Consider the following 49,226-nt stretch of genomic DNA (forward strand, 5'->3'; position numbering starts at 1 on the left):
GGTTGATCTTGTCGCTGCTGGGGGGTTCCGGCAGCAGCTCCGTATCGCCGACAATCTGGTGCGCTCGCAGCTCGTCGCTGGCGGGGCCGTAGTAAGCCCCGGCGATGATGCCGTGCTTGCCGCCCACATAGGTCGGCTGAGCGGCGCAGGCCATGTGCATGGCCTCCAGCACCTTGACGCGCGCCTCCCCCAGATCGAACTCGACATCGAGGCTGTAGCGCGGCTCGGTGCCGCCGCCGGGAATGGCCACCAGTTCGTCACAGATGTTCGCGGCCTGGATAAACTCATCGAGCCGCAGCTCATCGTCCGGCACGTTGAGCCAGGTGCGATAGTAATCGAGGATCACCAGGGCGGCGTTGCGGCTCCACTTCCACTGGCCATCGCGGGGATCCCACACCTCCTTGCCGAACTTCTCGATCTTGATGTTAGGCAAGCCAGCCGGGAACTTCTCGGCATCGAACTTGAACGAGATCCGCAACCAGGTGATGCCCTGGCCGATCATGTCCTCCCGCCAGTCGGCGCAGTTCGCCAGCATGAAGGGGTCACAGGTCTGCCGATCGACGTGCAGCTCGTAGCTGACCAGCCCCCCGAAGGTGCCGACCAGATCATCGCCAAGCCAGATATCCCCGATCCGGCTGAGCTTGTGGCCGGAGATCACCAGGGCGATGTGCAGCCACTCCCCCTCCTCCTGCTCGCCCGCCTGCTCGGCGGCAAAGCTCATCAGACCGGAGGAGATCACCCGGCCATAGGTGCATGTCTTGTCGCTGGCGGCGGCCCGCAAGATCTGGCTGCGCTCGCTGGCGCTGCGGTAATCCCCCAGACTCGGCTTCTTGGCGGTGATCATCATGGTGGCGCTGGCCACCGCCGTACCGATGGCGATGGCGGTCGCGGTGCTGACCACCAGGGCCGAGCCCGCACCGGCGGCGACACCGGCAATGATAGGAATGGCAACAGCGGGCATTACTCGACTCTCCAGGCTGACAGGGGAACGACATCGGGGATGGGACGGGCCCCCTGTTCGGTCATGGCCCATACCTGACCCGCCCACATCACGGCGGCGGTCTGGCCTTGTGGCCCCTCGAACACCAGGGCGTCGCCGCGCTGAGCCATGGTGACCGGCACCCGCTCAAACAGCGCATCGAGGGCGGCGGCGATGCTGCCGTGGGTCTTGGCCAGCACCCGCTTGGCGCCGAGCTCGGTGCTGTAGCGGCCGCGATAGGCGGCTGCGGGATCCTTGTCGCAGGCGGCCAGACAGACATCCGCCACGAACAAACAGCAGTCGTTTTCACCCCAACAAAAAGGCCGCTCGGAGGCGGCCTGAATGCACTGGATGATGCGGAGTTGCCAGTCTGGATGGCGCATGGTCAGTCCTTATAAACGAAGCCGGGGGCGTCCTTCTTCGAGCCCCAGAAAATAGACTTGTCGGCCATCTCGTTCTGGTAGCGGAAGAAGCGATCATTGGGGTAAAGGCGGCGGTGACTCTCGTCGGTGCAACGCAGGTTCAGCCCCTTCTGCCAATCCTCGAAGATGTTGGAGATGGTGAGCTGAATGGTATTGGTCTTTCCGGCCTTGATGGGGGTCTGGGCGATCCGCCCCTTGAACTGCAGGCTGGCATTGAGCGGCGCCCCATCGGGGCCCATCACCACCAGGTAGAGCCAGGCCATTCGATCCACGATACGCTCGCGCATCACCTCGGCCAACATGCTGTCGTCCAGGCCGCCCAGGGCCACCGTCAGCTTGGTCGGCGAGGTGGAAAGCTGCTCTTTCTGGGGGCCGACCGACCCCATGGAGCCCACGCCGTAGTAGGTCTCCCCGCCGATCACCAATGGCCCAAGGCCGGAGTGAACGCGGCTGACGCCGCTCACCAGATCCAGCTTGAGCGCATAGAGCGCCGAGACGTGGGGCTGGTTCAGTGCGGCGATCACATCGGGGTCAAGGCCAACGATCATGGGTAGAAGCTCTCCACGAAGGACAGGGACACATCGGTAAACACACCGGGGGATCGCTGAAAGGTCACCGCCTTGTCGTCCCGCAACATGAACACCCCGCTGGGACGGCTCACCGAAAGAGGGGTGCCGGAGGGGTAGTCGCCACGCAGCATGGGGGCGACCCGGATCAATGCGCCACCGCTCAGGTCGGAGGTGACATCGGCCAGCACCCGCTTCAACTCATCACCGATCTGGATCCAGTCGCCGACCTGTAAAACTTTGGTGCCTGGCGTCCAGCCGCGACTGGTAAACATCTTGCGCATCGCCAACGCTTCCGTCACGACCGGGACGCCGCGCACCGGCTGGGGACTACCGACCAGCCGAGCCCCAAAGTCCCAGAGGCGCACCCTGCCTGCCTGCCCATCCAGGGAGAAGACCAACGCCTCCAGCCGCCGGGCCTTGTCCACGGGCAACCCCTTGAAGCTGATCTGCATCACGACTTTCGAACCAGGGGTTTCGACCGTCTGCACCGAGCCCGTCCATGGAGACTCAAAGGATCGGGTCATGCTCTCCAGCCCCAGGCTCATCTCACCGGGGATCAAGTCCACCGGCCAATCAATCACCTCAGCCATACGTCCTTACCCTATCAGTTTGCGGATCTGGCCGTAGCTAGACACATCCTCAACCACCATCTGATAACCCTGCCTGGCGCCCGCTTCTGCGCCTTGCCGCGCGGCCTGCTCGCAGGCGAGGGCCAGGGCCGCATCGCCAGCACCGGACACCGCCAGATGTTGGATGACCGTCACCCCGCCACCGCCACCGCCCTGCCCTGCTGCCCGCTCGAGAATGGCGGCGCTGTCACGGCGACTGGTCACATTGGCCGGACCGCGCACCAGGGTGCCGTTGACGAACTCATCACCGAGCTCAGACACGATGCCGAACTGGTTGGCCGGGATGTACCCGCCCTTGTCGAACATGCCGGCGATGGCCTGCCCCGCCACCATACCCGCCGAGGCATAACCCATCGCCTTGACGCTGGCGGCGAGGCCGAGGCTGTACGGCGGGGGGAATGCCGCCAGCGCCTTGGCCGAGGCCTCTTCGGTCGACACGATGATCGACGGAATGGCGGCGGCCTTCTGCATGGCAAACAGCGCCTTGTAGACGCCGGTGTGCTCCATTCCTGCCTGCTGCATCGCCGAGGTGGTGATGCTCATCTGCTGCTGGGTGAAGCTCAGAAGTTCGGCCGCTACCGTAGCCTGATACTCGCGCTGCTTGTTGACCCGGTCGTTCTCGATCTGCAGCAGGCGGGCCTGGTGATCCTGCTCCAGCTTCTCGCGGGCACCGTATTGCTCCATTTGCAGCTGCATCTGCAGTTCGTGATTGCCGGCAGCCGCATCATAGGCGCTGGCATACTGCTGCTGCAGGCGGGACTGGGCATCCTGCCAGCGGCTCTGCTCTTCGATAATCGAGGCGCCATAGGCCTCCTGGGCCTGCGCCGCGCGGGCGTCATACCACTGCTGATCAACTCCCGCCAGGGCGGCATTGCTGTTTTCCAGCAGCGCCTGACGCTTGGCCAGCTCGCGGGCGATCTGCGCGGTTTCCTCACGGAAGGAATCGACGGCGGCATAATTGGCGGCCTTGGCTTTCTTCGGCGCCTTGGGGGCATCCGGGATCGCCACCACCCCGACCGGGCGGCCAGCGCCAGGCGCAGGCAAAGGCGCCTCGCCATCACCTGCCGTTGTGGCTTCGGTAATCTTCTGGCGGAGCAACCCGAGGTTCTTGAAATAACCATCCCAGCCGTTGCCCTCTCCGACGCTCTGAAACGACTTGACCCTTTCCTCCGCCTGGGCGAGCTCCTCACTCATCTGGGCCAGATGATTGAAGGCGTGCTCACCAACAGAGCCATCCGCATTGGCAACCTCACTGAATGCGTTTTTGGCCTCGTTGTAATCGGCTCGGGCCGCGAACAGATCGGCGCGGGCCTTGAGGTAGGGCGCCCGCATCGACTCATTCATCAGGGGCTCGACCTTGTTGATGGTCTGATCAACCCACTGCATCAGCCCCTGCAGGGCGCGGCTGGCCTGCTCCACGCCATCAATCACATAGAGCGCAATCCCCTTGCCCAGCTCGGCAAAGCCGCCCTTGGCCTCGGCACTGTCGGTGATCCACGTCCTGATCAGGCGGGAACCCTCCGCCACGGCCGGGGCCATGCTGGCCTTGACCTGCTGCCAGAGCGCCCCCAGCACCGACACCAGCCGATCCAGCTCAAGGCGGGCATCGCGCACGGCGGCGAACTGGCCACCGGTGAGCGCCATCCCCATCGCCTCGATGCTGTCGGCAAAGGTCAGTAGCTCCCCATTGCGGGTGTAGAGGGTATCGAACAGCTCGGCGGCGGCGTCGTTCAGCTCGTCGAGCCAGAATCGCGCATCGCTGGCGCTCATCTTCTGCAGCTCGGCGGTGAAGCGGCGCAGCTGCTCGTCCGGCGAGAGGGCAGCCCAAGACTGCGCCGACTGGCCAATCTGCTTGAAAAAGTCCGCCATGGGGCCGCCGCCGGTCTTGGCGGCGTCCGCGATCTTGACGTTGAGATCCTTGATCACATCCGCCAGCCGCTCACTACTGGAGCCCGCCCACTCTGCGGCCTGGGCGTAGGCATGCCACTGCTGCGCGGCGATGCCCACGTTGCGGCCGAGCTGGGCAGTCTGGTCCAGCGAACTATACGCGGCCTTGATGCCCGCGAGGGCAGCCCCCGAGCCAAGGGCGATCAGCGCACTGCGCAGGCTGAATATCTGTGCGATCGTGGCCTGCACGCCGCCGACCACCACCTTGGCTCCGGTGACGATGCTGCCGCCAAAGCTGGCGAAATCGTCTCGGGAACGTTTCAGCTCGCTGCGAAACTGCGCGGCGTTGAGCCCCAGAGTCGTAACCAGGGAGCGAAGCACGGCCATAGTGGATCCTTAGCCCAGCAGCGCCTTGACGGCCTGCCGGGACTCTTCCGGGGTGATGGTGTTGGGGTCTTTCGGAGTGGGGTGCAGGCGCTCATGTTCTAGGGCGTACCACGCGACCCAGGTATCCAGCTCGGAGACCGGCAAGGCCATGATCTCCGTGAGGCTCTTGTGCAGATCCAGCGCCAGCCGGATCACCCATTTCAGGGTGTCGCTGGCGCGGATTCGTTTTTTTCCTGCTCCGTGGCCTGCTCACCCATCCGGTTCAGGGCCTTGGCCACGGGTATCAGCCGGTCAACCAGAGACATGGGCATGGCGTCCATCAGCTGCGGCACATCGTCTTGGGTAGCCAGCGGATCTCCATCCTCGTTGACCATACAGGCCACGAGCAGGGAGACCATCCACTGATAGGGGTTATCAGCCAGGGGTTGCCCCGTGACAGGGTCGAAGTTGCGGCGCTGGAATTCGAGCAGCCCGGCGATAGGCATCTCGCGCACGATGATCTCCATCCCCTCCCCGAACTCGGGGGCCGGGACACGCTCATGCCGATAGGCCAGCTTGTTGAGCAGGGCCGCCGCCGTGACAGTGGGCGCCTTGGTTTTTTTGTTCGTCATGGTTGATTAGCCCCCTGCCGCCTTGCCCCAGGTCACGGTGCCGTTTTGCTTACACGGCACCACCCAGTCGATGGTCTTGTCGCCACCGGTCTCGTCACGCATATAGCCCAACAACACCACTTCATACTCGGCGGTAACGCCGTCCGGCCACTGGTGCTGGATGATGACGATCTTGCGAGCACGGGCGGCGGTGAAAAACGCCTCCTGACCAGCGTCGCCGTCATAGGCTTTACCCTTGAGCTCCTTATCGGGGCCGTCGAACAGGCCCGCGATATAGCGCTTACTCGTATCTTCCAGGGTCGTCTGTTCCTGGGTTGGGGTTTTCTCACCGACCTGGCCGATGCTCATCATGCCGATCACCTGCTGAAAGGCAGTGACGGCGCCCTTCTCCTTGAAGAAGGTCAGGGTGCCGGCACCCAGGACGGCGTCTTGCGGGGATGCTGGAGTGGTCATGCTCTATTTCTCCGATTGGTGGTTTGGATCTCAACGATGGCGCGCAGCTCGCTGCCGCCCTCGCTCTTGGCGTCCCGCGCATCGAGCACGGTCACCCGTTGAAACTGATCAGTGGTGGTGCCGTCCAGGGCGGAAAGCCGGTTGGCCAGCTCGTCGAGCTCCGTGCGGCGGGTGGCGAACAGGTCGATCTGCCAGTTGTGACTCTGCAGGGTGATCCCGCCCTCCAGGGTGCGGGCGGCTTGCACCGGCGAGGTGAGGAAGTAGCCCGCCGCCGGCAGCGCGGCCTCTTGAGGCACGGTGCCGGGGTATGGCTCAATGCCCAGGGCGCCGCTGATCAGCCGGTGAAACGCTTCTCTGAAAATCATCGCAATGCCTTGTCGATGGCCGCTGACAGCGTGGTGCGCTGGATCTCGAGCGCATCCTCGATATGGCGGTCAAATGCCGGGCGGATAAAAGGGCGCGCCTCGATACCGGGGTGAATAAGAATCTCTTGCCCTGGGCGGTCGCGACGCAGGTGGGCGCGCTTCTGCGCCTTGGCAGAATCGCTGTGCTTCTTGAGGCTGGCCCCCGAGGCGAGGCTGTGCTCGCGGGTGCCGTGCTCCAGCCAATAGGCGTACACCGGGGCGTCGATGGCCTTGCCTGCCGCCACCTGCACCTTGTAGTTCTTGAACACCCCGACCGAGGCCACCACATCGGCCCAGGTGGGATTGCGCGGAATGCTGACCCGCAGCTTGATGCTCTCGCCAAGCTGACCGGTGTCGTGGTCCCAGTTCTGTTCGTACAGCAACTGGGTATCGGCCAGCACCGGCTGAGCCGAGGTACGGGCGACTTCTCGCAGCACCTTCTTCTGCACGGCCAAATCCAGGTTGGCGAGTTGGCTTTCCAGCTCATCAAAGCCGGACACATCGAACGAAGTGGTCATGGGTCGACCCTCTCGGCGGTGATGGTCAGCCAGGCGCGGCGCTGGTCTGGCTGCGCCAGCTTGATGTCCAGTACCTCACCCGATACCGCCAGCCGGATGCGCTGCGCGGTGGTCACGCCAGGACGGTGGCGAATGCGGATGCTGTACTGCCCCTCACTCACCTCTCGCCCGGCCCGCATCTGTTCACGACCGCCGATCATCTGCACATCCGCCCAGATGGGGCTGGATTCATCCCAGCCATCGAGAGGCTGGCCAACGGCATCGCGGCCAGTCTGACGGGTCAGCAGGGTGATGCGGTCTCGCAAGCGGCCTGCAGGCATGTTTCCTCCGGCAATAAAAAAACCCGCCATGATGGCGGGTTTATGTTGCTGATTAAGTTACCAGTCTGAACGACTGGCGGTGAAGCTACTCTTCATTTCATCACCAAACTCAAGAAGCTTAGGTTTCACAGCATCCAGATCCCCTCGAGTTTGAATCGGTAGTTCCATGGCGGGATACGACCCAAATTCACTGACAGTTGCAGGCATGTCGAGAAGAAGGTTTTTAAAGTCTGTTTTAAACTTACCGTCTTTAGTCTCAACCTTCATCGTGAACTTAACTCTCCAGGATGCCTTACCAATACATTCGAAGCCGGCACATGGATAATTGATCATGCCATTGCCAATCAAGACTCCATCAGCAGCATTTTGATACTCGATGACCGACTTGGCTGATTTAAAGTTTTCCGCGATCCACTTCAGAGAGCCCTCATAAATCTGTCCCTTTGACATGTTAGGAACATCATAGATTTGAGAGAACTCTCTATCTGATGGGTTAATAGGCATATCCGCAGGGGAGGTAACACATCCACTTAAGCCAACAGCCACTGCCACCGAAAGACACTTTTTCATCCTATCCTCCTCTAGAACAAAGGTAAGTAGGATATCGTTTGAAACCAATCGTATTCAATGTAAATGCACCATGGAACAGTGATCAATCCCTCACAACTCAGGATACAGAATTCGGTACGGGCCCAGCAAATGGGCATAGGCCATGGGCACTTCGCTGACGGTGATGCCGGTGACAACGGTCTCCCGATTCTCATACATCTGGGCGGCGTGCATCAAAATGGCTGCCACCACCGCCTTGTTGTCGAGGGTCAGGCCGTAGCTGTCGCCCTCAGGCACCAGCTTCCCCGCCGGGTAGAGCTGACGGCCGATGTAGTTGGCGGCGGCCTGTTCTGCGGCCCCCAGGTATACCTCCAGCAGTTCATCCTCGGCAGTGTCGTCGGCGTCCAGGCGAAGCTGCTTTTTCAGCAGCACCACATCAAGCAGAGGCACGGCTGCCTCCCTTACCCTTGCTTGTCGGTTTCTTGCTGGACTCGGCATCGCCATCGGTGGCGTATCTGGCGATCCCGGCTTGTACCAGCTCGTCCGCCTCCGCCTGGTTGGCAACGGTCAGGGGATCCCCGGCGTTGCCGCTCCGTTCGCCAAACAGCGAGGTCGTAAGAATCACGTGCATAACGCACTCCTATACATCGACTCAAACAAGCCGGGGCCATGCCCCGGCATTGGTTATGCCTTGACGGTCAACACCTTGACGGCGGCTTTGTCTTCGAGCAGGGCGTCGAAGCGGTGGAACATCAGGAAACCGACCATGCCGAACTCGGCATACTTCTCGGTCAGGCGGCGCAACTCCATGCCTTTGACGCGGCGGATCTGGAGGTAGCTGAAATCGCCGTAGGCCACCGCCTTGGCATTCGCGGCCACATCGGGCATCCCCTGGTCGATCTGGTACTGGTCGCCGTCGATGGTGGCGGGTGCCACGCCCGCAATATCAGGCAGCCAGAGCGGGCGCCCCTGTCCATCTTTCATCAGCTTGAGGCCGAGCAGGGTGTTGTCGTTGAACAGCCAGCGGGCAGTGCCGGCACGGTAAGCCGGATCCACCGCGTGCTTGAGGGCCAGCAGGTCGGCATGGGCGATCGCGCCAGACGCCGCCGATGTTTTGCCGCCGGTGACCTGGTTCAACAGCCCCTTGATGTTGTTGCCGGCACCGCTGCCGGAGAGCAGCTGCTTGGCCTCACCACGACCCAGACGGGAGCCGATGCGGCGGGCAATCAGGCCAGCGATATCGACGCCAGAGTCCTGAAGCAGCTCGTCGGAGATCTTGACGATATTGGAGGTCATCTTCTTGGCACCAATGACCACCTGACCAAACTCCATGTCCTGCTCGGTGCTCTCTTCTTTCTCGCCGATCATCACCCCCTCGTCGGCGGTGCCGTCGGTGATCGCCCAGGTGATGGGGTTGCCGCTGTCGGTCTCGAACACGGTGGCGATGTTGGCGAGGCCGCCGAACGCCTTCATGGCCTCGGCCACCCGGTTGCGGAACTCGGTCGGCACGGTGAAGCCGCCCTCGGAGCCGGTACCAACCGTCTGGGCGCGCATCTCTTTAAACAGCTGACGCTGTTCGGTATCGAGCGCACTGAAGCCACCACGCAGCATGGTGTCGAGCACCTTGATCTGGCGCGCTTCGGTGACACTGGTGTCGGTGTCGATCAGGGAGCGGCGCTCGGGGTCGCTGTTCAGGTCGTCGGTGTCCAGGCTGAGCAGCTGCTCCTCCCGGGCGATGGCCGCATCCAGATCCCGCAGCTCTTGGTTCATGTCCCCCCACTGCTTGGTCAGGGCTTCATCCCAGCGCTTCTCGCTGTTCTCGTCGTGCAGTTTGCGCATCTGACCGGCGATGGTGGCGCGCTTCTGCTTCATTTCGTGCAATTTCATGGGCACTGCTCCGTTAGGACAATAAAAAACCCGCCGAAGCGGGTCATGGTTTACAGCGCAGTCATGCGCCGATCAGGTTCAATTCTCGCTCCCGGCGCTCGCGATCCTCAGCGGCAAGGGCACGGGCTTCGGTGGCCAGGTACTCCTGCATGGATCGGGAGGCGGCGGCAGAATCCGGGTAAGCCGGGAAGGCCACCGGGCCGACATCATAGAGGCGGGCAAACTTGGTGATCTCGCGGATCAGCAGGCCATCATCGTCGTAGTACCAACGCTCGCCATCGTGGGCCACCCGGAAGTTGAACGAGCTACCGTCTATGTCTCCCCGCTGCAGCGGGGCCAACACCATATCCCGTACCGTCTGGGTGTCCGGGGCGTCGATCTCGTACCGCAGCCCGGTGTCATCCAGGGTCAGGCGCAGGGTGCCGCTCTTGGTTCGGCCCAGCACGAAGTTGGGGTCGTGGTTGAACAGGCCGCGCACATCGTCCTGCATCACGCTGTCAAAAGCGCCGGGCTTGATGATCTCGCGAAAGCCGCCGAGGTTTTCGCTCAGGCTGTTGAAGGTAGCGCCGTAGCCGATGATCTTGGCCCCTTGCCCCTCCGCACCGGGATCGGCGCGCACCTCGCAGCGGAAGAAGCGGCGCTCCCGATCACTGGTCGCTGTTGCTTGGGTCATCTTTAACCTCGTCGTTGGTGTTTTTGTCTTTATCGCCGATCAGCTTGCTCGCGTTGACAGAGACCAGCATCTCGTCCAACCCATCCCTCGGGTTCTTATCTTCGAGCAGACGGACCTCGTTGCGGGACATCCAGCCATCGGTGATGGCGTAGTGATAGAACTCGGCCCGTTCTTTGGCGGTGCCGCGCAGCAGACCGGCCAGGTTGAACTTGACGTAGTAACCCGCCCGCCGCTCCATATCCGTGAACAGCTTGCGGTTTAGCTCCTGCTCCCAGCGCACCACCCAGGGCATGATGCTGTGGCGCACGAAGTGGATGGCCTGCTCGCTGATGTTGGAGAAGGTCGCCTTCTCCAGGTCGTTGATCATGTGGCTGGGGACGTTGAATAGCCCGGCGATCTCGCTGCGGTTCATCTTCTGGGTGTCGAGGAACTGCGCCTCTTCCGGCGAGATGGTGATCGCCTTGTAGTCCAGATCTCCCGAGAGCAGGGCTGTGCGGCCGCTACCCTTGCCGATACCGCCCTCTTTCCAAGCAGATTTCAGGTTGGCGCGGTGTTGCTTGCCGAGATCGCCAACAGCGTTGGGGGTTTTGTCGATCAGAATGCCGGAGGGGCGACCACCGCCACCGAAGAACTGCGAGCCATATTTCTTGGCCGCGAGGCCCAGGCCAATGGTCTCGGCGTGGTAGCGGATCGGGCTCATTCCCCAGTAGCGGCTGCCGCCAAATCCCTTGATGTGGGCGGCGTCATAGATCGGCAGTGCAAACCAGCGCTGCTCCTGGGCGTCATAGGCCGGGTAATACCAGCCGGAGGCACCTTTGACCGGCTCGCCGATGTGCTCCGGCTCGAACAAATCCAGTTCGATCAGCTGACCACGCCGGTCACGGCGCAACCGGGTGATGGCGTTGCCATTGGTCAGCACCACCTGCTGGGCCTGCTCGCGCCAGTCGTAGCTGGATTGCCACTGGTTGGGCGAGGTGGAGAGCAGGGCGTGGGCAGGATGATCGTTGCCGTCCACCACGTTGCTACCGTCCCGGCGCATTACATGAAGCGGGAGCTGGGCCATGTTGCTCGATAGCCGATGGACACAGGCATAGACCGCCGCCAGGCGCATGGCAGTTTTGGCGGTAACGGCGATGCCGCTGTCAGTCATCGGGGCCAGGCCAAACCATTCGGCCAGCGCCGGATCTGACGAGGACAGCACCTCTGCGCGCGATTCACTCCCGAGCAACATCCCGAGCATGGCGGTCTCCCCATCGTTTCAAAATTACCAGGACGACCAGCAGGGCCAGCCCTATCAGCAAGCCACCGACCAGCAGTAGGGCAGGACCGAGGCCATAGGTGAAGTAGGCCCCGGCGCCAATCAGGCAGAGGCCGAGCAGCAGCGCTGCGTCAATCAAGACGCGCATCAGTCGGGTCATAGTCATCATCTGCATAGGGGCTCATAAACTCGCCCTTGTTGAGCATGGCGCGGCCCACGGCCATGATGGCCGCAACGGCGCCGTCGATCTTGGCGTCGCGATTCCCCTTGCGAGGGAACACGTTTTCGTTGGCATCCTCCTTCGCCATGACGTTGGAGATCATCCAGTTGAGCACCGGATTGCCGTCATGGTGCAGGCGCCCGGAGGCGATCGCCGATTCGATCTCCTTCATCGGCGCGCTGAGGTGTGCCGTGGTCTGCGGGATCGCCACCGGCAGCCAGCCGGCCGCCGCGATTTGCTGGGCGAGCTGCGCCGAGTTCCATGGGTCGTGCGGCACCTCGCGGGGCGAGTAGACATTCGCCAGGCCGATCACCTCTCCCCCGATCTCGCCGAAATCTATCTCGGCGCCATCGGTGGCATTGAGGGCCACCCCTCCGCTGTTGTGCCAAGGGGTAGCGATCCACTCCTGATAGCGCGCCATATTGCGGTTGTCCGGGTCGTTGACCGTTTCCTCCGGCAGCCAGTGGCGGCTGAACAGGTAGTAATGGAGCTGGCCGTCCGACTCGTAGCGGGCGAACACGATCACCATGGAGCAGACGTCGAGCTTGCTGGCCAGGTCGAGCGAGAACCAGCAGGGGCAACCGATGAAGTCCTCTATCCTCAGCGCCGGGTTGCTGGCGGCTTGCCAGTGGCCGAAGTTGAAGAAGGTGACGGCGGCAGTCGTCCAGACGTTGCAGTGTTTGATCAGGTACTTGGTCTGATTGCGAGCGCTGCGCTTGGCACGTAGTAACTGGGCCGCCAGGTAATCTTCGAACACCGACACGCCAAAATTGGGGTTGGCCTTGCGCAGGGCCTCGATGCTGTAGGGATCATCCCCATCATCCAGGGTGTAGATGAGTGCGAATAGCTCGTCATCGGGTTCGACCCCCGCGAGCATCTTGACGCACTCGTCCCAGAACTGCTTGCAGGGGCCGGTCGGGTCAAAGCCCGCCGTACTGATGACCAGCATCAGCGGCTGTTCACGGGCCCCCATGCCAGTGTCCATGGTGTCGAACAGCTCGGCGGTGTCGTGCTCGTGGTACTCATCGACAATCGCCAGGTGGGGACTGGAGCCATCGCCGGGGTTACCAATGATGGGTTCAAACACAGAGCCATCCTGGCGCATCATCTTCTTGGCGGCGACCATGACACCGAAATGACGACGCAGGTTGGGTAACTGGTGCGTCATCTGCAGGGCTGGCTTGAACACCTCCCACGCCTGTTTCTCGGTCGTCGCCCCGCAATACACCTCGGCGCCCGGCTCGTTATCGGCGGCGAACATGTAGAGCCCGTTCCCGGCCGCGACGATGGACTTACCATTTTTGCGCGGCACGAACAGGGCCGCCCGCCGAAACCGGCGCAGGCCGTCCTTCTTGCGCTTCCAGCCGTAGACGCAGGCATGAAAGAACAGCTGCCACGGCTCCAGGGTGATACGGCGCTGGGCCAGCGGCAGGCGCCGCCATTTCCCCTTGGTGTGGGGAAGCAGTTGTATGAACTTGCAGGCCCGCTCGCCGGCGGCGATGTCGAACCTGTACGGATAGGCTTTATCCTTGGCCTTCTCCAGATCGTCCAGGTGGCGCTGGCAGGCCTGCCGAACATAGAGCCCGGCGGTGATTCGACCCGAGACAACGTCGCGGGCGTACTTGTTCGCGGCGTTGACATTCGGATTGGCGGCCATGGTCAGAAGGTCCTAAATTCATTGTCCCCCTCGGGGTCGCCGCCTCCGCCACCTCCCATCAGCCGGCGGTAACTGGTCGGGTCCAGACCAAGCAGACTACCGACCCGCACCAGGGTAGACAGCGCATCCTGACGCACAGCGACCGCCGGGTGCTTCTTGATGCCGCTCTCGGTCGGCGTGGTGATCCCGTCCTCCTTGATCATCTTCTTGGCGGTGAGATACAGATCGAACGAGTCGCAATAGGCCAGCACCAGCGGCAGGTGATCTCCGGTGAGCTGTTTGCGGTTGATCAGGATCTTGATGGTCTGCTTCCACAAAGCAGCAGCGGGGGCGGAGTCTTGCAAATCTTCGGGAACCGGGGGCGCCCTGGTGATCAGTTGGTCGGAGGCAACCGCCGGCAGATCTCCGCCAGTCGGGCGGCCTCCCCCTGCGGCTCTTGTCATAAACGCACCTCGTGTGACATCACGCCGCCACCTCAATCGGTGGCCGTGACATCACGCTGGAAAATTTTTCTTATTTCCCGCCCGTGTAAAAATCCCTGGGCGGCGGTACTAAGGGGCGAAAAGCTGTAGGGATTTGACCACCCCCTCCCCGCCTGGTCCGCGCCCGGCCTGGATTCAATGGGTCAGGTTGGATCCCGAAAAGGATCTCAAAGGGGTGGCATCAAAAGGGCATGTTTTCCGGTCAGCACCTCAAACTCAGGCCATTTCACCGGCTTTTCAGTCGCTCGCGGGCGGTCTTGGCACCATGACAAGGAGCACAAAGACTCTCAAGGTTCGCATGGTCGTCCGTTCCGCCGTGGGTCTTGGCCTTGATGTGGTCAACCGTGGTGGCCTGGGTATAGACCCCTGTCCTGATGCAGGCTTGGCACAGGTAGTTGTCCCGCACCAAGATGATGCGGCGGAGCTTGTCCCACTCCTTGCCATACCCTCGTTGGTGCCGCGACTTTCCCGCCTGGTGCGCCACCCAGCCCGAAACGCGATGCGCATCGCACAGGCCGGAACGGTCAGCAGTTAGGGCTGGGCAGCCACCGGGGTGACGGCATGGCTTCATCCGTTTCGGTGGCATCCTATTCCTTAACCAGAGACTGGTAAGCCCGTTCGCAGGCTAATCCTGATGCTCGAGCTCGGTCATACGCTGCTGCCAACTCACCCGCTCTTTCGTCAGCCCGGCTGAGCAGGTCGGCGAGCACCATGGCAGGATGTCCGGCTGCCGGGCCTCCTTGGGCAGCCCCGGGATTGCTGGCGCACTGACTTGCTCGGGCTGCCAGGCGGCGGGCTTGCTCGCGCAGCCGGCCAGACTCAAGGCTAGCAGCATCGGCATCAGCTTGTGCTTGGGCGATTTGTTCTTGCGCATGCTCTCTTACCTCATCGATTTCTGCCTGGCGGCGCAGTTCTTCCTCCCGAGCCTCCAGCTCTGCCTTAGTCCTGGCCGTGGCCAGACGGGTCGCCTCTTCATCCCACTTCGCCTGCCAGGTCTTGCGCTCCCCTTCCTTCCCATTGGCTTGACCAGACCAGTAGAGCGCCACCCCACCGCCGGCCAGGGCGGCTATCACCAAGGCACCGGCCAGGAACGGCAGCACCTTGCTCTGCTGAGTCACTCCCATCACACCCCCTTGCACTTCGCATTGAGGCGCAGCCGGTCTTTCCAGAGCCCGGGGCATACCCGGTTCCCCGGTACCGAGCAGTCCTGGTTGCCGGAACGCTTGAATAGCAGGATCGCCTCGCAGGCCCCGGGGTAGTCGCCAGCGTTCAGGCGCTTCACGATGGTGGATCGGCAGAAGGCGCCGGGACCGATGTTGTGGGAGAGCTCGACATAGGCGTCGAACTCATACTGGTGGAGTGGCACCTTGATGCAGGCCTTGAGGGCATTCTCGAACACCCGCACCTCCCGAAGGCTCCTGTTCACCGCGGCGACGGGCGTGATGGTGTCACCCATCTTGACCCCTTCGGTGCTCCCAAAGCCGATAGTGGGGAGCTTGGTACCGTGTACGGGGTCGGGGTAAGCCGTCGGCTCAAACCCCTCCCGATTCAGGATCCCCACAAAGCCGGCAGCACTGAGAGTGAGCGCCGCTATGGCAATTCGTACTTTTGTCATGCCTACCCCGCCTGCTTGGCGCGTGGCTTGATGATGTTCGACCAGATAAACCAGCCGATCTGAACCGAAAGCCACACAAGCGTCGCGATCAGCACCCAGTCATTCAAAGAGACACCAGCCCACGACATACTCACCACCGCTACAGGAGGGGCAGATTTCGCAGTTTCACCGACCACAGTGGTAGCGATCTGCTCATGGCCTTGATTCATGAATCCACCCCAGAAACGAAAAAACCTCGGCAAGGCCGAGGTTTGAGAGCAAGAAATAAAAAAGACCACAACCTTTCGGGTGCAGTCTTCCATCGTTGGTAATCAGCCTACACAAAATTGCAGGTGGCCGTCAAGCCACCCTCACCTGCACAAGCAACAACCCCGCCGAAGCGGGGTTCTAGGGGCAAGTGACTTACCGCGTCGTATACCAATAGCGCACCTGCGCCGCTGACTCCTGCTGGTGGCACCAATCCAGCACGGCCAGATAGAGCGGATACCAGCCCAGCTCCCATTGCCCACGGGTCAGTCCACCAGCCAACGGTTCAATGGCGCGTCTGATCTGAGTACCCGGGATGGGGCGTAGCCCGGTACCACCACAGCGTGGGCACACCTTATCAATCGCCTTGCCGTGCAGGCGGCTCAGTTCCAGGTCGCGGATCACTCCCCGCCCCCGGCAGAACTGCGGGTGACAGGAAGCCCCAGGAGTGTCAGCAGTGCGGCAGTAGTGTTCCAGGGCCAGCTCGGCCACCCGGCGCAAGGCCATGCCATGGCCACGTTCCTTGTTGGCCCCCACATAGCGGGGGGCAATCTTGGCGCACTCGGCTTGCACAGCTAGCAGGGCCTTCTTAGCATCCCCTAGGTCTTTGCAGTAACGCGCCATCACCAGCGCCATGCCGGCACCATTGTGCTTCTGAACCATTCCCAATGCCGTCATCACATCACTCTTTGTCAGATGAGAACGCTCCGTTGACTGGGCCTGATAGGCCTGCAGCATCACAGAACGCGGATCCCCTACGGTAATTGCATATTCAAAGCGCACTCATCACCTCCACCGTTACCGACACCATTCCCCCTTTCACTACCGGCCCGCGCTCCACCAGCAACCGGTCGATCTGGCTATCGTCCAGCCACACCCCGGCGTGGGTCAGGGCGTCTTGCACCGCCTTCACCGTGTTATCCAGATCCCGGGCTCGCCGGTCAGGGGCCTGCACCACCAGCCGCAGGGCCAGCCGATCGGGAATCTGCTTGCCGGCTAACTTGGCAGCCAGACAGGCATCGGCCGCAGCTTTGCGATAAACCCTCCCCTCCTGGCTCAGCAGGGTTCTGGGCTTACCGCTCACGGCCACATTGCGCCAGATCAGGTTGGTTGAAGGGGGCCATGGCAGGGTCACTGTCCATGAATCAGCTTTTGGCATTGAACACTCCCAAGGAGCAAGCCAGCTCCAGTGTGTTGATAACGTGCTCCAACTGCGAACCGTGCTTGGCCTCCCAAGCCTTCCACCCGATCCGGTGCAACTCCATGTGTGGCTGGTGGGCGAGTGGGAACACCATCAGATCATGCGCCTTGCTGCCCATCACGCTCATACCGTGACCTACGACATGGTGCGCCTCGATGCCCTCGCGCTGGCCAGTCACCACACAGGGCAACTGCCGGACAAAGGCCAGGTAGGCTGCACACTCCCAGCGCTGGCGCTTGGGCCTGCCCAGGTGGAGGGCCGCGGGTTCTGGGTCGATCTGACGAATAGCTGGTTTGGCATTGATGCGAGCCCGCAGATCGGCCAGTGGATCGCGCTCTGCCACCTCAAGGCGATGATCACGATAGCGAGCATCGGTCTCCCGGTTACCACGGGGCGACCACTTCCGATCCGGTTCGATGGGTGCCAGGCGACAGGCAGAGCGCAGCAGCGGATCCGGCAATGAAGGCAGCACCTTATAGACGGTCGCCCACCAGCACAGATCCCGGGCAGTCAGGTCAGCAGCGGCCACCCCACACCAGCCAGCGACCCGCTGCAGCACAAGCTGCGCCAGCCACCCGGCCACATCGGCGAGGCGGATCGGTAACTGCCCATTGCGGTGCTCGTTGTCGTGATGCCAGCACAAAGGCAGATGGACCCCCTCCACCTCTGCGGTGACGGTTTCCCCAATGCAGCCATCGGCTATCACGCAAGCAGTGGCATTGGCGGTCAGCAGCTCCCCACCGGCGGCATTGACCACTGCGGCGCAGGCCAGGGCCGACACCAGCTCAGGGTACTGGGCCAGCAGGTCAGCCCCCTGATCGCGCACCAGGCGCACCGGCTTGCCAGCCAGTTGACGCCTCACCGCCGGCAGGCTGTCGCCCAGCGGTACCAGGGCCAGCCCCAGCGCTTCGACAAACACGGCGTTTCCTGCGCTCACGCTTGCCCCCTGATCGCATTCAACTGTTGGCGAAACCACTCACGGTGCTCTTCATCCACCTCATCGATGGCGGCCACCACAACCTCACGCCCGATCTCGTTGCGGCGACGGCGCCACACCAGCAGGTGCGCCTGCTTGATCAACTCGATGCGCTGCCGTTCAGACGATGGCAACAGGGCCAGGTTGTGACTCATGCCGCCACCCCACGCAGGATGCCGTCACGGATCAGTCGCTCCACCAGCCACTGCTGGCCCTTGCCGGTGATCAGGGGGGTGAAGCTGATACGCCGCTCGCCGTTGCTGTCAAACGAGCTCTCCCGGGTCGCGAACAGCCCGCGGTCCACATACTCCTGCATCGGCAGGTTCCAGCGCTCCCCGCGGCAACTCATCAAGATCTTGCGTTCCCTCAGCAGGGTGAACAGGGTATTGGGGCCAAGGCCCACCGTCTTGGCGAACGCCGACAAGGTGATCCCCTTCTCCACACTGGCGATCTGCTTGGCGAACTCCACCGCCGGGGCATCCATCGCCACCTTCTGTTCCAGCGCCATCTTCTGCTCGGCCAGCTCGGCAGCAAGGCGCAGTGCCTCCGGCAGGGTCTGGGGGATTATCATCGCGGGCTGGTGGGCTTGCTGCTCCAGCTCCTGCCAGCGGCGAATAATCCGGATCCGCAACTGGGCGCTGTAACCGGCCACCAGACAAAGGGTCTCGTCCTTGTCCAGCAACAGGCACGGCTGGGTGCGACCACGGCCATCCTGGTAATCGCCTGACTTCTCAGGAGATTGAATTTCCACCAGCATCTTGCGGATATCGGCCATCACGTTGTCGTGGCGCTTTCCGGTCAGCTCGGCGATCTCCACGCTGGTCATCGTCAAAGGGGTTGCCCCCCGCATCATCAGTTCCATCACCTCACCCCCATCGACACATTCGCGGCCAGATACACCGCTAACCCCACCAGCACCACCACCATCAGGGTGCCCCTCATGAAATCGCGCATGGGATCATCTCCAGCGTGGCGGGCCGCTGTTGCTGGCCGCGCAGGGCGTTCACCGCCTTCATCACCTCAGCCAGTTCGGCACCCTGTACCAGGTAGTGCCCGGCCCGGTGGGCCTTCGAGGTGAACCCCAGTTGCCGCGGGCAATCCGACACTTCAAGGCGCACCTGTACCGGCAACCAGTCCTTCACCTCCGGGTACACCGCCACCCGCACATACCGGGCGCTGCGAATGTCCCGCTCACAAGCCTCACTGAACGTCACAGCCATCACCCCATCCTCCCGGTAATCGTCACACCCTCGCGGCGCAGTTCGGCCTGCACCTGCAGCAATTCGACCTGAACCGCCTCATCGGTCACCTCGCGATCACGCACATAGACACGGGCCTCCGCCTGCATCTCGCAGGCTCGCAAAGAGACCTGGCGGCCAACAGGGGCAGACTTCGGTACCGGATTGCGCTGCAGGATGCTGGCCTTGACCTCGGCCGGGCGCGGGGCGAACTGGCGGCCAGCGTCATCGGCCAGCTCTAACACCGCCTCGCGGATCTGCTGGGCGGTGAACCCGCGCAGTTGAACACCCCAGGCCATGGCCACACCGCGAGCATTGGCATCCAACTGGCTGGCACTGGCGGGCCAGCACCCAGCCATCAACGGCAACAGCTCATCGGCCAGGAACATCGACATGCCGGTGCTCACCTGCAGACTGGCCTGATTCACGGGCAGACTGGTCACGTTAGAGGGGAGTGTTGTCGTCATAATCGACCCCCGCGGCTCGCAGGGCCTGGGCCTGCTGTTGGGCTTGCGCCAGATTGGACAGGGGGCGCTGGTGGCCGCCAGATGGATTACCGCGCTTGGCCTGCAGCTGGTCCCACTTCTGGCGCAGCTTCTGCGGCGACAGCACGTTGGCACACCAGAACGCATCCCGGCTCACCCAGTCATACAGCTCGCAGATATCGCGGTGGCTGCGCTGGTCCAGCTCGCGCATCAGCCGTATCACGTTCGCCCACTGCGCCCAGTTCGGCTCAATGGCGGTCGGGGTGATCAACTGCACCCGCCGGAACATCCACTGCGCGGTCATCAGGTCATCACCGGTTCCCCACGCCTTGCCGCTCGGGGTTTGGATGGCAGCCTCGGGAATCACCCGGGCCTTGGGTTCGGGATCGGCAACCCTCTCGATGGCAGTTCCCTCCCCCTGCTGGTCGAAAGTCGCGTCAGCGAGTTGCGACGAAGAGTCTTTAAGATCTTTGTTTGTTTTATTGTTTATCTTGTTTAGATCTTCGGCGTGATACTCCGCGCCTAACTCCGCGCCATCAGATTGCGATACCCCCTCAGTCCCCTGCTTTGATGCGGGTTGCAACTCCGCGCGAAACTCCGCGCCAATGTGTTCTGAAACTCCGCGCTGGTAAGGGTCGTAATTGAGCAGGGTGACCAGGGTATAACCACGGGTACCCTGCTTGCTGGAGCGGCTGATCATCCCCTCCTGCTCGAAAGCATCCAGGGATCGGCGGGCACTGTCTTCGGAGATGCCACAGGCCTCCCCAAGGGAACGGGCAGAGCCTACGACCTGGCCACGCTGGATCAACAGGCGATTGCCGTTGAAGCTCACCTCGCAGCGCTCGTGCGCCGCCTCCAGCAGCAGGTGCAGCCACAGCGCCTTGCGCACCGGATCGCGGTAAAACGGCACCTCCTTCAGGCTCTTGTACAGCAGGACAAACCCACTGCGACGGTTGTCGGCCACATTGCATCCTCGCGAAACAGGGGCGGCCACCGGGGCCGCCAGTCTGACTACCTCACCCATGGCTCACCTTCTTCACTCGCGTCGGTTTGGCCGCCTTCTTGGCGTCCTTCTCCTGCTGGCGCAGCTTGCGTTGCAGCAACTTGGCCATCTTCTTTCCCTCCGCCAGACACTTGGCAAAGGCCTGCCCCTTGGCAAAGCACGGCGTGGTGCGAAAATGCCGCAGGGCCGCCTGGGTTGCGGTGTGCACCACATCCGGGGTGTATCCCCCCGCCGTCAGGAGCTGCGCCACGTTGCGCTCGATAAACAGCTCAGGATGCATGAGCCACCTCCTGCAGGTGTTGCTGCAAACAGGCCAGGTGGCGTTGCACCTGCTCGGCCGTGGCCGGAATGCGCAACCCGCTGTAGACCAGAAAGGCCCCCCGGGTGCCCACCACCAGCTTCGGCAACATGGGCGGGATGCACGAGCGGCGACTGCCTTGCGCCCTCGGCGATTGTTGGGTACGCTTGTCCACGTTGTTTTCTCCGCGAAAACCAACCTCGGGTCGGGCTGTTACCGCAGCGCCGGCCCACTCTTTTTGTGCTTCCTTCATCACTTCTCTCCTTGTGCATGTGGCCCCGGGAACGGGCGCACCTGACTGGCTACCGACTCTTCCAGGCTCAGCAGCTCCTTGATGGCCCGGTGCACTGCCGCCGTGATAGCCTTCCGCTCAATGGGGTCAATCACCCCGTCTTGCCTTGCCTCACGCAACTCACCAAACACCGCCGCAACCACCTCACCCACCAGCATCACCTGGTCGGCCAGCTCCTCTTCGGTCACCGTGCTATCCGGCAGGGCCACCAGCGTATGGCCGCGGGCCAGCGCCCAGGCCTGCAGGATGGCGTTATCACCGGTCAGCTCGGTCACCGCCATCGCCTCGGACAGGGTCAGGTGGTGGTCTTCGCAAGCAGGATTGAACTTGTTGTTCAGGGTGGTCGGGCGCTTGGAGCCCATCAGGCGGGCCAGGTCGGTGATGTTGTACCGGCGGCTCAGCTGATAAGCGGCGTCAATGGGGTCAGAAAGGTGGGAGTGTTCCCGCTTCACTCTCGTGGTTGTTCTGGTGGGTTTTGTCATGATGGTCGCACCTGCTCAGTTTTCAGCTTCCCCTTGGTGAGGAGCTGGACCTGACAAGCGCGACCGTAAGGGATTTCTTCCCCCCATAGCGACACTGCCGACTTGCTTATGCCGAGTGCTTTCGCGGTCTTTGTTACCCCGCCAAAGTAGGCGATAACGTCTAGTTTCTTCATAGCCCCTCCTGTCGATGAGGAAAGGTTAAGCAAGCGCAACCCTCCGGTCAAGCACAATTAACGCCAAAAGGTTTAAATTACTTAACTATGAGCATCGGAGAACGCATCAAGCTGTCTAGGTCGCGCCTGAAAATGACCCAGCAGCAACTCGGCGACAAAATAGGCGCAAACAAGGCATCCATTTCACAGTGGGAGAATGGGGTATATACCCCTGACGCAAAGAACCTTTCCGAGTTGGCAAAGGCACTCTCCGTCTCTGTGTTTTGGTTGATGGATGGGAAGGGCGAGCCTTCTGGTCAGAACATGGAGATAGCATCACCAGACACTCACCGGATCCCGGTGATCAGCTATGTGCAGGCAGGGGTATGGACAGCACCAAACGAGATCCGCGAGTGCGATGGCAATATGGCCTACATCACCACAGACCTCGAACTGGGGGAGCGGGCTTTTGCCATAGAGTTGAAAGGCCACTCCATGGAACCGGAGTTTGTCGAAGGGGATGTGGTGCTGATTGACCCGGACGAACACCCTCACCCAGGGGATTTCGTAGTTGCCAAGAATGGTGAGGAAGCTGCAACGTTCAAGAAATATCGCCCTAGGGGAATCGGAGAGGATGGCCAAGAGGTCTTTGAACTAGTCCCACTTAACGACGATTTTCCCACCATGCGCTCGGATCGCCAGCATATCCAAATCATCGGCACTATGGTTGAACATCGCCGAAGAAGAAAGCGCAGATAACAATTCCAATGTATCACCTTGCTGGAATAGTTTGGGGTGATTGAAAACTGTTATAAGTGAAAGGACTGAACAATTCAGCCCTTAATAGACAGCCAATTAAACAACCATAAATTCAACAATGGTGTCTTATGCTTTTATTTTCTATAAGCTAAGAAAAATCTGTCAAAATAACATTGGTTCTAAAAATAAAAACAAAGGATTAATATGAAAACAGTTCAACCATTATTAATAACAACCCTAGCTATTAGTGTTCTCAGTGGTTGTGCAGTGACGCTGCCATTCAACAACCGCCTCTCATATCCAACATATCAAGAACTCCAAAAAGAAGCTGTAGATAGAGATTTGCCAGCGGTCATGATCACATGGGCCCCATCAAGCTTCCCAACCAGGATCGATGTTCAAGGTGCTTCTGGCTATGTGGGCAGCGCATCCCAAACCCGGATTCCGACCGGTGTCGCCATGGCAGCTAGGATCAGTGAAGCCATTAGCGCTTTCACTCAGGTTTCTCCAAATGGTCTTCCTTTACTGATTGATGTTATTGAAGCAAAGTCAAAATTCGAGTATTCAGCTGGCGTATTTAATGTAACCCCCTCTCTAGACGTAGGTGAGATAACATTCAAAGCCAAGCTTACCTTGGGCAAAAGTCAGTGGGTGAAAACCTATTTCTCACGTAAAAATGATCCATCCATAGGCGGTATGAGCGCTACAGGTATCTTGGAAGCAGCTTGGGACGATGTTGCCTCCCAAGTGGCTAGAGATGTTGCAAAACAACTTCAGGCCGTGAAATAGAAACTACTGCACTCAAGCCCACCAGCACGGCGGGCTTTTACCAACAGTAGTGTTAAGCATTCACAACATCAACCTTTACTTTAGCGTTTGGATGACTTAACTTATCCCGTACTCATCAGTACACGGGATGACCCATGTCGAACCAACACCACCAAAAGCGCATCTACATCGCCGGCCCCATGACCGGCATGCCTGACTGCAACCGCCCCGCCTTCCATGCCGAGGCCAACCACCAGCGTGAGCGCGGCCATATCCCGCTCAACCCTGCCATCCTCCCCGAGGGCCTGAACCAAGCCGAGTACATGGCCTGCAGCCTGCCCATGGTCATGCTCGCCGACGAGCTGGTCATGCTCCCAGGCTGGCGAGATAGCCAGGGCGCCACCGCCGAGTTCCACCTCGCCATGAAGTGCGGCAAAGTCATCCGCCAGGCAGAAGACGGCTTTGCCTGGTACCCCACCAGCCCCGAGGTGGCGGCATGAACCACTACGCCCAAGCGCTGGCCGAGCTGCAGGCCCAGCCTGACCACGAACTCAAGCAGATCGGCGATCAGTGGCAGACCCCCAAGGCGCTGGCCTGGGGCCTGTTCCACAAGTTCGCCCCCACCCTGGGGCCGGTGGTGCTCGACATGTTCGCCGACGACTGCAACCACCTGCTGCCGCACTACTACGATGCCGCAGACAACGCCCTGACCCAGGAGCTGGCCGCCGACCTGCGCCGCCTGGGGGGCGCCGCCTACGCCAACCCACCCTACTCGCGCCCCTGTACGGATAGCGAGGGGAACCCCATCACCGGGATGGAGGCCATCCTCAACTACTGCCGCGAGCAACGGGCGCTGGGCGCCAAGATCATGTTGCTCATCAAGGCCGCCACCAGCGAAACCTGGTGGCCGGAAGATGCCGACTTCATCCAGTTCATCAGCGGCCGTATCGGCTTTGAGGTACCGAGCTGGTACGTGCCTCGCGACCCCAAGAAGGACAAGCCCAGCTCTAGCGGCTTCGCCTCAGCCGTAGTGATCTTCGACGCCAGCTGGCAGGGCGAGCGCCGCCCCGAGGCACGCCTGCGCCGTGACGACCTCATCACCACCGGTCAGATCATCCTCGATATGATCCACCGCCAGGCGGTGACCCTTATCGAGGAGGCCGAGTACTCCCTCGCGAAGACCCGTCAGGGCCATGTTCCCGACGCCGGGAAAATGGTCGAGCCTAACCATATCGGCGACACCAACAACATGGTTGCCCAGACCGCGTTGGAGCCAGCGATGATGCAGGAGCAACCCGCGGTAGCCGAGCCAGCAGCATGGGAGCCACCAGTGGCCAGCGATGAGGCAACCAACGCCGCAGCTGCCAGCGAGCTGGCAATGCTGGAGCAGACGATCCCCACCAGTGCGAGCACCAAGCTGGCCGAACTGGGCTATGCCGATGCCAGCAGCATCATGGCCAAGCAGATTGGGCGCGTTTATCTCGGCGAAGAGCAACAGGATACGGTCAGGGGCTATGTGCAGGGTTGGCTGGACGAGCCTTATCCGCTCTCCGAGATCTTCTATCGGCTCGAGCTGGCCGCCGCCAACCTGCTGGCCGGTCAGCCTATCCACCAGGGCTTTGTCATGGAAGATAACCGCGCCCCCACCCTGCCCCGCTGGCAGCGTCACCCAGCAGTGAAGGCGATCATCTACCAGATCGACGATGCCGACATCCTGACCCCAGCCAAGACTGCAGAGCTGGCCGCCTGGATCATCGACAACCTGACGGCCCCCGGCGATCTGCTGACGCTGGCCACCGCCAAGGCCGCCGAGCTGCTGGCCCAAAGCGCCGAGCCCACCAGCCCCGAGCCAGACCATGCCGAGCAGCAGCTCGATATGGTCGATGTTCCGGGACAAGAACCGGATGCCCACCAGGTGGCCGAGGAGTTCAGCACCAAACCGCTCGAGGACTGGGCCTTCGACTACCAGAACGACCAGCTCAATCTGGGCGGCGCCGAGTGGTCGTGCTTTGTCGCCGTGCTGACCGTGCTCTACGGCATCAAGGAGACCTACAGCGCCCGCGAGGTGGCCATCGCCATCTCGGTCAGCGACGAGCAGCTGATGGACGAATACACCACTTTGGACGAGGAAACCAAGGTGCTGCTGCGCAAGGCTGTCTCCACTCTGAAGGAGGTTGAAGGATACAACTTCACCGAGGCCTTCCCCATGCTCGACCTGCACCGCCAGGAGGCCGTCATCGCCTTTATGAACGCCCTGCATAATGAGCCGACCCTCAGCCCCGTCACGCAAAAGAGCGTGATGGTCAATGCCATTACTCGAGTGAATGAGGTGGCAGCATGAGCATCATTCAGGAGGTTGCCGAGTGGGTTCATGCCCGAACCGATGGCGCCATCAGCGCAGAGGTGGCTGCGGCCTTCTCCCTCACGGTCAGCAAGGCCAGCATCGTGATGGGCCAGATACACAGGGAGGCCCGCTTCACCACCCGGGTTGAGCACTTTTGCATGGTCGGGGAGAACGGCAGAGGGCGGCACACTCGCCGCCTCTTCGTGGACCAAGTGCGGGATCCGCAATGGCACAAGACGCCAGTGATCGGCATCAACGACGAGCAGCAGATTGTGAGGTTCGACAGCATTGTCGAGGCGGAACGAACAGGCGGGTTTGTGCGGGTCAGCATCACCCGGTGCCTGAACAACTCTCAGGCGACCCACGGCGGCTATCGCTGGGCGGTCGCATCAAGCGAACAGAATGGTTAGAGGAAAACACGACATGAACGAAAGAATTCTCACCTGTGTGTATTGTGGCCACGAATATCCGCAGGATACCCCGGCACATGGCAGCCAAGTCCTGACCGATCACATCAAAGTGTGCAAGGCGCATCCGCTGCGAAAGGCCGAGGCTGACATTGCCTTGCTGCGCTCGGCGCTGGCTGGCTTGATCGGTGTTAACACCGAGGCCGAGTTGCGCCAGATGGAGGGGGTTATGCGATCCCTTCCTGCTCCTGATGCGGACAAGGCGGTATCAATCAACGCAATCCATGCCCTGCTTGCAACCATCACGAACAGCTGACCGTCCAGAGGAAATCACGACATGAACGATAAAGCCGAGCGGTATCAGGGCGACACCGTGGTATTCGATACCGAAACCCTGGCCATGGACAAGAAGGCGGTGGTGCTCACTCTCTCTGCCGTCCGCTTCAACAAGCACGATGCCGAGGTGGGGATCACCATCGACAATGGCCGCCTCTCCACCGAGGGCGAGAACGTCCTGCACCTCAAGCTGAATGTGACCGAGCAGTTGCTGGCGGGTCGCACCGTTGACCCGGGGACGGTGGCTTGGTGGAACAAGCAGGGTAAAGAGGCCCGTGACGGTATCATCAACGGCAGCAATACCCCGGTGCGGGAGGCGCTGATCCTGCTCTCCGATTTCATGAAGGGAGCACAGCCCTTTGCCCGCGGCACCGACTTTGATCCGCCGATTCTGGTCTCCCTGTTCGAGGACTTCAGCCTGCCGGTTCCATGGAAATACAACCAGGTGCGGGATGTACGGACCTACATCGATGCGCTATCTGGTGGCAGCAAGGGGTATCTGGATGAGTGGCAAAAGCCAGACTGGTTCGTCCCCCATCACTCACTTCATGACTGTATCCGGGATGCCGAACAGATGCAGCTGGCAGAAGGACAAGTGTCGCGGGGTAATGAATGAAAGGCATCAACAAAGTCATCCTGATCGGCAACCTGGGTCAGGATCCTGAAATCAGATACACCTCGGGTGGCATGGCGATCGCCACCCTCTCTCTGGCCACCAGCGAAAGCTGGCGCGACAAGCAGACCGGCGAGCAGAAGGAACGTACCGAGTGGCACCGGGTGGTGCTTGTGGGCAAGCTGGCCGAAGTGGCGGGCCAGTACCTGAAGAAGGGTTCACAGGTCTATGTGGAAGGGAAACTGCAGACCCGCAAGTGGCAGGACCAAAGCGGTCAGGACCGCTACACCACCGAGGTGCAGGTCGACAGCTTCACCGGGGTACTGCAGATGCTTGGCGGCAAGCCGCAGCAAGGCAGTTCGCAGAAGGCTCAGTCCCAGCCACCAGCCAGGCCTGCCGCCACCCCATCTGCGGGCCAGCAAAGCAACGAGCCGCCATTTGATTACGATGACGACCTGCCGTTCTAGGATTCACCGGAGGATTTATGTTAGAGCCCATTGAGAAAATTGAGCAGAAAGAACTGATGGTGATGCTGGGAAAAGGTCGAACCGCCTTGTATCACCTCCGCAATAAAGACGCGACCTTTCCCAAGCCTATCGACCACCAGCCCCTGCGCTGGATCAAGTCACACATCATGGCCTGGATTGATAGCCACAACCGGATCAGTGGCAACGCCTAGCTCCCGCTGGATCACTGTCCACCAGCGCTCATAGGCAGCCGCTTGATCCTCAAGCCAGTCATGTTTGTTGTAAACAGCCATCACGCCAGTCAGGGTGTGCCCCAGCATCACTTCGGTGATATGGGGCGACACCCCCAATTCCGATAGCCGGGTCGACAGCGTTCGACGAGCATCATGAATCCTCCAATGGGGGATCCCCAGGCTGCTGCGCAAGCGGCTCACCAACCGATTACATGAGTGGATCTCCAGCGGCCCATTCCCCTCCCCCTGACCCGGGAACAGATAGACTGGGTCCACCGACGCCATGGCTGCTCGTTCGAACAGTTGCTTGCCCACCGATGTGATGGGGCGGCGGATAGGCCGGCCGGTCTTGCTGATCTCCGCCGGTACGGTCCAGACCATAGACTCGAAATCCAGGTCCTGACGCTTGAGCGTTCTGGCCTCGGACAGCCGGCACCCATAGACCAGACAAAGCAAGTGAATCACTTTGTTGCCGGTTCCGGCCCGGCTGGCCTCAATGGCCCGCCAGATCTTTGCAACCTCTGGCACCGTCAACACCCGGTGACCGGTCTTGGCGGGGGCGCCAACATCCCTGGCCCGCAGACTCATCATGTTGGGCATGTTGATCGTGCCGCGGCGAACATGCCAGTTGAAGCAGGCCTTTAGCCCCGTGATCACCACACGGGTAACCCCGGGTGCCCGTTCGCTGATGGCATCGAAATAGCTCAACCACATGTCCATGGTGATCTGGCTGATTGGCCGGTCAGGCAAGCGGTTCTTCACCGACGAGAAGGTATAGCGATAGTATTTCTGGGTACCTTCTCGGCACTCCCGCATCACGTACTTCTCGAACCACTCATCAAACAAGGCTGCAGGCGTAGGCTCGTCGCCCGAGGCACTGATCGGCGCAACACCGCTTTTGAGCTCATCGGCCTTTATCCGGGCCTCTCGCAAGGTCAGAGCCGGGTACCGACCAAGAGAGGTCCGAACCCGCTTCCCGTCGACCACATGCCGAACCTGGAACGCAACCACCCCCTTCGGTGAGACCCGGACACTCAACCCATCACCGTCGCTCACTTCGCTCGGGCCAGCATATGGTTTACCATTCACCCCTCGAAGCCAGCTATCTGATAACGCCATTGCTACCCCATTAAAATTTTGTACCACTCTCATGGGGTGTTTTGTACCAGATAATGTACCAGCAGGCCATTGAACAACGTCAGGTTTGGGTGAACGATGAAAGTGTCTTCGGAATTTGCACCTCACCAGAACGGCACTAAACCCTGAAAAATCAATCAGAAGCGCGAACACACAAGAACACATGAGCACATCAGCGAAGCAGACCACCCAGCCCACTTACTACTTCCACGACTACGAGACCTTCGGCATCAGTCCGGCCAAAGACAGACCGGCGCAGTTTGCGGGCATTCGCACCGACGCGGATTTCAACGTCATCGGCGAGCCGCTGGTGATTTACTGCAAGCCGCCGGCGGATTACCTGCCGGAGCCGGAAGCCTGCCTCATCACCGGCATCACGCCGCAAAAGGCGATGAAGGACGGCCTGTGCGAGGCGGACTTCATCCGCCAGATCCACGCAGAGTTCGCCACCCCGGGCACCTGCGTGCTCGGCTACAACAGCATCCGCTTCGATGACGAGGTGACCCGCTACACCCTCTATCGCAACTTCTATGACCCCTATGCCTACGCCTGGCAGAACGGCAACTCCCGCTGGGACATCCTCGACATGCTGCGGGCCTGCTACGCCCTGCGCCCGCAGGGGATAGAGTGGGCGTTTGACGACGAGGGCAAGCCGAGCTTCAGGCTGGAGAAGCTCACCGTCGCCAACGGCGTGGCCCACGCCAACGCCCACGATGCGCTCTCGGATGTGCTGGCCACCATCGAGATGGCCAGGCTGGTGAAAAAGGCTCAGCCCAAGCTCTTCGAGTACCTCTTTGATCTTCGCAACAAGAACAAGGTGAAGGCCCTCATCGACGTGGTGACCATGAAACCCCTGGTGCACGTCTCCGGCATGTTCTCCCCCTGGCAGGGGTGTGCAAGCTGGGTGTCGCCGCTCGCCTGGCACCCCACCAACCAGAACGCGGTGATCATGGTGGATCTGACCCGTGACCCGACTCCGCTCATCGAGCTCTCCTGCGAGGAGATCCGCGAGCGCCTCTACACCAAAAAAGAGGAGCTGGGGGATCTGGCCGGCATTCCGGTCAAACTGGTGCACATCAACAAGTGCCCGGTGCTGGCCCCGGCCGCCACCCTGACGCCGGAGCGGGCGGACGAGCTGGGCATCAACCGGGCTCAGTGCCGCAAGAGCCTGGATCTGCTGCGGGCCCACCCCGAGGTGCGGGAAAAACTGGTGGAGGTGTTCAACCAGGAGTTTGCCGGCAGCAATGACGGCGACCCCGACACCCAGCTCTACGCCGGTTTCTTCGGCCACGGCGACAAGTCCACCATGGATCTGGTGCGCGCCACCCCGGCGGATCTGCTGGGGGAGCGGGAGTTTGCCTTCACGGATCCCCGTCTGCCCGAGATGCTGTTCCGTTACCGCGCCCGCAACTGGCCCCACACCTTGAGCGAAGCGGAGCAGAAGCGCTGGCGCCTGCACTGCAGCGACTACTTCAGCCGCCGTCTGCCGGATTATGTGCCGCGCCTGGAAGCCCTGGCGGAACAGAACCAGGGGAACGAACGGAACTTTGCGATTCTAAAGAGTCTCTATCACTACCTTGAAAATCTATGAGATGTGAGCCGTTTCACAGTTAAAAACCGATGCGTTTCCCCGGCTCGCGACATAATGGGCAGGGAGCCCAAGCTCCTGATAGTGTGAATATTTAGATGCGCTGACGGCATGGATGCCGTGCTTTCGACTGTTGGGGAACTCTCGTTTTATGCGTTCAGCTCTGCCTGCTTTGACACTCGTCGCCTGTGCCCTGCTGCCCCAGGCTGCCCTCGCTGGCGCCCGGTTCGAGGTGCCGGACTACCTCTTGCGCCTGCCGGAGCAGACCTACCGGCTCATCGAGCGCAATTTCAGCACCCTCTACCAGCAGACTGACTTCACCCCGCAAATCACCAACAGCTATTTCAACCACTCGGATCTCTACCGCTTCGCCGGCATTCCCCTGGCCATCACGCCGCAAAACGGCTTCCAGATGGAGGTGTTCGGCCAGCTCTACAACAAGTCGTCCCAGATCTATGCCCAGATGAGCCAGGATCTCTCCCTCTATCGCACCCTGCGGGTGGACATGATGGGGGATCAGAGCGACGAGATCGCCATCGGCATGGGGCTCGGCATCCCCCTGACAACCCGCCTCACCGTCAAGGCGCTCGCCTCCAGCAACGAGATCCCGGGCTATGGCTCCGCCAATTACGCCATCGGGATGGAGTGGCACTTCTAGAGACCATTTCGCCACGTAAAAAAGGCTCCCGAGGGAGCCTTTTTGCAGTGCAACGCCATCAGGGGTAGCGGATCACCGCCCCCTGCCCCCCTTGCAGCACCAGGGTGCTCCCCAGGGGCGTCTCGTCCCAGAAGTCTGTGCCCCCCGGCGTCAACGGGCACTCGCAGGGGTGCTCCCCCCAGTTGAACAGGCAGAGCAGCTCGCCGCCCCCGGGCAGCGCCACCCGCCCGCGCTCGAATGCCATCCCCTCGAAGCGGGCCGCCGGGGTGCGCGCGGCGCACAGGGCGAGCAGCTTGCCAAGGCGCGCCCCTTGCGCCTCGTCCAGATCCTGCAATCTGTCCCCCGCCAGTACCATGCCACCGCTCGCCACCAGGGCGGCCAGGTGGAAGTCGTACTCGGCGCGGCTCCCGTGCTGGCCCGGAATATCCCGCAGGCAGACGCAGTCGGGGTCCAGCACCCAGAGCCGCTCGTGCTGCCAGGCGCGGCAGAAGGCTTCTCGCGCTATCTGGCGAAAACGGGGGCCCTGGCGCTCCACGTCATCGCTCACCCGCATGCCGTGCACCAGGCCGAGGCTCGGCCACAGCGGCGCATTGCAGCCGAGCAGGAAGGCCCCCTCCCCGGCGCCGCGCAGGATGGCGGCCATGCCGCGCCGATAGGCCTCCACCCTAGTGGCGGCGGGGTCGTGGAAGCGACCACCGTGGATGGCCCCCCAGAAGTTGGCATCGAGCTTGAAGTAGTGAATGCCCCACTGGGTACGCAGGGTGCGAAATACCTGCTCCAGGTGCGTCTGCACCTCGGGGTGGGTGCCATCCAGCACGTACCAGGGGGTGCAGCGCCAGCCCCCGTAGGTGACCCGCTCCGAGGGGAGCGGCAGGCCATCCTCCCCTTTCACGAACCAGTCAGGGTGCTGCTGGAACACTCGGGAGCCGGGCTCGGCGATAAAGGGGGCGACCCAGAGCGCAGGCTCGCAACCGGCGGCGCGGATCTCCCCTGCCAGGGCCGCCACTCCCTCCTCGAACTTGGCGGAAGGGGTGAGCCAGTCCCCCATCCTGGCCTGATAGCCATCGTCTATCTGCACGTAGCGCAGGGCCGGGAAACGCTCGGCCCGCACCGCCAGGTTCTCGCGAATGTCCGCCGCGCTCACGTTCGCGTAGTAGTGATACCAGGAGCACCAGCCGCTCGGGCGCGTGGGCACCTCCCCCACCAGGGAGCCGTGCTCGGCGGCGATATGCTGCGCCAGCGTCGCGAGCAGGGCCTCCCTGTCCGGCCCCTCCTGGCAGATCAGCGCCTCGCTCTGCCAGTACGCACCCGGCGCCAGGGTGCGCCCTTCGGTGTTCATCACGATCTCGAGGCGCCCGTCGGGATGGAGGCGAAACTCCCCGCCAAAGCGCTGGCAGCTCGCAAAGGCCAGCAGCAGCCAACCCCCCTCCTGCGCCACCAGCAGCAGGTTGTGCACCGTGTGGTAGCCATGGTCGGCGGTGATGCGATAGACAGACGCATCGGGGCAGCGGCCCAGGTGCTCGGGGGCGTTCCAGCGTCCCCCGGTCTGGGCCAGCATCTGGAATCCCTCCCCGTAGATGGCCGCGTCGGGCGCAAGTCCGAGATCCCCCTCAAACAGCCGCCAGTGGTGGACGGCCTCGGACTGCTTCCCGGTGTTGTCGAGCCTCACCCGGCAAAGCGGCCCCTCCCACTGGCGGGTTTGCAGCAGGGTGTCAGGGAGGGCGGGATCGGCGGGCAGTTGGCGCAACCGGGCCAGGAGAGAGGGGGTCGACATGGGAACTCCTTCTTGTGAATGGGGTTGAAGCCGGGCCATTGTATCCCCTGCGGGCCAGTTGACACTGTTCCCTCCCCCCCGTGCCTGTTAAACTGCGACCTTGCTCACACTTGCCAAGATGAGGCCCCCGTGCTGCTGCAACGCACCCTGCGCTACCTTCGTGATTTTCTGGTCATCATCGCCTGTCTGCTGGCAGGCAAGGCCGTGGCGGCCATCCTGCCCTTCGCCTTCCCCGGCAGCATCATCGGCATGCTGCTGCTGTTCGTGCTGCTCTCCTTGCAGATCGTCCGCTTCTCCTGGGTCGAGCTGGGGGGCGGCCTGCTGCTGCGCCACATGGGGGTGCTGTTCGTGCCGGTGGCGGTGGGTCTGGTGGCCTGGCTCGAGCCCCTGCGCCAATCCTTCGGTCTCATCATGCTCTGCGTCGTGCTCGGCATCGTGCTCATCCTGGGCGCGGTCGGCCACCTCTATCAAAGGATGAACAAGCCATGATCCTCTGGTTCGCCCTGCCCCTCACCCTGGCCCTCTATTTCATGACCCGGGCCCTCTACCGCCGCCTGCCCTGGCCCGTCATCAATCCGGTGCTGATCCCCACCGCCGTCATCATCGGTCTGCTGCTCTGGCTCGATCTGCCTCTGGATCAGTACCAGCAGGGGGCCTCGCCCCTGACCGCCCTGCTGGAACCCGCCGTGGTGGCCCTGGCCCTGCCGCTTTACCAGCAGGCACGCCAGATCCGCGACAAGCTCACCCCCATCCTGGCCTGTACCCTCACCGCGGTGCTCATCTCGGTCTGCACCACCCTGGGGGTCGGCCACCTGATGGGGGCGGATCCGGCGCTGCTCGCCTCCATCGCCACCAAGTCCATCACCACGCCGCTCGCCATGAGCGTCAGCCAGTCCCTCGGCGGCATTCCCGCCATCGCCGCCGCCGTGGTGGTGGTGGTGGGGATCCTGGGGGCCCTGGCGGGCTATCCCCTGCTCAAGCTGATGCGTGTCACCGACCCCGAGGCCCAGGGGCTCGCCATGGGAGCCTGCGCCCACGCCATCGGCACCGCCGCCTCCGCCGAGCAGGGAGTGACCCAGGGCGCCTTCTCGTCGCTGGCCATGGTGGTGTGCGGTGTGCTGACCGCAGCCATCGCCCCCCTGCTGTTCGCCCTCTATCACTGGCTGACCTGATCCCCGTTGCCATGGCCGCCCCTGCGGCCATGGCCTCTGTGCCCTTTCACCGTTTCCATCCGATACCCTCGCCTCCCTGATGCCGGGAGCTGGCGCACAGATTGCGAAAGACAAACGTTTCCTTTACCATCCCCGCCCCTTTGCCCATCAAGGCGTGAGCGCGCTCACACAATTCGCCGCGCTTGCTCCCTACAATGGCCCCCCAATTGGCCTTTGAGGACACAGTATGCATCCCCGCTTTGCCAAGCCATTCGAGACCCTTTCCGCCCCGCTCCAGGCCGCCCTGCTGCCCATGCTGGGGGACAATTTCCAGGCCCGTTTCACCCCGGACCAGGTCGCGACCCTGAAAGCCGCCACCGGGCTGGATGACAGGGCCCTGCGTCTGGCCTTGCTGCCGCTGGCGGCCGCCTGCTCGGTGGCCCCCATCTCCAGGTTCTTCGTCGGCGCCATCGCCTGCGGCCTGAGCGGCACCTGGTACTTTGGCGCCAACATGGAGTTCGCGGGCCAGGGGCTGTTCCACTCGGTCCACGCCGAGCAGTCCGCCATCTCCAACGCCTGGCTGGGTGGCGAGACCGGGATCTCCGAGATCACCGTGAACTACACCCCTTGCGGCCACTGCCGCCAGTTCATGAACGAGCTGAGCACCGCCAAGACCCTGAAGGTCTCCCTGCCGGACGATCTCAGCGAGCTGCAATCCTTCCTGCCCCACTCCTTCGGCCCCGCCGATCTCGAGATCACCGATGCCCTGATGAGCCCCCAGGCCCATGACGAGCTGGTGCTCGAGAGCGACGACCCCCTGTGGCAGGCTGCGCTCGCCGCCGCCCGCCAGAGCTATGCCCCCTACAGCCAGGGCTATGCCGCGGTGGCGCTGCAGTTCGAGGACGGGCGCATCTTCTGCGGCCGCTATGCCGAGAACGCCGCCTTCAACCCGAGCCTGCCGCCGATGCAGATGGCCTGCGCCCACGCTGTGCTGGGTGGCGAGGATCTCGCCACCGTGCGCCGCGCCGTGCTGCTGGAGAGCAAGGATGGCCAGATCAGTCAGCGGGATTCGGCCCAGTCCACCCTGAAGGCCCTGGGCTCGGTCGAGCTTGAGTACAAAGCCGTCTGACCCCGGCATCCACCAACGGGAAGGGGAGCTGCGGCTCCCCTTCTTGCTCTCTGCGGCTCTCATCCTGCCCCTCACCCCCTTTCTCTGCGCCTCTGGCGCCGTGCATCAGATGCCCCCCTGCCCCATGTGAGGGCGGCCTCCCTCCGATGACCTTATTGGCAGACCTCCTCTGCGGTGGCGGGAAGCCCAGGTTAAGGGGCCAAGACCCCACCCCGCCCCTTGCGGTCCCCGTGTGTGACCCCACAATGCATTTGCCAAGCCACTGGGATCCCGCCTTTCCATGGATTTTGCAAATGCTGTTCCCTCGCCGCGGGGCGGCATGGCGGCAGCAGGAAACGTCGGTGAAGGGGTCAATGCCCCGCCCCCGCCCCTTGCGGCCCCCGTGTGTGACCCCAAGATGCATTCGCCCAGCCACTGGGATCACCCCTCTCCATGGATTTTGCAAATACCTTTCCCTGCCGTTCCCTCGACGCGAGGCGGTATGGCGGCGGCGGGAAGCATCGGAGAAGGGGTCAATGCCCCAGCCCCGCCCGCCCCCTGTCGGCTTGCTTCCCCCTGAAATACAGCGGGGGAGCCACTGGCTCCCCCGACTGTCATTGATGTGGCCCATATGGCGGCACCGACCCCTGTCAGGACTCCCACAGGATGCGCTGGCTGCCGGACCAGCGCTCGCCGATGTCCGCGTATTTTTGTTCCAGCAGGTGGCGGCGGATCTTCATGGTGGGGGTCAGCACCCCGTTCTCGATGTTCCAGGGGCTCTTGACCACCAGGATGCCCCGCAGGCGAGCGTGGGATTCCAGCTTGTCGTTGACCCGGTTGAGGGCGGCCTCCAGCTGGGCTTCCACCCCGGCCTTGTCCCCCTTCATGGCGCTCTCGGCGAGCTGCACCAGGGCGACCGGCTGCGGCATGCCGTAGCCGATGACGCAGAGCTGCTCGATGATGGGCTCCTGCCCGAGCATCCCCTCGATGGGCACCGGGGCCACGTACTTGCCCTTGGCGGTCTTGAAGACGTCCTTCATGCGGCCGGTGATGGTGAGGTAACCCTCCCGGTCCAGCTTGCCCATGTCACCGGTGTGCAGCCAGCCGTCGGCGTCGATGGCCTCTGCACTGTGCTCGGGATCCTTGTAGTAGCCCACCATCATGCCGTCGCAGCGACAGAGGATCTCCCCCTCGTCGGAGATCTTGATGGTCACCCCGGGCCCGGCCTTGCCGACGGTGCCTATCTTGTCCGCCCGGAACGGGTAGTTGAGGGTGGAGTAGGCGTGGTTCTCGGTCATGCCCCAGGCCTCGGTGATATGGATGCCGATGCTGTGATACCACTCCAGCAGCGCCGGGGCCACCGGCGCAGAGCCGCAGCCCAGCACCCGTGCCTGATCCAGCCCCAGCCCCTTTTGCAGCTTGCTCTTGATGAGGCTGGAGACGAGGGGGATCTTGAGCAGCAGCGCCAGCTTTTTCTGGGGCAGCTTCTCGTGGATCTTGATGCGGAACATGGCCCAGAGCCGCGGCACCGAGATGAAGACGGTGGGACGGCAGCGCTTGACGTCCTCGATGAAGGTGTCGAGGGATTCGGGGAAGGCGATGGTGGCACCGCTGAACAGGCTGCCGCCGTAGATGTAGACCCGCTCGGTGATGTGGGCAAGGGGCAGGTAGGAGAAGCCGCGATCCTCGGCGGTGAGGGAGACCGCCTCCACCAGCTTCTCGCAGGACCAGGCATAGCGCTCCACGCTCAGCATGGCCCCCTTGGGCTTGCCGGTGCTGCCGGAGGTGTAGACCAGGCTCAGCAGGGCATCCGGCGCCTGCACCGGGCTGTCCGGGATGGGGTCGTATTGCGCCAGCAGATCGTCCCACTGGTGGGCGGCCGGCATGGTGTCGTAAGGCAAGGCGATACGCAGCAGATCCCCGGGCACCCCCGCCTCCTGGCTCTTCCAGTCGTCCAGCTTGCCGACGAAGATCGCCCTGGTTTCGCTGTGGCGCAGCACGTATTCGATGGTGTCGACGTTGGCGGTGGGGTAGATGGGCACGCTCACGTATCCCCCCATCTGCATCGCCAGATCGGCGATGAACCACTGGGCGCAGTTCTTGGAGAGCAGCGCTACCTTGTCACCGGGCACCAGGCCCAGGGCGCGCAGTGCCGTCACCATGCGCCGCGCCTCGTCGGCAACCTCACCCCAGGTGAAGTCGACGTATTCGCGGTGGATGGTCTGACGCAGATAGATTCGGTCGGGACACTGCCGCTCCCAGTGATAGAGCATCTCGAGCGGCAGTCTGGTGGCAATGCGTGAGGTGGAGGCCATGGTTTAATCCCTGAAACAAAAGGCGAGCCTCATTATTAACCTTTTGATAACACTCAGGGAAGCAGATTACTTAAACTTGTGTTTGAACTGCGAATGGGATCAAGCTTCCGCCTGGGCCTGCAGACGCTTCCACATCTCCTGCACCAGCACCTCGTCCTGCTCGGAGAGCTCACCCTGCAAGATGGCCTCGTTCAGGCTGCGCAGCACATAGCTCTTGACGTCCCGCACCAGGGTCTTGCCCTCCAGCTCGGCGCGCGCCACCGCAAGGGAGATGTGCCCTCGCAGATAGCCACCCGCAAACAGCTCGTCTTCGCTGGCCGTGGCGACCATGGCGTCGATCAGTCCCAACAACTTGTGTTCAAAATCGTGAATCGTCATTTAACGCAGCCTCATTTCCGGGGTTGCCGGCAAAAAATTCGGGGAGTGGAACCGCGATCCGGTTGATCGCGGCTCTCTGGCGCCAGGCCAGCCGCATCCTTGATGTCCTATTCCGGGTTGGCCACCGGGTAGATGACCTGATCCTTGTATCCCGTGGTTATGCGCAGATAACCACTCAACGACCGGTTCAGTGCCGGATCGTCGGTGTCCACCAGCAGCGGACGGCCTTCTAGCGCCGCCAGCTTGGCTTTGGTGGCGAGCACCTGGATATGCTCGCGCCCGACGGCCCGGATCACGTCTGGACTCAATTGCTGATTTCCGCGCCCGAACAGATGTCCCTGACCGCCGATCAGGGTGATGATCAGACGGCAGCGACGGCCGCGGATCCGGGTCAGGATCTCGGCGGCGCTGAGATCCTGCCCGATAAGCCGGCCATTTTCCACCAGATCCACACCGAGCAAGGTATTTTCCAGACCCAGCTCCCCCATGCAGGCGGCCACCGTGCTCCCCGACCCCATCAGGTAGAGGGTATCGGGCTCCATCTGCTCCACCACGCCGGCGGCAAGATCGGCGAGCACCAGCTCCTCGGACTCCCGTCCCCCCTGCTTGACCGCCTGCACGTAGCGCAGATCCCCGGGCACCAGCAACTGGCCGTAGTGGCGGGCGCGCACCTTGCCGGCGCGAAACGCCTCCTCGTCGATGTCCATCACCTCCGCATCCACCAGGCTCAGAAGCTCCCCTGCGATCATTCTGGCCGCCACCCGGCCACTCGCCGCCGGCGTCACCCCGTAGACCCCGGAGTGGATCTTGCACCCCGCCGGGATACCTAGCACATGGCAGGACTCCCCCACCGCCGCGCAGATGTCACGGGCGGTGCCATCGCCACCGGCGAAGAGCAGCAGATCCACCCCGGCATCGCGCAGGGCCAGGGCGGCAGCCCGGGTGTCCTCGGCGCTCGTCTGCGCCCCGGCAGGCCGATGGACGATGCGATGGGGCAGCCCCAGCTCGGCGGCGAGGTCGGCCCCCATCTCTTCGGCCACCGTCAGCAGCTCGAATGGGGTGGTCAGCTCGCACAGGGGCAACAGGGCCTGGCGGGCCCGCTCCCGGGCTTTGGGGACGGCCCCGCGCGCCAGCGCCTCGGCGACCATGCCGTCACTGCCCTTGAGACCGACGGCCCCGCCGATGCCGGCGACGGGGTTGATGATGAGCCCTAATCGAAACATGTTTCCCTCCTGTTGGATCGCCGCCATTTTTATCTTTTCCCGCCACTGGGACAAGCCATGACCCCCTGCTAAAATGCGCGGCTTCTACCTCAATCACTGTTCAACCAAGGTTCAATCATGCTGGAATGGATTGCGGACCCCTCCGCCTGGGTCGCGCTCGCCACCCTGACCCTGCTCGAGATCGTGCTCGGCATCGACAACATCATTTTCATCTCCATCCTGGTGGGTCGCCTGCCGGAAGCCCAGCGCCAGAAAGCGCGCATCCTGGGGCTGGGGCTCGCCATGGGCACCCGCATCCTGCTGCTGCTCTCCCTGGCCTGGGTGATGCGCCTCACCGAGCCCCTCTTCACCGTGCTGGGGGAAGCCATCTCGGGACGGGATCTCATCTTGCTGGTGGGGGGTCTGTTCCTCATCGCCAAGAGCACCCACGAGATCCACCAGAGCCTGGAAGGGGCTGCCGAAGAGGCGGGTGTGGTGAGCAAGACCGCGGGCTTCCTGTCCACCCTGGTGCAGATCGCCATCCTCGACATCATCTTCAGCCTGGACTCCGTCATCACCGCCGTGGGCATGGCGGATCATGTCCCTGTCATGGTGCTGGCCATCATCATCGCCGTCGGCGTCATGATGTTTGCCGCCAAGGCCATCGGCGACTTCGTCGATACCCACCCCACCATCAAGATGCTGGCCCTCTCCTTCCTTATCCTGGTCGGGGTGGCGCTGATGGCCGAAGGGCTGGATCTGCACATTCCCAAGGGTTACATCTACTTCGCCATGGCCTTCTCGCTGGTGGTGGAGATGATCAACATCCGCCTGCGCGGCCACCAGGAGCGGGCCAAGTAAACCGCGACCTGCCGAGAGATGGCCAAACAAAAAGCGCGACCCAGGGTCGCGCTTTTTTATTGCCCCGCCAACGGGGCGCCTTGGGCTCAGAGGGCGTTGCGAGCGGCCACGGCGTCCGCCAGGTTGCGCAGCAGCACCTCGGTATCGGCCCAGCCGATGCAGGCGTCGGTGATGCTCTGGCCGAAGGTGAGCTCGCACCCGTCCACCAGATCCTGGCGCCCTTCTACCAGGTGGCTCTCCACCATGACGCCGAACACCGCCTTGCTGCCGGCACGCAGCTGACCGGCCACGTCCTCGGCCACCAGCATCTGGTTCTTGAACTGCTTGCTGCTGTTGGCGTGGCTGAAGTCGATCATCACTTTCTGGGGCAGACCGGCCTTGTCCAGACCACTCACCACCTCATCCACGTGACGGGCGCTGTAGTTGGGCTCGCGGCCACCGCGCAGGATGATGTGACAGTCCGGGTTGCCAGCGGTCGAGACGATGGCGGAGTGGCCGTACTTGGTCACCGACAGGAAGTGGTGCGGGGCGCTGGCGGCGCCGATGGCGTCGATGGCCACCTTGATGGTGCCGTCGGTGCCGTTCTTGAAGCCCACCGGGCAGGAGAGACCGGAGGCCAGCTCGCGGTGTACCTGGGATTCGGTAGTACGGGCGCCGATGGCACCCCAGCTCATCAGATCCGCCACGTATTGCGGGGTGATCATGTCGAGGAACTCGGAGGCGGTCGGCAGCCCCATGTCGTTGAGATCCAGCAAGAGCTTGCGACCCAGGCGCAGGCCGTCATTGATCTGGCAGCTGTTGTCGAGGTAGGGATCGTTGATCAGCCCCTTCCAGCCCACTGTGGTACGGGGTTTTTCGAAGTAGACCCGCATCACGATCTCCAGCTGATCTTTCAGCTCGTCGCGCAGCACCTTGAGGCGTTTGCCGTATTCCAGGGCGGCGACCGGATCGTGGATGGAGCAGGGGCCGATCACCACCAGCAGGCGATCATCGTCGCCGGCCAGGATGTTGTGGATGGCCTGACGGGATTCAAACACGGTGGCCGAGGCGGTGTCGGTCGCCGGAAACTTCTCAAGCACCGCAACCGGGGGCAATAACTCTTTGATTTCACTGATACGAACGTCGTCGGTTTGATGCTGCATGACCAAGTTTCCTGCTAGATGACTGCGATAAAGAGATCTCAATCTAGCCCTGTGCAGGGCCGGTGTAAATAGAAAATTACATTCTTCGGCAAGGAATTTTATTATCGCACCTTGCAAGTTTGCATAATGCTGCTAGGAGGCATGAAAAAAGCGGGGGGCAGAGATGAAAAGGCCCGCACGAAGCGGGCCGAAAGGGCTCAGGCCTGACTGACGCTGGCCAGCTTGTCGAAGTAGTCCGGGAAGGTCTTGGAGGTGCAACCCGGATCATTGATGGTGACCGGCGTATCGGAGAGTGCCACCAGAGAGAAGCACATGGCGATGCGGTGATCGTTGTAGGTGTCGATGGCCGCGTGGGTCAGCTGTGCGGGCGGGATCACGGTGATGAAGTCGTGCCCCTCCTCCACTTCCACGCCCAGCTTGCGCAGCTCGGTCGCCATGGCGTGCAGGCGGTCGGTCTCCTTCACCCGCCAGTTGTAGATGTTGCGGATGGTGGTGGTGCCCTCGGCAAACAGCGCCGTGGTGGCGATGGTCATGGCCGCATCCGGGATGTGGTTCATGTCCATGTCGATGCCGTGCAACGGCCCCTGCTCGGCCTCGATGAAGTCATCGCCCCAGGTGATGCGGGCCCCCATCTTCTCCAGTACGTCGGCGAAGTGGATGTCCCCCTGGATGCTGTGCTTGCCGATGCCGGTAACCCGCACCTTGCCCTTGATGGCACCCGCCGCGAGGAAGTAGGAGGCGCTGGAGGCATCCCCTTCCACCAGGAAGTCCCCCGGGCTGACATAGGTCTGGTTTCCCTTGATGTAGAACACCTTGTAGTCATCGTGCTCGATGACCACCCCGAACTGCTTCATGATGTGCAGGGTGATGTCGATGTAGGGCTTGGAGACCAGCTCCCCCTTGATGTGGATGCGGGTGTCGCCGGCCGCCATGGGGGCCGCCATCAAAAACGCCGTCAGGAACTGGCTGGAGACGGAGCCGTCGATGTGGACATCGCCACCCCAGAGCCCCTTGGCATCCACCACCAGGGGCGGATAGCCATCTTTCTTCAGGTACTGGATGTGGGCACCCGCTTCGCGCAGGGCATCCACCAGGTGGCCGATGGGGCGCTCTTCCATGCGCGGCTCGCCGCCCAGGGTGTACTCGCCGGAGCCCAGGCACAGGGCGGCGCACAGGGGGCGCATGGCAGTACCGGCATTGCCGAGGAACAGGTTGACCGGTGCCGAGACCGCGAAGCTGCGACCCAGACCATGCACGGTGCACTCGGTCTTGTCGGCGGAGAGCTTGTACTTGACGCCGAGCTGGGTCAGCGCCGCCAGCATGTGGCGGATGTCATCGCTGTCGAGCAGGTTGGTCAGCCGGGTGGTGCCCCGGGCCAGGGCCGCCAGCAGCAGAGCCCGGTTAGAGACACTCTTGGAGCCGGGCAGATTGACCACCCCGGCCACGCTAGAAATGGGTTCCAAACGCAACGAATTCATAGACTTCCTGTTCGATCTCAATTAAATCACCTGACCGGACGTTAACAGCCCGCGTCCCCCGCGGCAAGTTCGACAATGGCACGACCTCGGGAGAGGGTCGCCTGGGTCAGGATGGGTCTGAAAAACAGACGCCGGGGAGTCCCCGGCGTCTGGCAATGGGGAGACACGCCTCAACCGTGGCGTTTGGCAAAGTCATCCAGAAAGCTGACCAGGGCCTTGACCCCTTCCAGGGGCATGGCGTTGTAGAGGCTGGCGCGCATGCCACCGACGATGCGGTGTCCCTTGAGGGCCAGCAGACCGGCCGCTTCCGATTCCGCCAGGAACAGCTTGTCCAGGGCCTCGTTCTTCAGCTGGAAGGGCACGTTCATGCGGGAGCGGCAGGCCACATCCACCTTGTTGCCATAGAAGTTCGACTGATCGAGGTAGCCGTAGAGGAAGTCGGCCTTCTCCTTGTTGCGTGCTTCCATCGCCGCCAGGCCACCCTGCTCCTTGAGCCACTCGAACACCAGACCGGCCAGATACCAGGCGTAGGTGGGGGGCGTGTTGAACATGGAGTCGTTCTTGGCGGTGAGCTGGTAGTCGAAGATGGACGGCACATCGGCACGGGCCTGGTTCAGCAGGTCATCGCGCACGATGGCGATGGCCAGACCAGAGGGGCCTATGTTCTTCTGAGCACCGGCGTAGAGGATGCCGAAGCGGCTCACGTCGAGGGGACGGGAGAGGATGGTGGAGGAGAGATCCGCCACCAGGGGCACATCGCCGGTGGCCGGGATGTCGAACATCTCGATGCCATCGATGGTTTCGTTCGGGCAGTAGTGCACATAGGCAGCATCGGCGCGAAACGCCGGCGTCGGCAGCAGGTGGGAGACCCCCTGCTCGTTCTTGGCCACCCCCTGGAAGGTCTGGATGTCACCGTATTTCTGGGCTTCATCCACGGCGCTCTGGGCCCAGACGCCGGTCACCAGGTAATCCGCCTTCTTGTTGGCGCCACCCAGCAAGTTCATGGGCACGGCGGAGAACTGGCCGCGGCCACCGCCGTGCATGAAGAGCACCTTGTAGTTGTCCGGCACCGCCAGCAGGTCGCGCAGGTCCGCTTCGGCCTTCTCGGCGACCGCCATATAGGGCTTGCCGCGATGGGAAAGCTCCATGACCGAGGCTCCCAGCCCCTGGAAATTACAAAATTCGCGCTGGGCGCGCTCCATGACTTCAACCGGCAACATGGCGGGGCCGGCGCAGAAGTTGTAAATCTGTTTGCTCATGACGCTTTCCGTGAATGGATGTGTGTGATCGGTGACTCGAACGTTTTTACACGACAGCCCCCCGTGGGGGCAAAGGCTTTTTGGGATCCAGCGCAACCTTTTGCCCCGGCGCCACCGGGCACTCATCAGACAAAAGCCCTGAACGGACCAGGGCTTGCAGAGAATATGCATGGAAACGGGGGCGAGACAGCACAGACGGCTTTCTTCGCCCCTTTGTGGCAAATTTACAGCTTGGCGGTGAGCTCCGGCAGCAGGGTGAAGAGATCCCCCACCAGACCGTAGTCCGCCACCTGGAAGATGGGGGCCTCCGCGTCCTTGTTGATGGCGACGATCACCTTGGACTCCTTCATCCCCGCCAGATGCTGGATGGCGCCCGAGATGCCCACCGCGATGTAGAGCTCGGGGGCCACCACCTTGCCGGTCTGCCCCACCTGCAGGTCGTTGGAGACATAACCCGCATCCACGGCGGCCCGCGATGCCCCGACGGCAGCCCCCAGCTTGTCCGCCAGGGCGTCGATGAGGGCAAAGTGCTCTTTCGAGCCGAGTGCCCGCCCGCCGGAGACCACCACCCGGGCCGCCCCGAGCTCGGGTCTGGCGGAGCGCACCGCACGCCGCTCGATGAGCCGGGTACGGCAGCGCACCTCGGCCACCGGCAGCGATTCCATCACGGCACGCTCCTCCCCGGACCCGGCCTTGGCGAACGCGGTGGGCCGCACGGTGAGCACCTTGATGGGGGCGCTACTCGCCACCCGGGCGATGGCGTTGCCCGCATAGATGGGACGCAGGAAAGTGTCGGGCCCCTCGATGCCGGTCACCTCGGCGATCATCTCCACTCCGAGCCTGGCCGCCACCCGCGGCAGCAGATCCTTGCCCTGGCTGCTGGCCGCCATCAGGCAGTGCTGGTAGTCCCTGGCCACCTCGGCGAGCAGTCTGTCTACCCCGTCGTTGAGCCCCTCCGCCAGCATGGGATGTTCCGCCAGCAGCACCCGGTTTACCCCCGTGAGGGCGGTGGCCTGCTCCCCCGCCTCCGTCAGCCCCTGCCCCAGCAGCAAGAGATGCACCTCGCCCCCCAGGCGCCCCGCCGCCGTGACCAGCTGAGCCAGGTTGTCGGCGATCCGCCCCTGATGATGTTCCGCAATCACAAGTACGCTCATGGCAGCACCTTCATGTCATCCATTGATCCCTTGCTCCCCGGGGCCGTTGCCCCATGCATGGCGCTCACGCCTGCGGGAGGCATCCCTCTCATGCCCCTGCCCATCAGAGCACCCGGGCTTCGTGCTTGAGCTTGTCCAGCAGCTCGTCCACCGAGCCCACCCTGATGCCGGCGCTGCGCACCGGCGGCGCCATCACTCCGAGCTGCCGTGTCTGGCCGGCCGGCACCACCCCGAGGGCGGCGAACGGCTGGCTCTCCAGCGGCTTGCGCTTGGCCTTCATGATGTTGGGGAGGGAGGCGAAGCGCGGCTCGTTGAGGCGCAAGTCCACGGTCACCACGGCGGGCAGCGCCATGCCGAGGGTCTCGAGGCCACCGTCTATCTCGCGGGTCACCTGCAATTCCCCCTCCACCAGCCTGATGGCGGAGGCGAAGGTGGCAAGCGGCCAGTCATTGAGGGCGGCGAACATCTGCCCTACCTGATTGTTGTCGGAATCGATGGACTGTTTGCCGAGCAGCACCAGATCGGGCTGCTCCTGCCCGCACACCGTTTGCAGGGCCCGGGCCACGGTGAGCGGGGTCAGGGTCTCGCCGGTAACATAGTGCAACGCCCGATCCGCCCCCAGCGCCAGGGCATGGCGCAACTGCTCGGCCGCCGCCTCGGGGCCGAAGGTCACCACCACCAGCTCGGATGCCACGCCGGCTTCCCGCAGCCTGACCCCCTCCTCCACCGCGATTTCACAAAACGGGTTGATGCCCATCTTCACATTGGCGAGCTCCACATCGGAGCCATCCCCCTTGACCCGGATCCTGACGTTGTAATCAACGACCCGTTTGACTGCGACCAGCAGCTTCATGGCGGTCATCCCTCATACCTGTTGTGTGGGTCCACCTTGTCGTCACTCACTTTTCTGCTGACAAAGCGGTTTACGTTTACGTAAACTACCAGCACTACCCTAGGCCAAGTCGAGCACAGAGGCAAGATGGAACGCGAAGCAATGGAATTTGATGTCGTCATCGTCGGTGGCGGCCCGGCAGGCCTGAGCGCCGCCATCGCATTGAAGCAGCAGGCCCCGGCCCTCTCGGTCTGCCTGCTGGAGAAGGGTGCCGAGATAGGCGCCCACCTGATCTCCGGCGCCCTGCTCGATCCCGTCGCCCTCAGGGAGCTGCTGCCAGAGAGCTGGCAGGAGGCCCCCCTCGGCGTGCCGGTGACGGATGATCAGGTCCATCTGCTGCAAAGCGACAGCCGCTCCCTGCAGCTGCCCCACTGGGCGGTGCCACCCCGCATGCACAACGACGGCAGCCACATCATCAGCCTCGGCACCCTCTGCCGCTGGCTCGGCAAGCAGGCCGAGGCCCTCGGTGTCGAGATCTACCCGGGCTTTGCGGCGAGCACCCTCATCGTGGAGGAGGGCCGGGTACGCGGGGTGGTGACCGGCGATCTTGGCCTCGACAAGGAGGGCAACCCCAAGCCGGATCACGTGCCCGGCATGGCCCTGTATGGCCGCTATACCCTGTTTGCCGAAGGGGCGCGCGGCCACCTCGGCAAACAGCTGATCGCCCGATTCCATCTGGAAAATAGCGCCCAGCCGCAGCATTACGCCATCGGCTTCAAGGAGGTGTGGCAGGTGCCTGCGGGACAATCCCATCCTGGGCGGGTGCTCCATGGCAGCGGCTGGCCCCTTGGTGAGGGAAAGGGCAACAAGAGTCAGGGGGGCTTTTATCTCTATCATCTGGCCCAGGATCAGGTGGCGGTTGGCCTTATCGTCGATCTCAACTACCAGAATCCCTGGCTTAGCCCCTTTGACGAATTCCAGCGTCTCAAGCACCACCCCCTCATCGCGGCAACGTTGCAGGGGGGCGAGCGCATCAGCTACGGCGCACGGGCCATCACCAAGGGAGGCTGGCACTCATTGCCGCGCATGCACTTTCCCGGCGGCCTGCTCATCGGCTGTGACGCGGGCACCCTGGACTTCTCCCGCATCAAGGGGATCCACACCGCCATGAAGTCCGGCATGGTGGCGGCCGCGACGGTCGCCATGGCACTGCGAGGAGGGGATGAAGGGGGACGGGATCTGGCCGAGTTTCAGGACGCGCTGCTGCAAAGCTGGCTGACCCGGGAGCTGAAGAGGGCCCGCAACGTTGGGGCCGCCCTGCACCGCTTCGGCCCCTGGCTCGGCGGCGCCTTCAACTGGCTGGAGCAGCGACTCTTTGCCTTGACCTCTCCTTTTACTCTGCTGGACAAGGAGCCGGATTACCGCCAGCTGCGCCTGGCCAGCCGTTGCCAGCCCATCGACTACCCCAAACCCGACGGCAAGCTCAGCTTCGACAAGCTCTCGTCTGTCTATCTGGCCAGCACCAGCCACGACGAGGATCAACCCTGTCACCTGACCCTTCAGGACGCGCGCATTCCGGTCGAGGTCAACCTGCCCACCTGGGCCGAACCCGCCCAGCGCTACTGCCCGGCGGGGGTGTTCGAGATCCTTGATGGGGATACCCTGCCAAGGCTGCAGATCAACGCCGCCAACTGCATTCACTGCAAAACCTGCGACATCAAGGATCCCAGCCAGAATATCGTCTGGACGCCGCCCCAGGGCGGCTCGGGCCCCAACTACCCCAATCTGTAACAGGCTTGCCCACGCACACCAGAGCAGATAACAAGGAGACGCCGCCCCGGAACACCGCCCGGAGACCGTTTCCTGCGCTTGGCCGGGGGCTGTCGCAGGGCGACCATAAACCCGCCATTCCCGCCGGTGAGCCCGGGCCCTCCTCCACTCCAGGGCGAACAAAGGAGGCGACGCCGGGATCGCCCGCATCGGGGTCGCCACGGCTGATCCGACCTCGCCGCTTTTTTGAGCGAACAGGCTGAACCCCTGATGAATAGGCCCTGACAAGCGGGTCCCGCCCCTGTATAGTTCGCCGCATTCAGGTTGTCCATCGGCCTCGTTATGCTATTTCATGGGATCGCTTTCCGTGCGATCTAAGGCCGCATGAACCTGTGCAACCATCCCTGATTACCCATGACTTCTTAAGGGGGGACAGATGATCACCGCCTACATTCTCAATAACAAGGTGCTGGACATAGTCACGCTCGGGCCGGATGACATCGTTCCCGACAACACCGTCTGGCTGGATGCCTACAAGCCGGACACAGCGGAGCGAGAATGGTTGACGGGCCTGTTCCTGGAGGAGGTGCCGGACAAGGAGGAGCTCGATGACATCGAGGCATCCGCCCGATTCTACTGGGACACCGACGGTCTGCACATCCACTCCCTGTTTCCCCAGCGCATCGGTCGCGACACCAAGGGTGTGCACGTCTCTTTTACCCTGCGCAACAACCTGCTGATCAGCATTCGCGAGGATGACATCGGCCTGGTGCGTCTGCTGCGCCACTACATGCGTCAGGACAGGCTGGAGGTCGAAGACGCCCTCGACATCCTGCTGGAGGTGCAGAACCTCAAGGTGGAGTACCTCTCAGACCTGATCGAGGATGGCTACAAGACCCTGGAGAACACCGCCGATCAGATCTTCGAGCCGGACCAGATCAACCCCATGCTCAAGGAGCTGATGGCCCAGGAAGAGGCCAACGGCCAGATCCGTCTCTCCCTGCACGATACCCGCCGCGCCCTGCGCTTTCTCAAACGCAGTCTGCGCCAGCGCATGACGGGGGAGCAGAATAAGTGGATCGACGAGATGCTGCACGACGTGGAATCCCTGCTGCCCCATACCCAGTTCCTGTTCGACAAGATCAACTTCCAGCTGGAGGCCTCCATGGGGGTGACCAATCTGGAGCAGAACAAGGTGATCAAGATTTTCTCGGTAGCCGCGGTCATCTTCCTGCCGCCGACCCTTATCGCCAGCATCTACGGCATGAACTTCGGCCGCATGCCGGAGCTCGCCTGGGAATACGGCTACCCCCTCTCCCTGGTGCTGATGGTGATGTCATCGCTGGGCACCGGTCTCTTCTTCAAGAGAAAAGGCTGGCTGTGACGCCGGAACCCGGCAACTAAAGACTGTGGATTGGGGGGGCTGGCCCCCCGATTAATTCCCGGCCGTTGCCGCAATGCTGTTCACTTAAGCGGAGCCGCATTGCGATTTACCGGAAAACGGGTCTTTGATATCTTCACCGCCCTGGGTCTCGATGGCCTGGGGCGTTTTTCTATGAACATGACGCCTATGCAGCCCCGCAACTCCGCCAACCTCCG

General features: G+C 62.5%; 62 protein-coding genes (1 of these 62 only partly in view). 16 read left to right on the plus strand and 46 right to left on the minus strand.

Translation table 11 applies throughout. The features are described 5' to 3' along the window. The 36 genes from MUW49_RS16025 to MUW49_RS16200 form a co-directional block, all read right to left on the minus strand. Positions 1 to 961 carry the 5' portion of a DUF1983 domain-containing protein gene (locus MUW49_RS16025; RefSeq protein ID WP_244812948.1) on the minus strand. The gene continues 2,306 nt to the left of window position 1, outside the view, so the window shows 961 of its 3,267 coding nt (coding positions 1-961); the start codon lies at positions 959 to 961; the stop codon falls past the left edge of the window. After that, positions 961 to 1,362: a hypothetical protein gene (locus MUW49_RS16030; RefSeq protein ID WP_180911654.1), complete on the minus strand. Its 402-nt coding sequence runs from the start codon at positions 1,360 to 1,362 to the stop codon at positions 961 to 963. Before MUW49_RS16030 ends, MUW49_RS16025 begins: the two co-directional genes overlap by 1 nt. Before the next feature lie 2 nt (positions 1,363 to 1,364). Further along, positions 1,365 to 1,949, minus strand: coding sequence for a hypothetical protein (locus MUW49_RS16035; RefSeq protein ID WP_180911653.1), 585 nt, complete (start codon positions 1,947 to 1,949; stop codon positions 1,365 to 1,367). After that, on the minus strand, positions 1,946 to 2,560 hold the full coding sequence (locus MUW49_RS16040) for a hypothetical protein (protein WP_244812949.1): 615 nt from the start codon (positions 2,558 to 2,560) through the stop codon (positions 1,946 to 1,948). The genes MUW49_RS16035 and MUW49_RS16040 overlap by 4 nt, the downstream gene beginning before the upstream one ends. A 6-nt stretch (positions 2,561 to 2,566) precedes the next feature. Beyond that, a complete protein-coding gene (locus MUW49_RS16045) occupies positions 2,567 to 4,873 on the minus strand; it encodes a hypothetical protein (RefSeq protein ID WP_244812950.1) in 2,307 nt (768 codons plus the stop codon). A 9-nt stretch (positions 4,874 to 4,882) separates the two neighbouring features. Further along, on the minus strand, positions 4,883 to 5,068 hold the full coding sequence (locus tag MUW49_RS16050; RefSeq protein WP_223940203.1) for a hypothetical protein: 186 nt from the start codon (positions 5,066 to 5,068) through the stop codon (positions 4,883 to 4,885). Between the two features lie 5 nt (positions 5,069 to 5,073). Next, positions 5,074 to 5,484 carry a hypothetical protein gene (locus MUW49_RS16055; protein ID WP_244812951.1) on the minus strand — a complete coding sequence of 137 codons (411 nt, stop codon included), beginning with the start codon at positions 5,482 to 5,484 and terminating at the stop codon, positions 5,074 to 5,076. A gap of 6 nt (positions 5,485 to 5,490) precedes the next feature. Beyond that, positions 5,491 to 5,937 carry a hypothetical protein gene (locus MUW49_RS16060; RefSeq protein ID WP_244812952.1) on the minus strand — a complete coding sequence of 149 codons (447 nt, stop codon included), beginning with the start codon at positions 5,935 to 5,937 and terminating at the stop codon, positions 5,491 to 5,493. Further along, the gene (locus MUW49_RS16065; RefSeq protein ID WP_104452836.1) at positions 5,934 to 6,302 is read right to left on the minus strand and encodes a hypothetical protein; all 369 of its coding nucleotides are present in this window, start codon (positions 6,300 to 6,302) and stop codon (positions 5,934 to 5,936) included. Before MUW49_RS16065 ends, MUW49_RS16060 begins: the two co-directional genes overlap by 4 nt. After that, positions 6,299 to 6,859 (minus strand): HK97-gp10 family putative phage morphogenesis protein, encoded by a 561-nt coding sequence (locus MUW49_RS16070; protein WP_104452835.1) that lies wholly within the window; start codon positions 6,857 to 6,859, stop codon positions 6,299 to 6,301. Before MUW49_RS16070 ends, MUW49_RS16065 begins: the two co-directional genes overlap by 4 nt. Further along, positions 6,856 to 7,179, minus strand: coding sequence for a phage head closure protein (locus MUW49_RS16075; protein ID WP_241871154.1), 324 nt, complete (start codon positions 7,177 to 7,179; stop codon positions 6,856 to 6,858). The genes MUW49_RS16070 and MUW49_RS16075 overlap by 4 nt, the downstream gene beginning before the upstream one ends. Positions 7,180 to 7,236: 57 nt before the next feature. Further along, positions 7,237 to 7,749 (minus strand): DUF4468 domain-containing protein, encoded by a 513-nt coding sequence (locus MUW49_RS16080; protein WP_164884650.1) that lies wholly within the window; start codon positions 7,747 to 7,749, stop codon positions 7,237 to 7,239. Between the two features lie 90 nt (positions 7,750 to 7,839). Then, complete coding sequence (locus MUW49_RS16085) at positions 7,840 to 8,178, minus strand: head-tail connector protein (protein ID WP_244812953.1); 339 nt, start codon at positions 8,176 to 8,178, stop codon at positions 7,840 to 7,842. After that, a complete protein-coding gene (locus MUW49_RS16090) occupies positions 8,165 to 8,359 on the minus strand; it encodes a hypothetical protein (RefSeq protein ID WP_244812954.1) in 195 nt (64 codons plus the stop codon). Before MUW49_RS16090 ends, MUW49_RS16085 begins: the two co-directional genes overlap by 14 nt. A gap of 53 nt (positions 8,360 to 8,412) precedes the next feature. Next, positions 8,413 to 9,615: a phage major capsid protein gene (locus MUW49_RS16095; protein ID WP_128341913.1), complete on the minus strand. Its 1,203-nt coding sequence runs from the start codon at positions 9,613 to 9,615 to the stop codon at positions 8,413 to 8,415. 61 nt (positions 9,616 to 9,676) lie between these two features. Then, positions 9,677 to 10,288, minus strand: coding sequence for an HK97 family phage prohead protease (locus tag MUW49_RS16100; RefSeq protein ID WP_244812955.1), 612 nt, complete (start codon positions 10,286 to 10,288; stop codon positions 9,677 to 9,679). Continuing rightward, on the minus strand, positions 10,263 to 11,528 hold the full coding sequence (locus MUW49_RS16105; protein WP_244812956.1) for a phage portal protein: 1,266 nt from the start codon (positions 11,526 to 11,528) through the stop codon (positions 10,263 to 10,265). The genes MUW49_RS16100 and MUW49_RS16105 overlap by 26 nt, the downstream gene beginning before the upstream one ends. Next, positions 11,503 to 11,694 (minus strand): hypothetical protein, encoded by a 192-nt coding sequence (locus MUW49_RS16110; RefSeq protein ID WP_128341918.1) that lies wholly within the window; start codon positions 11,692 to 11,694, stop codon positions 11,503 to 11,505. The genes MUW49_RS16105 and MUW49_RS16110 overlap by 26 nt, the downstream gene beginning before the upstream one ends. Continuing rightward, positions 11,678 to 13,423: a terminase TerL endonuclease subunit gene (locus MUW49_RS16115; protein WP_244812957.1), complete on the minus strand. Its 1,746-nt coding sequence runs from the start codon at positions 13,421 to 13,423 to the stop codon at positions 11,678 to 11,680. The genes MUW49_RS16110 and MUW49_RS16115 overlap by 17 nt, the downstream gene beginning before the upstream one ends. Positions 13,424 to 13,425: 2 nt before the next feature. Continuing rightward, positions 13,426 to 13,866 (minus strand): phage terminase small subunit P27 family, encoded by a 441-nt coding sequence (locus MUW49_RS16120; RefSeq protein WP_223940217.1) that lies wholly within the window; start codon positions 13,864 to 13,866, stop codon positions 13,426 to 13,428. Between the two features lie 265 nt (positions 13,867 to 14,131). Further along, a complete protein-coding gene (locus tag MUW49_RS16125; protein ID WP_161470033.1) occupies positions 14,132 to 14,491 on the minus strand; it encodes an HNH endonuclease in 360 nt (119 codons plus the stop codon). 1 nt (position 14,492) lies between these two features. Further along, on the minus strand, positions 14,493 to 15,086 hold the full coding sequence (locus tag MUW49_RS16130; RefSeq protein ID WP_307774023.1) for a DUF2514 family protein: 594 nt from the start codon (positions 15,084 to 15,086) through the stop codon (positions 14,493 to 14,495). Continuing rightward, complete coding sequence (locus tag MUW49_RS16135; protein WP_045525021.1) at positions 15,029 to 15,520, minus strand: lysozyme; 492 nt, start codon at positions 15,518 to 15,520, stop codon at positions 15,029 to 15,031. The genes MUW49_RS16130 and MUW49_RS16135 overlap by 58 nt, the downstream gene beginning before the upstream one ends. Positions 15,521 to 15,522: 2 nt before the next feature. Next, positions 15,523 to 15,729: a hypothetical protein gene (locus MUW49_RS16140; protein WP_244812958.1), complete on the minus strand. Its 207-nt coding sequence runs from the start codon at positions 15,727 to 15,729 to the stop codon at positions 15,523 to 15,525. A 193-nt stretch (positions 15,730 to 15,922) separates the two neighbouring features. Beyond that, positions 15,923 to 16,444, minus strand: coding sequence for an antitermination protein (locus MUW49_RS16145; protein ID WP_244812959.1), 522 nt, complete (start codon positions 16,442 to 16,444; stop codon positions 15,923 to 15,925). 94 nt (positions 16,445 to 16,538) lie between these two features. After that, positions 16,539 to 16,925 carry a RusA family crossover junction endodeoxyribonuclease gene (locus tag MUW49_RS16150; RefSeq protein ID WP_202605893.1) on the minus strand — a complete coding sequence of 129 codons (387 nt, stop codon included), beginning with the start codon at positions 16,923 to 16,925 and terminating at the stop codon, positions 16,539 to 16,541. Further along, positions 16,912 to 17,904 carry a DUF968 domain-containing protein gene (locus tag MUW49_RS16155; RefSeq protein WP_244812960.1) on the minus strand — a complete coding sequence of 331 codons (993 nt, stop codon included), beginning with the start codon at positions 17,902 to 17,904 and terminating at the stop codon, positions 16,912 to 16,914. Before MUW49_RS16155 ends, MUW49_RS16150 begins: the two co-directional genes overlap by 14 nt. Further along, positions 17,901 to 18,098, minus strand: coding sequence for a DUF3283 family protein (locus MUW49_RS16160; protein ID WP_041211153.1), 198 nt, complete (start codon positions 18,096 to 18,098; stop codon positions 17,901 to 17,903). Before MUW49_RS16160 ends, MUW49_RS16155 begins: the two co-directional genes overlap by 4 nt. Further along, the gene (locus MUW49_RS16165; protein ID WP_244812961.1) at positions 18,095 to 18,805 is read right to left on the minus strand and encodes a phage regulatory protein/antirepressor Ant; all 711 of its coding nucleotides are present in this window, start codon (positions 18,803 to 18,805) and stop codon (positions 18,095 to 18,097) included. The genes MUW49_RS16160 and MUW49_RS16165 overlap by 4 nt, the downstream gene beginning before the upstream one ends. Before the next feature lie 76 nt (positions 18,806 to 18,881). Further along, the gene (locus MUW49_RS16170) at positions 18,882 to 19,163 is read right to left on the minus strand and encodes a hypothetical protein (RefSeq protein WP_244812962.1); all 282 of its coding nucleotides are present in this window, start codon (positions 19,161 to 19,163) and stop codon (positions 18,882 to 18,884) included. Continuing rightward, entirely contained in the window at positions 19,163 to 19,648 is a 486-nt protein-coding gene (locus tag MUW49_RS16175) for a hypothetical protein (protein WP_244812963.1), read from the minus strand. Before MUW49_RS16175 ends, MUW49_RS16170 begins: the two co-directional genes overlap by 1 nt. Continuing rightward, a complete protein-coding gene (locus MUW49_RS16180; protein ID WP_244812964.1) occupies positions 19,626 to 20,630 on the minus strand; it encodes a hypothetical protein in 1,005 nt (334 codons plus the stop codon). Before MUW49_RS16180 ends, MUW49_RS16175 begins: the two co-directional genes overlap by 23 nt. Positions 20,631 to 20,682: 52 nt before the next feature. Further along, a complete protein-coding gene (locus MUW49_RS16185) occupies positions 20,683 to 20,949 on the minus strand; it encodes a hypothetical protein (RefSeq protein WP_244812965.1) in 267 nt (88 codons plus the stop codon). Continuing rightward, positions 20,939 to 21,220 (minus strand): hypothetical protein, encoded by a 282-nt coding sequence (locus MUW49_RS16190; RefSeq protein ID WP_244812966.1) that lies wholly within the window; start codon positions 21,218 to 21,220, stop codon positions 20,939 to 20,941. The genes MUW49_RS16185 and MUW49_RS16190 overlap by 11 nt, the downstream gene beginning before the upstream one ends. Next, a complete protein-coding gene (locus tag MUW49_RS16195) occupies positions 21,220 to 21,741 on the minus strand; it encodes a phage regulatory CII family protein (RefSeq protein ID WP_244812967.1) in 522 nt (173 codons plus the stop codon). The genes MUW49_RS16190 and MUW49_RS16195 overlap by 1 nt, the downstream gene beginning before the upstream one ends. Next, entirely contained in the window at positions 21,738 to 21,914 is a 177-nt protein-coding gene (locus MUW49_RS16200) for a Cro/CI family transcriptional regulator (protein WP_050498207.1), read from the minus strand. The genes MUW49_RS16195 and MUW49_RS16200 overlap by 4 nt, the downstream gene beginning before the upstream one ends. A gap of 87 nt (positions 21,915 to 22,001) precedes the next feature. Here MUW49_RS16200 and MUW49_RS16205 point away from each other — a divergent pair, with 87 nt between their 5' ends. The 8 genes from MUW49_RS16205 (at position 22,002) to ssb (ending at position 27,587) form a co-directional block, all read left to right on the plus strand. Then, on the plus strand, positions 22,002 to 22,652 hold the full coding sequence (locus tag MUW49_RS16205; RefSeq protein WP_041211151.1) for a S24 family peptidase: 651 nt from the start codon (positions 22,002 to 22,004) through the stop codon (positions 22,650 to 22,652). Positions 22,653 to 22,856: 204 nt separating this feature from the next. Further along, complete coding sequence (locus MUW49_RS16210; RefSeq protein ID WP_244812968.1) at positions 22,857 to 23,441, plus strand: hypothetical protein; 585 nt, start codon at positions 22,857 to 22,859, stop codon at positions 23,439 to 23,441. A gap of 134 nt (positions 23,442 to 23,575) precedes the next feature. Further along, complete coding sequence (locus MUW49_RS16215) at positions 23,576 to 23,920, plus strand: DUF4406 domain-containing protein (RefSeq protein WP_244812969.1); 345 nt, start codon at positions 23,576 to 23,578, stop codon at positions 23,918 to 23,920. Beyond that, positions 23,917 to 25,761, plus strand: coding sequence for a phage N-6-adenine-methyltransferase (locus MUW49_RS16220; RefSeq protein WP_244812970.1), 1,845 nt, complete (start codon positions 23,917 to 23,919; stop codon positions 25,759 to 25,761). The genes MUW49_RS16215 and MUW49_RS16220 overlap by 4 nt, the downstream gene beginning before the upstream one ends. Then, a complete protein-coding gene (locus MUW49_RS16225; protein WP_161470043.1) occupies positions 25,758 to 26,174 on the plus strand; it encodes a hypothetical protein in 417 nt (138 codons plus the stop codon). The genes MUW49_RS16220 and MUW49_RS16225 overlap by 4 nt, the downstream gene beginning before the upstream one ends. 13 nt (positions 26,175 to 26,187) lie before the next feature. After that, positions 26,188 to 26,487 carry a hypothetical protein gene (locus tag MUW49_RS16230; RefSeq protein WP_041205538.1) on the plus strand — a complete coding sequence of 100 codons (300 nt, stop codon included), beginning with the start codon at positions 26,188 to 26,190 and terminating at the stop codon, positions 26,485 to 26,487. Between the two features lie 21 nt (positions 26,488 to 26,508). Further along, entirely contained in the window at positions 26,509 to 27,123 is a 615-nt protein-coding gene (locus tag MUW49_RS16235; protein ID WP_103857820.1) for a 3'-5' exonuclease, read from the plus strand. Further along, positions 27,120 to 27,587: a single-stranded DNA-binding protein gene (ssb, locus tag MUW49_RS16240; protein WP_005324058.1), complete on the plus strand. Its 468-nt coding sequence runs from the start codon at positions 27,120 to 27,122 to the stop codon at positions 27,585 to 27,587. Before MUW49_RS16235 ends, ssb begins: the two co-directional genes overlap by 4 nt. A gap of 158 nt (positions 27,588 to 27,745) precedes the next feature. Here the strand turns inward: ssb and MUW49_RS16245 are convergent, their stop codons facing one another. After that, the gene (locus MUW49_RS16245; protein WP_158656270.1) at positions 27,746 to 28,939 is read right to left on the minus strand and encodes a site-specific integrase; all 1,194 of its coding nucleotides are present in this window, start codon (positions 28,937 to 28,939) and stop codon (positions 27,746 to 27,748) included. 181 nt (positions 28,940 to 29,120) lie between these two features. On the opposite strand from MUW49_RS16245, the gene sbcB reads away from it, so the two are divergent. Next, positions 29,121 to 30,548 carry an exodeoxyribonuclease I gene (gene sbcB, locus MUW49_RS16250; protein WP_244812971.1) on the plus strand — a complete coding sequence of 476 codons (1,428 nt, stop codon included), beginning with the start codon at positions 29,121 to 29,123 and terminating at the stop codon, positions 30,546 to 30,548. A 148-nt stretch (positions 30,549 to 30,696) separates the two neighbouring features. Further along, a complete protein-coding gene (locus MUW49_RS16255; RefSeq protein WP_039038881.1) occupies positions 30,697 to 31,203 on the plus strand; it encodes a hypothetical protein in 507 nt (168 codons plus the stop codon). A 58-nt stretch (positions 31,204 to 31,261) separates the two neighbouring features. On the opposite strand, the gene MUW49_RS16260 is transcribed toward MUW49_RS16255, so the two are convergent. Continuing rightward, the gene (locus MUW49_RS16260; protein WP_244812972.1) at positions 31,262 to 32,977 is read right to left on the minus strand and encodes a glycoside hydrolase family 36 protein; all 1,716 of its coding nucleotides are present in this window, start codon (positions 32,975 to 32,977) and stop codon (positions 31,262 to 31,264) included. Positions 32,978 to 33,106: 129 nt separating this feature from the next. Here MUW49_RS16260 and MUW49_RS16265 point away from each other — a divergent pair, with 129 nt between their 5' ends. From MUW49_RS16265 to cdd, 3 genes are all read left to right on the plus strand, one after another. Beyond that, positions 33,107 to 33,466, plus strand: a complete 360-nt coding sequence (locus tag MUW49_RS16265) for a CidA/LrgA family protein (protein WP_010674461.1) — start codon at positions 33,107 to 33,109, stop codon at positions 33,464 to 33,466. Further along, a complete protein-coding gene (locus MUW49_RS16270; RefSeq protein ID WP_041212945.1) occupies positions 33,463 to 34,149 on the plus strand; it encodes an LrgB family protein in 687 nt (228 codons plus the stop codon). The genes MUW49_RS16265 and MUW49_RS16270 overlap by 4 nt, the downstream gene beginning before the upstream one ends. Positions 34,150 to 34,375: 226 nt before the next feature. Then, positions 34,376 to 35,257, plus strand: a complete 882-nt coding sequence (gene cdd / locus MUW49_RS16275) for a cytidine deaminase (protein WP_198497558.1) — start codon at positions 34,376 to 34,378, stop codon at positions 35,255 to 35,257. Positions 35,258 to 35,886: 629 nt separating this feature from the next. Here cdd and MUW49_RS16280 read toward each other — a convergent pair. The 3 genes from MUW49_RS16280 to MUW49_RS16290 all read right to left on the minus strand — a co-directional run bounded on the left by MUW49_RS16280 (position 35,887) and on the right by MUW49_RS16290 (position 39,152). Beyond that, complete coding sequence (locus MUW49_RS16280; RefSeq protein ID WP_244812973.1) at positions 35,887 to 37,551, minus strand: AMP-binding protein; 1,665 nt, start codon at positions 37,549 to 37,551, stop codon at positions 35,887 to 35,889. A 99-nt stretch (positions 37,552 to 37,650) separates the two neighbouring features. Continuing rightward, entirely contained in the window at positions 37,651 to 37,929 is a 279-nt protein-coding gene (locus MUW49_RS16285) for a YfcL family protein (protein WP_010674457.1), read from the minus strand. A 107-nt stretch (positions 37,930 to 38,036) separates the two neighbouring features. Then, positions 38,037 to 39,152 carry an ATP-NAD kinase family protein gene (locus MUW49_RS16290; RefSeq protein ID WP_069652588.1) on the minus strand — a complete coding sequence of 372 codons (1,116 nt, stop codon included), beginning with the start codon at positions 39,150 to 39,152 and terminating at the stop codon, positions 38,037 to 38,039. A gap of 117 nt (positions 39,153 to 39,269) precedes the next feature. Between MUW49_RS16290 and MUW49_RS16295 the strand changes: the two genes are divergently transcribed. Continuing rightward, positions 39,270 to 39,992 (plus strand): TerC family protein, encoded by a 723-nt coding sequence (locus tag MUW49_RS16295; RefSeq protein ID WP_010674455.1) that lies wholly within the window; start codon positions 39,270 to 39,272, stop codon positions 39,990 to 39,992. Between the two features lie 86 nt (positions 39,993 to 40,078). On the opposite strand, the gene aroG is transcribed toward MUW49_RS16295, so the two are convergent. The 5 genes from aroG to MUW49_RS16320 all read right to left on the minus strand — a co-directional run bounded on the left by aroG (position 40,079) and on the right by MUW49_RS16320 (position 45,878). Further along, positions 40,079 to 41,134: a 3-deoxy-7-phosphoheptulonate synthase AroG gene (gene aroG, locus MUW49_RS16300; RefSeq protein ID WP_041212942.1), complete on the minus strand. Its 1,056-nt coding sequence runs from the start codon at positions 41,132 to 41,134 to the stop codon at positions 40,079 to 40,081. Between the two features lie 197 nt (positions 41,135 to 41,331). After that, a complete protein-coding gene (gene aroA / locus MUW49_RS16305) occupies positions 41,332 to 42,612 on the minus strand; it encodes a 3-phosphoshikimate 1-carboxyvinyltransferase (protein ID WP_041212941.1) in 1,281 nt (426 codons plus the stop codon). Between the two features lie 170 nt (positions 42,613 to 42,782). Continuing rightward, entirely contained in the window at positions 42,783 to 43,871 is a 1,089-nt protein-coding gene (gene serC, locus MUW49_RS16310; RefSeq protein ID WP_198497356.1) for a 3-phosphoserine/phosphohydroxythreonine transaminase, read from the minus strand. 224 nt (positions 43,872 to 44,095) lie between these two features. Next, positions 44,096 to 45,025: an FAD-binding protein gene (locus MUW49_RS16315; RefSeq protein WP_139737098.1), complete on the minus strand. Its 930-nt coding sequence runs from the start codon at positions 45,023 to 45,025 to the stop codon at positions 44,096 to 44,098. A 103-nt stretch (positions 45,026 to 45,128) separates the two neighbouring features. Then, a complete protein-coding gene (locus MUW49_RS16320; protein ID WP_198497355.1) occupies positions 45,129 to 45,878 on the minus strand; it encodes an electron transfer flavoprotein subunit beta/FixA family protein in 750 nt (249 codons plus the stop codon). Positions 45,879 to 46,004: 126 nt separating this feature from the next. Between MUW49_RS16320 and MUW49_RS16325 the strand changes: the two genes are divergently transcribed. Further along, a complete protein-coding gene (locus tag MUW49_RS16325; protein WP_244812974.1) occupies positions 46,005 to 47,648 on the plus strand; it encodes an electron transfer flavoprotein-ubiquinone oxidoreductase in 1,644 nt (547 codons plus the stop codon). A 415-nt stretch (positions 47,649 to 48,063) separates the two neighbouring features. Then, positions 48,064 to 49,011: a magnesium/cobalt transporter CorA gene (gene corA, locus MUW49_RS16330; RefSeq protein WP_005301617.1), complete on the plus strand. Its 948-nt coding sequence runs from the start codon at positions 48,064 to 48,066 to the stop codon at positions 49,009 to 49,011. Positions 49,012 to 49,226: the final 215 nt, after the last annotated feature.

The sequence above is a fragment of the Aeromonas sp. LsrichE-8G genome, assembly GCF_022869435.1.
Lineage (GTDB): Bacteria > Pseudomonadota > Gammaproteobacteria > Enterobacterales > Aeromonadaceae > Aeromonas > Aeromonas caviae.

Excerpts from the sequence above, each read along its gene's own strand:
- MUW49_RS16030 (WP_180911654.1), bottom strand. The coding sequence starts at position 1,362 with ATGCGCCATCCAGACTGGCAACTCCGCATCATCCAGTGCATTCAGGCC.
- MUW49_RS16035 (WP_180911653.1), bottom strand. The coding sequence starts at position 1,949 with ATGATCGTTGGCCTTGACCCCGATGTGATCGCCGCACTGAACCAGCCC.
- MUW49_RS16040 (WP_244812949.1), bottom strand. The coding sequence starts at position 2,560 with ATGGCTGAGGTGATTGATTGGCCGGTGGACTTGATCCCCGGTGAGATG.
- MUW49_RS16045 (WP_244812950.1), bottom strand. The coding sequence starts at position 4,873 with ATGGCCGTGCTTCGCTCCCTGGTTACGACTCTGGGGCTCAACGCCGCG.
- MUW49_RS16055 (WP_244812951.1), bottom strand. The coding sequence starts at position 5,484 with ATGACGAACAAAAAAACCAAGGCGCCCACTGTCACGGCGGCGGCCCTG.
- MUW49_RS16060 (WP_244812952.1), bottom strand. The coding sequence starts at position 5,937 with ATGACCACTCCAGCATCCCCGCAAGACGCCGTCCTGGGTGCCGGCACC.
- MUW49_RS16065 (WP_104452836.1), bottom strand. The coding sequence starts at position 6,302 with ATGATTTTCAGAGAAGCGTTTCACCGGCTGATCAGCGGCGCCCTGGGC.
- MUW49_RS16070 (WP_104452835.1), bottom strand. The coding sequence starts at position 6,859 with ATGACCACTTCGTTCGATGTGTCCGGCTTTGATGAGCTGGAAAGCCAA.
- MUW49_RS16075 (WP_241871154.1), bottom strand. The coding sequence starts at position 7,179 with ATGCCTGCAGGCCGCTTGCGAGACCGCATCACCCTGCTGACCCGTCAG.
- MUW49_RS16080 (WP_164884650.1), bottom strand. The coding sequence starts at position 7,749 with ATGAAAAAGTGTCTTTCGGTGGCAGTGGCTGTTGGCTTAAGTGGATGT.
- MUW49_RS16090 (WP_244812954.1), bottom strand. The coding sequence starts at position 8,359 with ATGCACGTGATTCTTACGACCTCGCTGTTTGGCGAACGGAGCGGCAAC.
- MUW49_RS16095 (WP_128341913.1), bottom strand. The coding sequence starts at position 9,615 with ATGAAATTGCACGAAATGAAGCAGAAGCGCGCCACCATCGCCGGTCAG.
- MUW49_RS16100 (WP_244812955.1), bottom strand. The coding sequence starts at position 10,288 with ATGACCCAAGCAACAGCGACCAGTGATCGGGAGCGCCGCTTCTTCCGC.
- MUW49_RS16105 (WP_244812956.1), bottom strand. The coding sequence starts at position 11,528 with ATGCTCGGGATGTTGCTCGGGAGTGAATCGCGCGCAGAGGTGCTGTCC.
- MUW49_RS16110 (WP_128341918.1), bottom strand. The coding sequence starts at position 11,694 with ATGCGCGTCTTGATTGACGCAGCGCTGCTGCTCGGCCTCTGCCTGATT.
- MUW49_RS16115 (WP_244812957.1), bottom strand. The coding sequence starts at position 13,423 with ATGGCCGCCAATCCGAATGTCAACGCCGCGAACAAGTACGCCCGCGAC.
- MUW49_RS16120 (WP_223940217.1), bottom strand. The coding sequence starts at position 13,866 with ATGACAAGAGCCGCAGGGGGAGGCCGCCCGACTGGCGGAGATCTGCCG.
- MUW49_RS16125 (WP_161470033.1), bottom strand. The coding sequence starts at position 14,491 with ATGCCACCGAAACGGATGAAGCCATGCCGTCACCCCGGTGGCTGCCCA.
- MUW49_RS16130 (WP_307774023.1), bottom strand. The coding sequence starts at position 15,086 with ATGCCCCGGGCTCTGGAAAGACCGGCTGCGCCTCAATGCGAAGTGCAA.
- MUW49_RS16135 (WP_045525021.1), bottom strand. The coding sequence starts at position 15,520 with ATGACAAAAGTACGAATTGCCATAGCGGCGCTCACTCTCAGTGCTGCC.
- MUW49_RS16140 (WP_244812958.1), bottom strand. The coding sequence starts at position 15,729 with ATGAATCAAGGCCATGAGCAGATCGCTACCACTGTGGTCGGTGAAACT.
- MUW49_RS16145 (WP_244812959.1), bottom strand. The coding sequence starts at position 16,444 with ATGACGGCATTGGGAATGGTTCAGAAGCACAATGGTGCCGGCATGGCG.
- MUW49_RS16150 (WP_202605893.1), bottom strand. The coding sequence starts at position 16,925 with ATGCCAAAAGCTGATTCATGGACAGTGACCCTGCCATGGCCCCCTTCA.
- MUW49_RS16160 (WP_041211153.1), bottom strand. The coding sequence starts at position 18,098 with ATGAGTCACAACCTGGCCCTGTTGCCATCGTCTGAACGGCAGCGCATC.
- MUW49_RS16165 (WP_244812961.1), bottom strand. The coding sequence starts at position 18,805 with ATGGAACTGATGATGCGGGGGGCAACCCCTTTGACGATGACCAGCGTG.
- MUW49_RS16170 (WP_244812962.1), bottom strand. The coding sequence starts at position 19,163 with ATGGCTGTGACGTTCAGTGAGGCTTGTGAGCGGGACATTCGCAGCGCC.
- MUW49_RS16175 (WP_244812963.1), bottom strand. The coding sequence starts at position 19,648 with ATGACGACAACACTCCCCTCTAACGTGACCAGTCTGCCCGTGAATCAG.
- MUW49_RS16185 (WP_244812965.1), bottom strand. The coding sequence starts at position 20,949 with ATGCATCCTGAGCTGTTTATCGAGCGCAACGTGGCGCAGCTCCTGACG.
- MUW49_RS16190 (WP_244812966.1), bottom strand. The coding sequence starts at position 21,220 with ATGAAGGAAGCACAAAAAGAGTGGGCCGGCGCTGCGGTAACAGCCCGA.
- MUW49_RS16195 (WP_244812967.1), bottom strand. The coding sequence starts at position 21,741 with ATGACAAAACCCACCAGAACAACCACGAGAGTGAAGCGGGAACACTCC.
- MUW49_RS16200 (WP_050498207.1), bottom strand. The coding sequence starts at position 21,914 with ATGAAGAAACTAGACGTTATCGCCTACTTTGGCGGGGTAACAAAGACC.
- MUW49_RS16205 (WP_041211151.1), top strand. The coding sequence starts at position 22,002 with ATGAGCATCGGAGAACGCATCAAGCTGTCTAGGTCGCGCCTGAAAATG.
- MUW49_RS16210 (WP_244812968.1), top strand. The coding sequence starts at position 22,857 with ATGAAAACAGTTCAACCATTATTAATAACAACCCTAGCTATTAGTGTT.
- MUW49_RS16215 (WP_244812969.1), top strand. The coding sequence starts at position 23,576 with ATGTCGAACCAACACCACCAAAAGCGCATCTACATCGCCGGCCCCATG.
- MUW49_RS16220 (WP_244812970.1), top strand. The coding sequence starts at position 23,917 with ATGAACCACTACGCCCAAGCGCTGGCCGAGCTGCAGGCCCAGCCTGAC.
- MUW49_RS16225 (WP_161470043.1), top strand. The coding sequence starts at position 25,758 with ATGAGCATCATTCAGGAGGTTGCCGAGTGGGTTCATGCCCGAACCGAT.
- MUW49_RS16230 (WP_041205538.1), top strand. The coding sequence starts at position 26,188 with ATGAACGAAAGAATTCTCACCTGTGTGTATTGTGGCCACGAATATCCG.
- MUW49_RS16235 (WP_103857820.1), top strand. The coding sequence starts at position 26,509 with ATGAACGATAAAGCCGAGCGGTATCAGGGCGACACCGTGGTATTCGAT.
- ssb (WP_005324058.1), top strand. The coding sequence starts at position 27,120 with ATGAAAGGCATCAACAAAGTCATCCTGATCGGCAACCTGGGTCAGGAT.
- MUW49_RS16245 (WP_158656270.1), bottom strand. The coding sequence starts at position 28,939 with ATGGCGTTATCAGATAGCTGGCTTCGAGGGGTGAATGGTAAACCATAT.
- sbcB (WP_244812971.1), top strand. The coding sequence starts at position 29,121 with ATGAGCACATCAGCGAAGCAGACCACCCAGCCCACTTACTACTTCCAC.
- MUW49_RS16255 (WP_039038881.1), top strand. The coding sequence starts at position 30,697 with ATGCGTTCAGCTCTGCCTGCTTTGACACTCGTCGCCTGTGCCCTGCTG.
- MUW49_RS16260 (WP_244812972.1), bottom strand. The coding sequence starts at position 32,977 with ATGTCGACCCCCTCTCTCCTGGCCCGGTTGCGCCAACTGCCCGCCGAT.
- MUW49_RS16270 (WP_041212945.1), top strand. The coding sequence starts at position 33,463 with ATGATCCTCTGGTTCGCCCTGCCCCTCACCCTGGCCCTCTATTTCATG.
- cdd (WP_198497558.1), top strand. The coding sequence starts at position 34,376 with ATGCATCCCCGCTTTGCCAAGCCATTCGAGACCCTTTCCGCCCCGCTC.
- MUW49_RS16280 (WP_244812973.1), bottom strand. The coding sequence starts at position 37,551 with ATGGCCTCCACCTCACGCATTGCCACCAGACTGCCGCTCGAGATGCTC.
- MUW49_RS16285 (WP_010674457.1), bottom strand. The coding sequence starts at position 37,929 with ATGACGATTCACGATTTTGAACACAAGTTGTTGGGACTGATCGACGCC.
- MUW49_RS16290 (WP_069652588.1), bottom strand. The coding sequence starts at position 39,152 with ATGTTTCGATTAGGGCTCATCATCAACCCCGTCGCCGGCATCGGCGGG.
- MUW49_RS16295 (WP_010674455.1), top strand. The coding sequence starts at position 39,270 with ATGCTGGAATGGATTGCGGACCCCTCCGCCTGGGTCGCGCTCGCCACC.
- aroG (WP_041212942.1), bottom strand. The coding sequence starts at position 41,134 with ATGCAGCATCAAACCGACGACGTTCGTATCAGTGAAATCAAAGAGTTA.
- aroA (WP_041212941.1), bottom strand. The coding sequence starts at position 42,612 with ATGAATTCGTTGCGTTTGGAACCCATTTCTAGCGTGGCCGGGGTGGTC.
- serC (WP_198497356.1), bottom strand. The coding sequence starts at position 43,871 with ATGAGCAAACAGATTTACAACTTCTGCGCCGGCCCCGCCATGTTGCCG.
- MUW49_RS16315 (WP_139737098.1), bottom strand. The coding sequence starts at position 45,025 with ATGAGCGTACTTGTGATTGCGGAACATCATCAGGGGCGGATCGCCGAC.
- MUW49_RS16320 (WP_198497355.1), bottom strand. The coding sequence starts at position 45,878 with ATGAAGCTGCTGGTCGCAGTCAAACGGGTCGTTGATTACAACGTCAGG.
- MUW49_RS16325 (WP_244812974.1), top strand. The coding sequence starts at position 46,005 with ATGGAACGCGAAGCAATGGAATTTGATGTCGTCATCGTCGGTGGCGGC.
- corA (WP_005301617.1), top strand. The coding sequence starts at position 48,064 with ATGATCACCGCCTACATTCTCAATAACAAGGTGCTGGACATAGTCACG.